Origin of the sequence: uncultured Parabacteroides sp. (assembly GCF_902493135.1) — a bacterium.
Lineage (GTDB): Bacteria > Bacteroidota > Bacteroidia > Bacteroidales > Tannerellaceae > Parabacteroides.
Genome location: NZ_CABUOD010000015.1, coordinates 57,672 through 105,980 on the forward strand (window position 1 = coordinate 57,672; position 48,309 = coordinate 105,980).

35 protein-coding genes and 1 tRNA gene (1 of these 36 cut by a window edge) are annotated in these 48,309 nt (G+C 48.3%); 8 read left to right on the top strand and 28 right to left on the bottom strand.

Annotated elements, in window-relative coordinates; translation table 11 throughout:
• Positions 1-66: the 3' portion of a DUF4301 family protein gene (locus RDN79_RS08905; RefSeq protein WP_298552940.1), read on the top strand. 1,455 nt of this gene lie to the left of the window's left edge; only the last 66 of its 1,521 coding nucleotides appear in the window; the start codon falls outside the window, past its left edge; the stop codon is at positions 64-66.
• A gap of 57 nt (positions 67-123) precedes the next feature.
• Here the strand turns inward: RDN79_RS08905 and RDN79_RS08910 are convergent, their stop codons facing one another.
• Together RDN79_RS08910 and RDN79_RS08915 are read right to left on the bottom strand one after the other, a co-directional pair.
• A complete protein-coding gene (locus RDN79_RS08910; protein ID WP_298552941.1) occupies positions 124-960 on the bottom strand; it encodes an aldo/keto reductase in 837 nt (278 codons plus the stop codon).
• Between the two features lie 317 nt (positions 961-1,277).
• Entirely contained in the window at positions 1,278-2,591 is a 1,314-nt protein-coding gene (locus RDN79_RS08915) for a Gfo/Idh/MocA family protein (RefSeq protein ID WP_298552942.1), read from the bottom strand.
• 175 nt (positions 2,592-2,766) lie between these two features.
• Between RDN79_RS08915 and RDN79_RS08920 the strand changes: the two genes are divergently transcribed.
• The 4 genes from RDN79_RS08920 (at position 2,767) to RDN79_RS08935 (ending at position 8,030) form a co-directional block, all read left to right on the top strand.
• A complete protein-coding gene (locus tag RDN79_RS08920) occupies positions 2,767-3,879 on the top strand; it encodes a PCMD domain-containing protein (RefSeq protein WP_298552944.1) in 1,113 nt (370 codons plus the stop codon).
• A 13-nt stretch (positions 3,880-3,892) separates the two neighbouring features.
• Positions 3,893-4,684 carry a porin family protein gene (locus RDN79_RS08925; protein ID WP_298552945.1) on the top strand — a complete coding sequence of 264 codons (792 nt, stop codon included), beginning with the start codon at positions 3,893-3,895 and terminating at the stop codon, positions 4,682-4,684.
• Positions 4,685-4,854: 170 nt separating this feature from the next.
• Positions 4,855-6,207 carry a Gfo/Idh/MocA family protein gene (locus tag RDN79_RS08930; protein ID WP_298552946.1) on the top strand — a complete coding sequence of 451 codons (1,353 nt, stop codon included), beginning with the start codon at positions 4,855-4,857 and terminating at the stop codon, positions 6,205-6,207.
• Between the two features lie 248 nt (positions 6,208-6,455).
• On the top strand, positions 6,456-8,030 hold the full coding sequence (locus tag RDN79_RS08935) for a sulfatase (RefSeq protein WP_298552947.1): 1,575 nt from the start codon (positions 6,456-6,458) through the stop codon (positions 8,028-8,030).
• A gap of 66 nt (positions 8,031-8,096) precedes the next feature.
• On the opposite strand, the gene RDN79_RS08940 is transcribed toward RDN79_RS08935, so the two are convergent.
• A tRNA-Ala gene (locus RDN79_RS08940) sits at positions 8,097-8,170 on the bottom strand.
• Positions 8,171-8,254: 84 nt separating this feature from the next.
• Here RDN79_RS08940 and RDN79_RS08945 point away from each other — a divergent pair.
• Both RDN79_RS08945 and ruvC read left to right on the top strand, forming a co-directional pair.
• Positions 8,255-8,569: a DUF4286 family protein gene (locus RDN79_RS08945; RefSeq protein ID WP_298552948.1), complete on the top strand. Its 315-nt coding sequence runs from the start codon at positions 8,255-8,257 to the stop codon at positions 8,567-8,569.
• Positions 8,566-9,123, top strand: coding sequence for a crossover junction endodeoxyribonuclease RuvC (ruvC, locus tag RDN79_RS08950; RefSeq protein WP_298552949.1), 558 nt, complete (start codon positions 8,566-8,568; stop codon positions 9,121-9,123). The genes RDN79_RS08945 and ruvC overlap by 4 nt, the downstream gene beginning before the upstream one ends.
• 81 nt (positions 9,124-9,204) lie before the next feature.
• On the opposite strand, the gene gdhA is transcribed toward ruvC, so the two are convergent.
• Positions 9,205-10,539, bottom strand: coding sequence for an NADP-specific glutamate dehydrogenase (gene gdhA / locus RDN79_RS08955; RefSeq protein WP_298552950.1), 1,335 nt, complete (start codon positions 10,537-10,539; stop codon positions 9,205-9,207).
• 372 nt (positions 10,540-10,911) lie between these two features.
• Between gdhA and RDN79_RS08960 the strand changes: the two genes are divergently transcribed.
• Positions 10,912-13,893: a PEP/pyruvate-binding domain-containing protein gene (locus tag RDN79_RS08960; protein ID WP_298552951.1), complete on the top strand. Its 2,982-nt coding sequence runs from the start codon at positions 10,912-10,914 to the stop codon at positions 13,891-13,893.
• Between the two features lie 193 nt (positions 13,894-14,086).
• Here RDN79_RS08960 and RDN79_RS08965 read toward each other — a convergent pair whose 3' ends face one another.
• The 24 genes from RDN79_RS08965 to RDN79_RS09080 all read right to left on the bottom strand — a co-directional run bounded on the left by RDN79_RS08965 (position 14,087) and on the right by RDN79_RS09080 (position 47,841).
• Positions 14,087-15,082, bottom strand: a complete 996-nt coding sequence (locus tag RDN79_RS08965; RefSeq protein ID WP_298552953.1) for a metallophosphoesterase family protein — start codon at positions 15,080-15,082, stop codon at positions 14,087-14,089.
• Positions 15,083-15,738: 656 nt separating this feature from the next.
• Positions 15,739-16,479, bottom strand: a complete 741-nt coding sequence (locus RDN79_RS08970; protein WP_298552954.1) for a nucleotidyltransferase family protein — start codon at positions 16,477-16,479, stop codon at positions 15,739-15,741.
• The gene (locus tag RDN79_RS08975) at positions 16,476-17,906 is read right to left on the bottom strand and encodes a phosphotransferase (protein ID WP_298552955.1); all 1,431 of its coding nucleotides are present in this window, start codon (positions 17,904-17,906) and stop codon (positions 16,476-16,478) included. Before RDN79_RS08975 ends, RDN79_RS08970 begins: the two co-directional genes overlap by 4 nt.
• 175 nt (positions 17,907-18,081) lie before the next feature.
• A complete protein-coding gene (locus RDN79_RS08980) occupies positions 18,082-19,416 on the bottom strand; it encodes an NADP-specific glutamate dehydrogenase (RefSeq protein WP_298552956.1) in 1,335 nt (444 codons plus the stop codon).
• A gap of 173 nt (positions 19,417-19,589) precedes the next feature.
• Positions 19,590-19,772, bottom strand: coding sequence for a hypothetical protein (locus RDN79_RS08985; protein WP_308573163.1), 183 nt, complete (start codon positions 19,770-19,772; stop codon positions 19,590-19,592).
• A gap of 13 nt (positions 19,773-19,785) precedes the next feature.
• Positions 19,786-20,175: a DUF2007 domain-containing protein gene (locus RDN79_RS08990; protein ID WP_298552957.1), complete on the bottom strand. Its 390-nt coding sequence runs from the start codon at positions 20,173-20,175 to the stop codon at positions 19,786-19,788.
• A 29-nt stretch (positions 20,176-20,204) separates the two neighbouring features.
• Positions 20,205-21,581 (bottom strand): protoporphyrinogen oxidase, encoded by a 1,377-nt coding sequence (gene hemG / locus RDN79_RS08995; protein ID WP_298552958.1) that lies wholly within the window; start codon positions 21,579-21,581, stop codon positions 20,205-20,207.
• A gap of 4 nt (positions 21,582-21,585) precedes the next feature.
• On the bottom strand, positions 21,586-22,953 hold the full coding sequence (gene hemN, locus RDN79_RS09000; protein WP_298552959.1) for an oxygen-independent coproporphyrinogen III oxidase: 1,368 nt from the start codon (positions 22,951-22,953) through the stop codon (positions 21,586-21,588).
• A complete protein-coding gene (locus RDN79_RS09005) occupies positions 22,950-24,155 on the bottom strand; it encodes an MFS transporter (protein WP_298552960.1) in 1,206 nt (401 codons plus the stop codon). The genes hemN and RDN79_RS09005 overlap by 4 nt, the downstream gene beginning before the upstream one ends.
• A 205-nt stretch (positions 24,156-24,360) precedes the next feature.
• A complete protein-coding gene (locus RDN79_RS09010; RefSeq protein WP_298552962.1) occupies positions 24,361-26,442 on the bottom strand; it encodes a TonB-dependent receptor in 2,082 nt (693 codons plus the stop codon).
• Positions 26,443-26,445: 3 nt separating this feature from the next.
• On the bottom strand, positions 26,446-28,770 hold the full coding sequence (locus RDN79_RS09015; RefSeq protein WP_298552963.1) for a TonB-dependent receptor: 2,325 nt from the start codon (positions 28,768-28,770) through the stop codon (positions 26,446-26,448).
• An 84-nt stretch (positions 28,771-28,854) separates the two neighbouring features.
• Entirely contained in the window at positions 28,855-29,433 is a 579-nt protein-coding gene (locus RDN79_RS09020; RefSeq protein WP_298552964.1) for a LuxR C-terminal-related transcriptional regulator, read from the bottom strand.
• A gap of 11 nt (positions 29,434-29,444) precedes the next feature.
• Positions 29,445-30,134, bottom strand: coding sequence for a helix-turn-helix transcriptional regulator (locus RDN79_RS09025; RefSeq protein WP_298552977.1), 690 nt, complete (start codon positions 30,132-30,134; stop codon positions 29,445-29,447).
• 24 nt (positions 30,135-30,158) lie between these two features.
• Positions 30,159-31,100 carry a sugar phosphate isomerase/epimerase gene (locus tag RDN79_RS09030; protein WP_298552965.1) on the bottom strand — a complete coding sequence of 314 codons (942 nt, stop codon included), beginning with the start codon at positions 31,098-31,100 and terminating at the stop codon, positions 30,159-30,161.
• 3 nt (positions 31,101-31,103) lie between these two features.
• Positions 31,104-32,495: a Gfo/Idh/MocA family oxidoreductase gene (locus RDN79_RS09035; RefSeq protein ID WP_298552966.1), complete on the bottom strand. Its 1,392-nt coding sequence runs from the start codon at positions 32,493-32,495 to the stop codon at positions 31,104-31,106.
• 34 nt (positions 32,496-32,529) lie between these two features.
• Positions 32,530-34,113, bottom strand: coding sequence for an SUMF1/EgtB/PvdO family nonheme iron enzyme (locus RDN79_RS09040; RefSeq protein ID WP_298552967.1), 1,584 nt, complete (start codon positions 34,111-34,113; stop codon positions 32,530-32,532).
• Between the two features lie 214 nt (positions 34,114-34,327).
• Complete coding sequence (locus tag RDN79_RS09045; RefSeq protein WP_298552968.1) at positions 34,328-37,426, bottom strand: glycoside hydrolase family 2 TIM barrel-domain containing protein; 3,099 nt, start codon at positions 37,424-37,426, stop codon at positions 34,328-34,330.
• A gap of 31 nt (positions 37,427-37,457) precedes the next feature.
• The gene (locus tag RDN79_RS09050) at positions 37,458-38,624 is read right to left on the bottom strand and encodes a Gfo/Idh/MocA family protein (protein WP_298552969.1); all 1,167 of its coding nucleotides are present in this window, start codon (positions 38,622-38,624) and stop codon (positions 37,458-37,460) included.
• Positions 38,625-38,709: 85 nt separating this feature from the next.
• Positions 38,710-40,395, bottom strand: a complete 1,686-nt coding sequence (locus RDN79_RS09055) for a hypothetical protein (RefSeq protein WP_298552971.1) — start codon at positions 40,393-40,395, stop codon at positions 38,710-38,712.
• 12 nt (positions 40,396-40,407) lie between these two features.
• A complete protein-coding gene (locus tag RDN79_RS09060) occupies positions 40,408-41,571 on the bottom strand; it encodes a DUF4249 domain-containing protein (protein ID WP_298552972.1) in 1,164 nt (387 codons plus the stop codon).
• 3 nt (positions 41,572-41,574) lie between these two features.
• Positions 41,575-44,325, bottom strand: coding sequence for a TonB-dependent receptor (locus tag RDN79_RS09065; protein WP_298552973.1), 2,751 nt, complete (start codon positions 44,323-44,325; stop codon positions 41,575-41,577).
• A complete protein-coding gene (locus RDN79_RS09070) occupies positions 44,322-45,038 on the bottom strand; it encodes a hypothetical protein (RefSeq protein ID WP_298552974.1) in 717 nt (238 codons plus the stop codon). The genes RDN79_RS09065 and RDN79_RS09070 overlap by 4 nt, the downstream gene beginning before the upstream one ends.
• Before the next feature lie 291 nt (positions 45,039-45,329).
• On the bottom strand, positions 45,330-47,417 hold the full coding sequence (locus RDN79_RS09075; RefSeq protein ID WP_298552975.1) for a BT4734/BF3469 family protein: 2,088 nt from the start codon (positions 47,415-47,417) through the stop codon (positions 45,330-45,332).
• Positions 47,418-47,457: 40 nt separating this feature from the next.
• Positions 47,458-47,841: an HU family DNA-binding protein gene (locus RDN79_RS09080; protein ID WP_298552976.1), complete on the bottom strand. Its 384-nt coding sequence runs from the start codon at positions 47,839-47,841 to the stop codon at positions 47,458-47,460.
• Positions 47,842-48,309: the final 468 nt, after the last annotated feature.

The window sequence follows — 48,309 nt, forward strand, 5'->3', positions numbered from 1 at the left end:
GTGCCTATCGAAACCTTCAACCCGGTTAAGACGGTGAACGATTTGCTGCGCCAGGAACATCAATAAAACAGTAAAAAAGAGGTGTCAAACTGCCCTGTTCCCGCGTTTGACACCTCTTTTTGTTTATAAATTGATCAGGAAATTGACAAATTCCGGATCGTAGTGTGAGAAGAACAGGCTTTCTGCTTTGTCGAGTTGGGCAATTTCTTCCATTTCTTTTGCAGACAAAGTGAAGTCGAACACATTGATATTCTCTATCATCCGCTCTTTATGGGTCGATTTAGGAATGACAATCACTCCTCGCTGGATGAGAAAGCGCAATGCTACCTGAGCCACGGATTTGTTGTGCTGTTCGCCGATCGCTTTCAATACTTCATTAGTGAAGAAATTATTTCTTCCTTCGGCAAACGGTCCCCACGACATGAGTCGTGTGCCTTCTTTCCTCATGATTTCCTGTAGTTTGACTTGCTGGTTGAAGACGTGTGTCTCCATCTGATTGACAGCCGGCTTGATCTCGCAGAACTTAGCCAGGTCTACAAAACGGTCGGCATAGAAGTTGCTGACACCGATGGCGCGGGCTTTTCCTGCTTTATAGGCTTCTTCCATAGCGCGGTAAGTCCCGTAGTAATCATTGAAAGGTTGATGAATGAGCAATAGGTCGACATAATCGCTTTGTAGTTTGCGCAACGACTCGTCGATCGATGCTTTTGCTCTTTTCTCCCCGGCGTTCGAGATCCAGACTTTTGTCGTGATGAACAACTCTTCACGTGGCACACCGCATTTCCGGATGGCATGGCCGACGCCTTCCTCATTGTAATAGGCTTGTGCCGTATCGATGGACCGATAACCTGCACGGATGGCATCCGACACGCAGCGTTCACACTCTTCAGGCGTCACCTGATAAACTCCGTAACCTAAAATCGGCATTTCAACGCCGTTGTTTAATTTTACTGTTTCCATACTCGTCTTTTTTATATGTTTTCTTTGATCCTGACTTATAAACAGGGAGCGTATGCCCTTTTGTTTTCAGTTTTGTCGGATATTGCAAAGATAGGGAGTCAGAAGTGTTATGCTTTCATACAAATTACGGATTATCCTACCCGAATTACTGTTTGGCTGGTCAAAATGGTTCAAAAAAGGAGGTATGTCAAAACAAAATCCTGCTCACGATTAGCCATAATTTAGGCACGGATTGTTTATCCGTGTAAATCCGTGCCTGAAAGATCATGTTAAAGGTGTTTTGGCACACCTTCCATATCGTTTGGTTGAACTTCCGTTTAGATTTTCGGAAGTTCCCAGGGAGCCCGGTATTCCTTGCATAAGTATTTGTCGGCTTCCGCGTCGTTGAAGCTCTTACCGTCCCAAGTCAGTTTTTTGCCTGTCCGGTAGGCGATGTTACCCAATTGGGAGAATTTGGCGATATGGGCGCCGATCTCGATGCTGGCATTACAGTTGCGGTTGCGCGACTTGATGCATTCCAGATGGTTCTTCACGTGCAGGTTCAATCCGCCTTCGCCGTAGGCTTTCTTCAAAGGAACGGCTTCCATGCGGGCTTTGCCGTTCACCTTTTCGGGGATTACTTCCCAGCCGCCGCGGTCGACAACCAATGTCCCGTTTTCTCCGACAAATCCGAGGCCGTGATTGCGTCCGTAAGCTCCGTCGTCGATACCGATCGCATGGTCCCACATGACCGTGAAGTCGTCGAATGTATAAATCGTCTGCAACAGGTCCGGCGTTTCGCAGGCGTCATCCGGATATCCGAATTTGCCGCCCGAAGCCATGATGGAGTTGGGGGCCGTTACGTTCATTCCATAGAGGGCATAGTCGAGCAGATGCACACCCCAGTCTGTCATCAGCCCGCCGGCATAATCCCAGAACCAGCGGAAGGTGAAATGGAAACGGTTACGGTTGAACGGACGTTGGGGAGCCGGGCCCAGCCACATGTCATAGTCGACTCCTGCAGGAACGGCTTCGTCCGGCTTGACCGGAATGGATGGACACCAACCTTGGTATGAGAAGACGCGGACGGTACGGATCTTGCCTAACTGCCCGCTGTGCACGAATGCCATGGCATCCTGCCAGTGCGGATCGCTGCGTTGCCATTGTCCTACCTGTACTACCCGGTTGTACTTTTCGGCGGCACGAACCATAATATTACATTCTTCAATGCTGTTGCCTAAGGGTTTTTCGCAGTAAACATCTTTACCAGCCTGGCAGGCGGCTACCATTTGCAGGCAGTGCCAGTGGTCGGGCGTGCCGACGATGACAACGTCGATATCTTTGTTGTCGATCAGTTTCCGCCAGTCTTTGTAAAGGTTTTTAACTTTTTTGCCCGTAATCTTTTCCGTTTCGGCAGCCCGTTTGTTCAGTACGCCTTCGTCGATATCCGACAGTGCGATACATTCTACTTCCGGATTTCGCAAGAATGCCTGCAAATCGGAAAATCCCATACCGTTGCAACCGATAAGGCCGACACGTATTTTGTCGTTCGCCCCTACATTTCCTGGTGTAGCGTTGATGAAGAAAGGACTCATGGAAAGTCCGGCGCCTAATAAGGTTGCTTGCCGGATAAAATCTCTGCGTGTTGTCATGGTCTTGTAAATTAGATATTAATAAGTTATTGAGCCAAATGTATGAATAAAAGGTGAGCGGTACAATAAAAACTGTGATAAAAATATAAATACGGCGGCTTTTTCCGAAAAGGAGCGTATTTTTGTATCCGGTTTGCTTTCAAGGGAAACTTATTATAAATAAAACAAACAAAAGATGAGAATAGCTTATTTGATCACATGGCTTTTGTTAAGTATCACGCTCACGTCGTGTATACAGGATGAAGCGCCTAATGCGGAAGCGGATATATTGACTTGTATAGTTCCCGCAGATATATTGAAAAGAGATCCGGTTATAGAGAATAATAAGGTGACGTTGATGGTAAAGGCGGATATTGACCTGACGCATCAGGCTCCGGAGTTTACGTTGACTCCCGGTGCGACTATTTCCCCTGCCAGCGGTACGGAACGGGACTTCACGACTCCACAGTACTACACGGTGACTTCACAGGATGGAAACTGGAAGAAAGAATACCAGGTGGCTTATCTTATCGCCGGAATCAGTACGGAATATCATTTTGAAGATGTGGATTCGGTAGTATCCAATATTTATACGTATGACGTGTTTTATGATGTGGCTACCAATGAACGCATCGATTGGGCGAGCGGCAACTCTGGTTTTGCTATAACAGGAGTTGGAACAAAAGATCCTGCCAGTTTTCCGACTTCTTCACTTAAAGACGGAAAGGTGGGAAAAGCTGTGAAACTTGAAACAAAATCCACGGGTGATTTTGGAGAGAAGGTGAAAATGCCCATTGCGGCAGGAAATCTGTTTATGGGGACATTTGATGTCTTGAGTGCTTTGACTAACGCGTTGAAAGCAACTCGTCTGGGAATGCCGTTCGAGCATGTTCCGACTTATATAAAAGGCTATTATAAATATAAAGCAGGAGATGTGTTTCAAGCAAATGGCAAACCGGTAGAGAACAAGAAGGATACATGGGATGTTTATGCGATCTTTTATGAAGTAACAGATAAGGTTCCTTATTTGGACGGGACTATCGTGGAAGGTAACTATACGCATCCGAATCTCGTCTCCGTTGCTTTGCTGGATGATAAAGACAGGAAAGAAACAGACGAGTGGACCGAATTCTATATTCCCTTTGTCATGAAACCCGGTAAGGTAATCGACCGTGAGAAATTAAAATCAGGAGGTTATAATGTCTCTATCGTCTTCTCTTCCAGTAAAGAAGGTAATTATTTCCGGGGTGCACCGGGAAGCACCTTGCTGATCGATGAGGTGGAACTGATTTATGCAGCCGACAATTAAAACGAAAAAAGAAATGGAGAAAAAGAGTATATCTGCTTATATATGTATGTTGGCCCTATCTTTGATAGCGCTTCCTGCCTTCGGACAGATGGACCGGAATCAGGGGATCATCAAGTCTGCTCTGCTCGGACTGGAGTATGAAGTGAAAGCCGGTTTTAATATCGGTGGAACGGCTCCTTTGCCTTTGCCGGTCGAAATTCGGGCAATTACCGGATATAATCCGACTTTGGCGCTGGCGATCGAAGGAAACGTGACGAAATGGTTCGATCAGGAACGCAAATGGGGAATGCGGATCGGGATCCGCCTTGATAATAAAAGTATGAAAACAGATGCCCGTGTTAAGAACTACGGCATGGAGATTATTGGTGATGGCGGGGAGATCGTAAAGGGAAACTGGACCGGATATGTAAAGACCGATGTCAATAATACATACCTGTCTTTTCCAGTTCTGGCCACTCATCAGTTTAATCGCCGTTTCAGTATGAACCTCGGTCCGTATTTTGCTTATATGTTGGAAGGTGATTTCTCAGGAAATGTCTATGACGGCTATTTACGTGAAGGAGATCCGACAGGAAGCAAAGTCATTTTTGAAGACGGGAAGAGTGCTTCGTATGATTTTTCTAAGAACCTTCGCCGTTTCCAATGGGGAGCGCAGTTAGGTGCCGAATGGCGTGCCTTTAAGCACTTGAATGTCTATGCAGACCTGACTTGGGGATTGAATGATATCTTCCGGAAAGATTTCAAAACGATTACTTTCGCCATGTATCCGATCTACCTGAACGTAGGTTTCGGTTACGTTTTCTAAGACAAACGTATTCTGATATATCGTTATGGCTTTCCTGATTCATAATTATGAAACGGGAAAGCCATAATTTTGTTATTAAACGACAACTTTTCCACAACAATTCGTTATTTCGATATTTATTAATATATTTGTCCGAATAATTTTTTAGTCCAATATATTTTTGAATTACCATGAAAGAAAACACTAAGAAGGGTGTAACCCGTCGAGAGTTTCTTGGCCTTTCCGCTCTTGGATTGGCAAGTTTGACTATCTTGCCCAGTTGGGCTGTAAATGGTGTGCGTATCGCACCGAGTGATCGTGTCGTTTTAGGCTTTGTCGGATTAGGACAGCAAGGCTTGTCCGACTTCAAGAGTTTCTCTACATGTCCCGGTGTGCAGGTTGCTGCCTGTTGTGACGTGGATTCCTTGAAACGGGAACGTTTCAAACGTCGCGCCGAAGCCTGGCAGAAGTCTCTGAATGTGGCTCCCCGCTGCGATATGTATGAATTCTATGAAGATTTGCTGGACCGTAAGGATATCGACGTGATTGAAGTGGCAACACCTGACCACTGGCACGCTTTGGTTGCTATCCATGCTTGCCAGAGTGGTAAGGATGTGTACTGCCAGAAGCCGTTGGCTTATACGATTACCGAAGGTTTGGCTGTCGCTCGTGCCGTACGCGATAATAATCGTGTTTTCCAGATCGGTAGCCAGCAGCGTTCGAGCAAGGAGTTCCAGGATGCAATCGCATTGGTCCGTGCCGGTAAGATCGGCCATATCGAAAAGATATATGCCCGTGTCGGCGAACCGCCCAAACCATTGGACTTGCCGGAAATGGATGTCCCCGGTAACCTGAATTTCAATCAGTGGATGGGACCGTTGAACGATCCGAAGATTCATTATCATCCCGATCTTTGTCCTCCTATCTCTCTTGAACCCGAACAGAACGAGAAGTTGTGGGGAGCATGGCGTTGGTACCAGGAAACCGGCAACGGATATACGGCCGATTGGGGGGCTCATATGTTTGATATTGCACAGGCTGCTATCGGTATGGATGGCTCCGGACCGGTAGAGTTTATCCCGAAAGGATATGAAGGCACAGAGTATGCGACGATGAAATATGCCAATGGCATCGTGATGACCGAACAACCTTACCGTGAGGACAATGCCAATGCGCAAGGCATCAAGTTTATCGGTGATAAGGGCTGGTTGAAAGTGGCTCGCGGCTATATCGAATGCTCCGATCCTTCCTTGTTGCCGAAAGAGGAAAAGAAGGTCGGGAAGGGAGAATATGAAGTAAGTTCTCCGCATATGCAGAACTTTATCGACTGTGTCCGTTCGCGTAAAAATCCGATTGCTCCGGTTGAAGTGGGTTGCAGTACGAATACGCTTTGCTGCTTGCAGAACATTGCCCGCGAACTGGGACGCCCTGTTCATTGGGACCCGGCCACCTTGAGTTTCAATGGTGATAAAGAAGCCGAATCGCATCGTTTGTATTGGTACGAATACAGGAACCCATACAAGCTGCCGTATTGTAACAAATAAGAAATATAAGAGGTAAAGGAAGGAGGTGTGTCAAAACTCCTTTATCACGATCTTTAAGGCACGGATTACACGGAAAGATAATAAATTTATCCGTGTAAATCCGTGAAATCCGTGCCTAAATTATGTCTATTGTAAGCAGGATTTTCTTTTGACACACCTTCTTTTTTGTATATTTTTTAGTTCGGATAGTGATTATTCCGTTCGCTCTGTTTAATTTTGCCTGATCCAGACAAAAAACATAATGTATCATGAAAACTAATCAACTATTTCTTCTGACGGGATTGGCTGCCGTAGCTCTTCCTGCCTGTGTTCGGAAAGACAAAAAAGAGGTGCCGGAGAAACCTATGAATATTCTCTACATCATGTGTGACGATCATTCTTACCAGACAATCAGTGCTTATGATCATCGTTTTATCGAAACCCCGAATATCGACCGGATTGCCAATGAAGGCCTACGGTTTACGAACAGTTTCGTCGCCAACTCCCTGAGCGGTCCCAGCCGTGCTTGTTTGCTGACGGGCAAGCATAGCCACAAGAATGGCTTTACCGACAATACGAAACGTTTTGACGGCAGCCAGCAGACATTCCCGAAGTTGTTGCAGCAAGCCGGCTATCAGACCGCCGTTGTCGGGAAGTGGCATCTGACTTCCGATCCTACCGGTTTCGATTATTGGAATATCCTGACCGGACAAGGAGATTATTATAATCCGTATTTTATCGATAACGGAGAAAAGAAGCAGATCGAAGGATATGCCACGAACATTACGACTGACTTGGCGCTGGATTGGTTGGACAACAAGCGTGATAAGAACAAACCTTTCTGCCTCTTGCTCCACCATAAAGCTCCTCATCGTACCTGGATGCCGGATACCTGCGATTTGGATTTGTATGAAGATATCGTTTACCCGGTTCCCGAAACGTTCTATGACAAATACGAAGGACGCATTGCCGCATCCGAACAGGAGATGAGTATCATCAAGGATATGGACCTTGTCTATGACTTGAAGATGGCGGATAAGGAAAATGAAATCCATACGGCGACCGGTCTTGAAGAAAACGGCCGTAGCTTGTATAACCGGATGACTCCGGCTCAGAAAGCAGCCTGGGACAGGCATTATGACCCGATCATCAAGAAGTTCAAGGAGCAGAAGTTGACGGGCAAGGCTTTGGCCGAATGGAAATACCAGCAGTACATGCACGATTATCTGCGTGTGATCCATTCCGTAGACCGTAATGTGGGGCGTGTATTGGATTATATGAAGAAGAGCGGTTTATTGGAGAACACTCTGATCGTCTATACTTCCGACCAGGGTTTCTATATGGGTGAACATGGCTGGTTCGATAAACGTTTCATGTATGAAGAATCTTTCCGTACGCCGATGCTGGTCCGTTTTCCTGGCGGTGTTAAAGGCGACATCCCCGAAATGGTCCAGAATATCGACCATGCGGCAACTTTCCTGCAATTGGCAGGCGTTCCTGTTCCCGAAGATATCCAGGGAGATTCTTATTTGCCTTTGTTGAAAGGTGAAAAGCCGGAAGACTGGCGGACTTCCTTGTATTACCATTATTATGAATACCCGGCGGAACACGCTGTGAAACGCCATTATGGTGTCCGTACCGACCGCTATAAATTAATCCATTTCTATAATGATATCGATGTGTGGGAACTTTATGATCTGCAAAACGATCCGATGGAAATGCATGACATCTATAACGAACCGGGCAATGAAGCCTTGATCGACAGTCTGAAAACGGAACTGCATAGATTGCAGAAACAGTACGACGATCCGATCGAGACGGAATTGGCAACGGCGAAGAAATAAGATAGATGGTAATAAAAAAAGGCATTCAGAAATGAATGCCTTTTTTTATTACTTGCCGTAAGATAGTGGAGCATATCGGACTCGAACCGATCACCTTCAGACTGCCAGTCTGACGCTCTAGCCAGATGAGCTAATGCCCCGCGTGACTTATTTTTCAGGTGCAAATATAGGGCTTTTCTTGATATAACCACTATCTTTGCCATAGAATTTTTATAAAAAATAAGATGATTGTTTATAATACGACGTTCCATATAGAAAAAGATATTCTGGATGAAAGCTTGGATTATCTAAAGAAACAGTATATCCCGAAAGCCGTGGACAGCGGGTTTCTGCAGCGGCCATGCCTGCGACGCGTGATGCAGGCAGAGGAGGGAGAAGGCGGCAGTTTCTCCGTCCAGTTTCATGTTAAGAATGTCGATACGTTGAATTTCTGGTTGCAGAACGAAGGAAACAGCCTTCACCGGGCACTGGTGGCCCGTTTCGGTCACAAGATTACCGGCTTTAGCACTTTACTGGAAGAGATAGACTGGGAGAAATGACGAAAGACCGTGTCATATTGGGCATTGACCCCGGAACGATCGTGATGGGTTACGGAGTGCTGAAGATTGAAGGTAATAAACCTAAACTGGAAGCTATGGGCATACTCCAATTGAATAAATACGAGGATCATTATTTGCGGCTCCGCAAGATTTTTGAGCGGGTTTTGGGACTCATCGACCAGTATCATCCGGACGAACTGGCCATCGAAGCTCCGTTTTTCGGGAAGAACGTACAGAGTATGTTGAAACTGGGCCGTGCACAGGGAGTCGCTATGGCTGCCGCGCTCGAACGGGATATCCCGATATTTGAATATGCCCCGCTAAAGATCAAGATGTCCATTACCGGAAACGGGAATGCGGCAAAAGAACAAGTGGCCGGGATGCTACAGCGCTACCTGCATATTCCGGATGCATCCATGTTACCGCAATTGGATGCGACAGACGGATTGGCGGCTGCCGTCTGTCATTATTTCCAGACGAATAATCCGATACAGGAAAAGAAATATACCGGATGGAAGGACTTTATCGCGAAGAACCCGGGCAAAGTCCGTTGAAATAAAAAAAGGATGCCTGTAATTACAGACATCCCCCTTCTCATAGACACACTTCTCTGTGTATTTGACATACACGGAGATCTATACGATACCCTGTGCCATCATCGCTTTGGCAACTTTCATGAAGCCCGCAATGTTTGCGCCTTTCACATAGTTGATATATTGATCTTCTTTTCCGTGTTCGACGCATTGCTGGTGGATGGCGCTCATGATCTGATGCAGTTTGGCATCGACTTCGGCAGCCGTCCAGGAAATATGCATGGCGTTCTGAGTCATTTCCAGGCCGGAAGTGGCGACACCGCCGGCATTGACAGCCTTGCCCGGAGCAAAGAGTTGTTTGTGTTCGATGAACAGGTCGACAGCTTCGGCCGTACATCCCATGTTGGACACTTCGGCTACGCATAATGTCTTGTTCTCGATCAGCTTGCGTGCATCGTCTGCGTCCAGTTCGTTCTGGGTGGCACAAGGCAGTGCGATGTCCACTTTCTGTTCCCAAGGTTTCTTACCGGGATAGAAGGTCGCGCCGGGGAATTCTTCGGCGTAAGGAGCTACGATGTCATTACCGGAGTTACGCAGTTCCAGCATATAATCGATCTTTTTGCCGGAAATGCCGTCCGGATCATAGATATAGCCGTCCGGGCCGGAGATCGTGACGACCTTTGCCCCCAGTTCGGTCGCTTTTGTGGCAGCTCCCCAGGCGACGTTTCCGAAACCGGAGATAGCGACCGTCTTGCCTTTGATATCTATACCGTGAGTTTCCAACATCTGGTGGACGAAGTAAAGGGCACCGAAACCGGTTGCTTCGGGACGGAGGATAGAACCGCCGAATTCCATACCTTTACCTGTGAACGTGCCGGTGTTTTCGCGGGCCAGTTTCTTATACATACCGTACATGTAACCGACTTCACGTCCGCCTACTCCGATATCGCCTGCCGGAACATCGCGGTCCGGGCCGAGGTTACGCCATAATTCGAGGATGAACGCCTGGCAGAAACGCATGATCTCTGCATCGCTTTTTCCGCGAGGAGCAAAGTCGGAACCCCCTTTGCCACCGCCCATCGGCAACGTCGTCAAAGCGTTTTTGAAAGTCTGTTCGAATCCCAGGAACTTCAGGATGGACAGGTTGACAGAAGGATGGAAGCGGATGCCGCCCTTGTACGGGCCGATCGCGTTGTTGAATTGTACACGATATCCCAAGTTGACTTGTATTTCCCCTTTGTCGTCTACCCAAGGCACACGGAAGGTGAAAATACGTTCCGGTTCAACCAATCGTTCGATGATTTTAGCTTTCTCGAATTCGGGATGCTGGTTGTACACTTCTTCAATTGAAAGAAGAACTTCTTTTACTGCTTGCAAATACTCCTTTTCGCCCGGATGCTTTGCTTCCAGTGCTGATAAGATTGCTTCTGTCTTCATAGTATATAATTTCTTTTTAAGATAACATTATGTTTGCAAATGTAGGGAATAACCTGGGTTGACCAAATGTTTTGCTTACTTTTTGATAATCGTTCCTTATGTTATTGAACAATGTTCTTTAAGTGAAATTCCGGCTTTCCCTCGATGGGATCCCGGCTTCCCTTTGTGCCGGGGAATGTGCGATACCGTTGGCAGAGCCGTTTCCCTGCCATGAAACATTAGTTCCCTGCCTGTGAAACATTAGTTTCATGCCTATGGAACTTTTGTTTCATGCTTGTGGAACTGATTCGGCACTTGCTCAAATCTTGTCACAGGCTTTCGGTTGATTGTTTTTTTCCTTACATTTGGGGCTGTTAATTCTATCAAATCATTATGAGCGGAATACCGGACTTTAAGAACCTTGTGTTTAAGGACACATCATTCGCCAATCTGATGAATAAGCGTATATATAATGTATTGCTTATCGCTACTAAATATGACGCCTTCATGCTGGAGGACGATGGGCGGGTGGACGAGCAGATATTCAATGAATATACGTCGCTCAGCCTTCGTTACCCGCCGCGTTTTACACAAGTGACGACAGAGGAGGAGGCGCTTGCCGAGTTGAAAAACCGTAATTTCGAACTGATCATCTGCATGCCGAATATGGATAACCGTGATATTTTCGCGGCGGCGACGGAGATCAAGATTCATTACCCCAATATACCGATCGTAGTCCTCACCCCTTTCTCGAAAGAGGTGTCCAAACGGATTGCCAATGAAGATTTGAGCGCGATCGACTATGTGTTCAGCTGGTTGGGAAATGCGGAGCTGCTGCTTGCCATCATCAAGCTGATCGAGGACAAGATGAATGCGCCGGATGATACGGCGAGCGTCGGTGTCCAGATTATCCTGTTGGTGGAAGATTCCGTCCGTTTCTACTCTTCGGCTTTGCCGCACCTGTATAAGTTCGTGCTGGAACAGAGCCAGATGTTTGCGAAGGAGGCGCTGAACGACCACCAGCGTACGCTCCGTATGCGCGGGCGTCCCAAGATCAAGCTGGCGCGTACTTATGAGGAGGCTGTCCGCATTTTTAACCAGTACCGCGATAATATGTTGGGGATCATCTCGGACATGAGCTTCATGCACGATGGCGTGAAAGATCCCTACGCCGGGTACAAGTTCGGACAGTATGTGCGGAAGACGGGCCTGATCATTCCTTTCGTGCTCGAATCGTCGGAGGCGGGCAATAAAGTATATGCAAAGGAGTTGGGAGCTTCTTTTATCGACAAGAATTCCAAGAGTTACCCGCAGGATCTGAGGAAGAAGATCATGCAGCGTTTCGGTTTCGGCGACTTCGTCATCCTGAATCCGCAGACGAAGGAAGAGATCATGCGCATTAAGGATTTGAAGGATTTGCAAAAGAAGGTCTTTCAGATACCGGACGATTCGCTGGTTTACCACCTGAGCCGTAACCATTTCTCCCGCTTTTTCTATTCCCGTGCCATGTTTCCGCCGGCAGAGGTGCTGAAACGTGTGGATGTGAGCGACTATAAGGATATGGATGAGGCGCGTAAGTTGATTTTCGACCTGATTGTACAGTACCGCCGGATGAAGAACTCCGGTGTCGTTGCGGTCTACCAGAAGGAGCGTTTCGACGAATACAGCAACTTTGCCCGTATAGGCGACGGTTCGTTAGGAGGAAAGGGCAGAGGCCTGGCGTTCATCGGGGCGATGGTGAAGCGTTATCCCAAGTTGGAACACGATCATTTTGCGGTGACCATTCCGAAGACGGTCGTGATCTGTACGGATATCTTCGACGAGTTTATGGAGACAAACGAACTGTATCCGGTCGCTTTGAGTGATGTGGATGATGAGACGATCTTGAAATATTTCCTGCGTGCCAGCCTTCCCGCCCGTCTGATTGAAGACCTGATGGCGTTTTTCGATGTTGTCAAAAGCCCGATTGCCGTCCGTTCGTCCAGCCTTTTGGAAGATTCCCATTATCAACCGTTCGCAGGGATTTATTCTACCTATATGGTACCCAAACTGGAAGATAAATATGATATGCTCCGTACGTTAAGCGATGCTATAAAAGCGGTCTACGCTTCTGTCTTTTATCGTGACAGTAAAGCATATATGACGGCAACATCGAACCTTATCGACCAGGAAAAGATGGCGATCGTTTTACAGGAAGTGGTGGGGAACCGATACGACGATCGTTTCTATCCGACTATTTCCGGCGTCGCGCGTTCATTGAATTTCTACCCGATTGGAAACGAAAAGGCGGAAGACGGGATTGCTAATATTGCTTTAGGGCTTGGCAAGTATATCGTGGACGGGGGGCAGACGTTGCGTTTTTCTCCCCGCCATCCTCATAATATTTTGCAGATGAGCACGATGGACTTTGCGCTGCGTGAGACGCAGACGCGTTATTACGCACTCGACCTGAAGAACCTGACAGAGCAATTCTCCGTTGACGATTCGTTTAACCTGCTTTGCCTGAACCTGAAAGATGCCGATGCTGACGGTTCGTTGAAGTTCATTGTCTCGACCTACGATCCTTATGACCAGATCATTCGTGACGGTTACTATCCCGGCGGCCGCAAGATATTGTCTTTCGTCAATATCCTTCAGCATGACGTGTTCCCGCTTGCCGATACGCTTGACCAGATTCTGCATGTCGGGCAGGATGAGATGGGGCGTCCCGTCGAGATTGAATTTGCGGTTAATATCGATCCGCAGAACCTTGCCACTGGTAAGGGCGGCGCCCCTACCGCCACTTTCTATCTGCTTCAGATCCGCCCGATCGTGGACAACAAGGAGGTGATGGAAGAAGACTTGACACTCGTCGGTCAGGAGGATACGATACTCTCGTCGACCAGTGTCCTGGGGCATGGCATCGTGACGGATGTGCAAGACATTATATATGTGAAGACCGGAGCTTTCAGCTCTTCCAACAACCAGTTGATCGCTTACGACATCGAGAAGATGAACCGCGGGTTCACTGCAGAGGAAAAGAATTATGTGTTGGTCGGTCCCGGCCGTTGGGGCAGCAGCGATTCCTGGCTGGGCATTCCGGTGAAATGGCCGCATATCAGCAATGCCCGCGTCATCGTGGAATGCGGATTGGAAAACTATCGCGTCGATCCGAGCCAGGGGACGCATTTCTTCCAGAATCTGACTTCGTTCGGGGTCGGCTATTTTACGATCAATCCGTTTAAGGGAGATGGCTGGTTCGATGAAGGATATCTGAACTCCTTGCCTGCCGTGGAGGAAACCGAATATCTCCGCCATGTCCGTTTCGACAAGCCGATCGTGATCAAGATGGACGGAAAGAAGAGTTTGGGAGTGGTGTTGAAACCTGAAAAGTAATATGATAAATAAAGGAAGGTGTGTCAAAATATAAAATAGAGCGCAGATGACACAGATTCAACAGATAACCGCAGATTTTTATTTTATTGATTTGCAATAATCAATCTGTGTGAATCAGTCTCATCTGTGTTATCTGTGCTCTAATATACAGATTAATGACACACCCCCGAAAACGGTCGGGCTATGTCCTGATTTAGTCTTTCTTTTTGATGAAATCCGAAGGATAGTTTACCGTGTTGATCACTTCCCCGCCTTTCAGGCGAATCCAAGTTTTGAAGTTGGTGGAGCCTTCGGTCATTTCGATCACGCGGGCGCCGTTGCTCAGGTTGTTGTACACCGTGTCGCCGCCGGTATAACGGCCGTATGCAAGCAGGATGCCTTTCCAGAAAACGGCATAGTCGTCGTCATGGTCGTGCCCGACAAATACACCTAAGATATCTCCCATTTCTTTCATCGAAGCGAACATGCCGGAGTTGAGTTGCGGAGCGCACGCCTTTTCCTTTCGTGTGCCGACCAAAATAGCCGTTTCGTCCGATGCGGCCTGGTTGTATTCCGGCAGGGCGATGTGGAAAAATGCCAGCGAGGGCAGGGGAGTGCCACCGTTTTGTTTCGTGTATTTCGCGCTGTTTTCGCGATACCATTGGATCTGGTCGAACTTGATGTAATCGTAGCCGCCTATCCCTTTGATCTGTGAGTATGAATGCGAGTCCAGACAATACAGGATGGCTGCGTCTTTCTTCCCATCGGACGATTTCAGGGGAAGAATAAAGTTGGTCGCCCCTACGACTCCTGCCACGGAATCGGTCAGATTATAAGGTATCGTCTGTATGATATCGAATAGCTGGGTACGGGTAAGTCCCTGTTCGTTGTCGTGGTTGCCGAATGTCACTCCGAACGGTATCTTGCGGTTGGCAGCTAAGTTCAGGATCGTGCGCATTCCTTCCTCTGCCGGCTGACCGTAGATGACGTCGCCTGTGAATAGCACTAAGTCCGGCTTTTCCGCATCCAGCACTTCGTTGATGCGTTCGAGGGAAACGGCAGACTTGGGATTCCCGTGAATGTAGTGTACGTCCGTGAACTGTACGATTTTGAATTTGCCGTCTTTATTGAACTTCAAGGCGGGCTTCTGTGCGTGGCCTGGTTGCAGGCATCCGATCACAAGTGAAAGGATAATAAGAAGTTGTTTCATCTTTAAATGGTTTTTATTTATGAATTGTTTATTCGATTGTGATGTCAAACTGATCTGTTTTCTCATATCCGTATTTCATTCTGTTCCACCAAAGCTCCGGTACATAAAACCCCTTTGACGTTCTTCGTAGCAAAGATATCGAATTATCATGATTGATTCTAATTCGATGCCTTTTAATTTAACGAACAATAACCCCTGTTTCCTGCTTTTTCTATTTCGATCAAACTCTCGGATCATTTTAGTTTGATATTTTGATGCTGTTTTTTCTTTTTTGCTGATAAACGGAAATATGGTATCGGCAGGAAATGAAGAAATGTTGTTTGAGAGAGATGGAAAAGGGGGAATACGATTGCATTTTGGAAAAGCTTAACCTCTTGAGAATGGGCTGTAGTAAAAAAAATGGGCGGCGGCTTTGAATATTTAAAAAGAAATCAGGGGCTTTATGGGCATGAAGACGGTCGTCATTGGCATGAAGACGGTCGTTGTTGACGTGAGGTGCCGAAATCATCGTATATGAAGACGGTCGTCAAGGGGATGAAGACCGTCTTCGTTGCAAAAAACTGCGCACTTCACGGCAGAATAGTCTTTTTGAAGGGTAAAAATCCGGAATTTATGGCTATTCATAAAGGATGTGTCTCCTTGTTAAGGAAACAAAATTATACAATAAGTGTCTGCACCCACTTTTCTGCCATCGCCAATGTCTCCGGTTTTCCGACATCTATCAGATGAAGATTTTCATCTGCATAAGCGTGGATATTGGTTTTTGCACAGATGGACAGATAGAAGTTGATAATGGAGAATTTGCCGGTCCACTCTTCCATATAGTCGAATATTTGGGGAGACAATACATGGATGCCGCTGAATGCATACTCGTTGTATTGTTTCGGATCAAAATCCGGATAAAATGATTTGACTTCTCCTGTCTCATGATTATGCCAACCACATAATTTATTTTCTTTATTGAATAGCAAATAGCGGGAGGTGTTGCGTTTGCTGACCAATAATGTAGCCAAAGGATTCGTTTCCAGATGATGATCGTAAAGTGCACGCAAATCGATGTTGGACAGGATATCGACATTATGCACCAGAAATGGCTCGTTGCCTTGCAGGAATGCAGCGGCGTGCTTGATACCTCCTCCGGTATCGAGCAGGTAGTCGCGTTCGTCGGATATATGTATTTCGATGCCGAAGTTGTTGTTGGCCGTCAGGAAATCGATGATCTGGTCTCCCAAATGATGGATGTTGATGGCGATCTGGTGAAAACCGGCATCTTTCAATTTAAGGATTACATGTTCGAGCATCGGTTTTCCACTGATAGGAAGTAATGCTTTTGGAGTACTGTCGGTCAGCGGTTTGAGTCGTGTTCCCAAACCGGCTGCGAAAATCATAGCTTTCATAATATTGCGTTAAAGAGTTGTTCAATGTTTTGTTCCCTGTGCACGAGGTCTACCCGGACACCGAACTTGGAATGAATATGTTCCGCCATATGCTGGGCGGAGTAGACCGAACGGTGTTGGCCTCCCGTGCAACCGAAGCAAACCATCAGATTGGTGAATCCCCGGTCCATGTAACGTTTGACAGAAGCATCCACAATCTCGTAAGCATGATCCAGGAAGCGGGTGATCTCTCCATCTTCTTCGAGGAAACGGATCACCGGTTCGTCCAATCCGGTAAAATGGTTGTAACGTTCGTATTTACCGGGGTTATTGATGGCGCGGCAGTCAAAGACAAACCCGCCGCCATTGCCGCTCGGGTCGTTGGGGATTCCTTTTTTATAGGCAAAGCTGACAATCTTGACTTTGAGCGTATGCTTTTGAATGTCGTCATAGAATTGGGACAGATTCGTCAGATCCCGTAGTACGGTGCATAAATAGGGATACTCCGGATAATCTTCTTTCAAGAGCTGCCGGAGGTTATCGATGGCGAAGGGGACACTTTGGATGAAATGCGGTTTCTTCTCGAAATATCCCCGGAAACCGTAGGCTCCCAAGACCTGTAAAGTCCTGAAAAGAACGAAATGGCGTAATTGCCGGAAGAAATGTTTTTCGTCTATTTCCGTATATCCGCGTAGCGCTTGCAGATAATCGCCGATCAATTCCTGTCTCAATTCAGCCGGATATTTGGCTTTCGCCTGCCAGAGGAAAGAAGCGACATCGTAGTAGATCGGGCCTTTGCGTCCTCCCTGGAAGTCGATGAACCAGGGTTCACCGTCTTTTACCATCACGTTACGCGACTGGAAATCCCGGTACATGAATGTCGGAGTGCAATCCTGCAACAGGACATCGCTCATTTTCTGGAAATCGTCTTCCAAAAGGTTTTCCTGGAATTCCATTCCGGTAGCTTTCAGGAAACAGTATTTGAAATAGTTCAGATCCCAGAGGATCGAACGTTGGTTGAATTCGGGTTGGGGGTAACATTGGTTGAAGTCGAACCCCTCCGCACCTTTAAACTGAAGGGTCGGCAGAAGCGTGATCGTCTTGTGCAGCAAAGACTTTTCCGTCTCGTCGAAGAAACAACTTTTCCGTCCTTTCTCGATTGCTTGGAAGAGCAAGGCGTCGCCCAGGTCTTCCTGGAGATAGAACGATTTGTCATCCGACCAGCAATAAACCCGGGGAACGGGCAATCCTTTTTCCCGGAAATGTGCGGCCATATAAATAAAGGCATTGTTTTCCTCTATGGAAGTTCCGCTTACCCCGATCAGGGAAACGGGACCTGACAATCTGAAATACCGGCGGTTAGAGCCGGAAGAGGATAGTTCGGTTATATCAGTTGCAGGCGAACCGGTATGTGTCTGGTAAAGTTGTTTTAATTCTTCAGTTATCATGTCTTTTTATTTTCGGCACTAAAGTAACAAACAATTGACAATTGGCAATTGACAATGGATAATTTTCGTCTGAAAATAAAAAAGCGGGCGTAACCGTTGCACCGGAACGCCCGCTTTCTTCATAACCATTAATCTCGAATAGTCTCTCTCTCTTTAGTTATCAATTGCCAATTGATTAAAGGATGCCTTGTGCCATCATTGCTTTGGCTACCTTCATGAAGCCCGCAACGTTTGCTCCTTTCACGTAGTTTGTGTAACCGTCGGCTTGCTTGCCGTATTTTACACATTGTTCGTGGATATTCTGCATGATGCTTTTCAGTTTGGCATCTACCTCTTCGCTGCTCCAGCTCAGTTTCTGGGCGTTCTGGGTCATTTCCAGACCGGAAACAGATACACCGCCGGCATTGGCTGCCTTACCCGGAGCATACAGGATCTTGGCTTCGAGGAAGGCGTCGATAGCTTCAGGAGTAGAGGGCATGTTCGCGCCTTCCGATACGGCGATACACCCGTTGGCAAGCAATGTCTTGGCATCTTCGCCGTTCAGTTCGTTCTGGGTTGCACTCGGCATTGCGATATCGCATTTTTCTCCCCAGGGACGGGCGCCTGCCACATACTTGCAACCGTATTGTTCTGCATATTCACGGATACGGCCGCGATAGAGGTTTTTCAGTTCCATGATGTAATCCAGTTTTGCACGGTCGATACCGTCCGGATCGTAGATGTAACCGTCCGAGTCGGACATTGTCACGACTTTGGCGCCGAGGCTGATCAGCTTTTCTACGGTATATTGGGCTACGTTACCTGAACCTGAAACGCAAACGGTCTTTCCTTTGATGTCGATTCCCTTTGTTTTCAGCATTTCCAGCAGGAAGTAAACATTTCCGTAACCGGTAGCTTCGGGACGGATCAGTGAACCGCCGAATTCGCGTCCTTTGCCGGTGAATGTTCCCGTGTTCTCCTGAGCCAGTTTTTTGTACATTCCGTACATATAGCCGACTTCACGTCCGCCAACGCCTATGTCGCCTGCGGGGACATCCGTGTCCGGGCCGATATGACGCCACAATTCCAATACGAAAGCCTGGCAGAAACGCATGATTTCAGCGTTTGACTTACCACGCGGGCTGAAGTCCGAACCCCCTTTGCCACCGCCCATCGGCAGGGTTGTCAGTGAGTTCTTGAAAGTCTGTTCGAAAGCCAGGAATTTAAGGATCGACTGGTTTACGGAAGCGTGGAAACGGATACCGCCTTTGTACGGGCCGATTGCATTGTTATGCTGGATACGGTATCCCATGTTGGTTTGGATCTGTCCCTTATCATCCGTCCAAGTTACACGGAAAGAGAAAATACGATCGGGGATACAAAGACGTTCGATCAGATTGCTCTTTTCGAATTCGGGATGTTCATTGTAAGCCTCTTCGATTGTTCCTAATACTTCTGAAACTGCCTGATGATATTCCGGTTCATTCGGAAATCTTCTTTTTAAGTTGTCTAAAACTTCACTTGCCTTCATAAGACTGATTTTATTTAGAATGTTATATTTATAATATCAATTTGTTAATCGGCCGTCGTTTTTTCAACGACCTCGCAAAGGTAAGCTAAAATTTTATGCAAACAAATATTTGAAAGAAAAAATGCGATAAAAATATCATTTCGGTATTTTAATCGGGTAAAAGCAATCAAATGTTACTCTTCTCTTCGTCTTCTGCTCTTATAAATGGGAACGAACACAATGATAGCTGACGCTATCAAGGTGAAAACGATGTCGAAGGTTATCTTTTCGTTGTATGCAAGCATCATGTAGCACAAGATTCCCCACAAAAGAGTGATACATACGGCTTGACTATTTGTAATCTTTCTGCGTGCCATAGTTTACATTTGTTTAGTTGGATGAAACAAGCGAGCCGAAGTAAATGACCAAAGCGAGGAATACGGCTACAAGGATGAAAAGGACGATGATTTGCTTTTCGAGGGAAAGATGGCGGAGGAACGGAATGTGACGCGTCCAACCTGAAACGGCTTGGATCTGTTCGTCTTCTTCATCTTCTTTCGGAAATTCGTAACCGTTTGCTTCCAAGATCTCCATTGCACGGGGGACTTCGCTTTCAAGCAGCTCGATGCGGATGCCGCCCATGTCGGCCGGGTACATGATCTGGCTCGTATATTCGTTTCTCAGATAACATTTGATTCCTTCCGATTTCAGGAGGGACTCGAGTATCTGTGCCTCTTCCGGTTCATAGAAACGGGCTATTTCGACTATTTTATCTTCCATATTAATATGTTGTTAATGTAAATACTGATTTACCCGTTTATTAATTTGTTCGCGATTTCTGTTGCCTGGCGGATACGGTCGGCCATGCCGATACCGCCTTTGATGTTTCCGGCCAGCGTGAGGCCGGGGTAGGCCGCTTGCAGTTCGTCGATCGTTTCGAAGCGGGCGCCGCTACTCTGTTCGTATTGCGGAATGGCATGTTCGTGGCGGAAGATACGGATCATATCCGGCTCTGTCTCCTCCGGGAATTTGAGCATGGCATGGAGCTCGTGCCTGATGAGCGCTTTCAGTTCCTCTTCCGGCCAGGTCGTCAGGTCGGCATGCTTCACGCCTCCGATAAAGAACGAGAAGAGAGCACCCTCTTCCGGAGCCCGTCCTGCAAAACACGCGGAGGGGAAAAGAATGCCGAGCACGTCTTTTTTCTCGCAGGAAGGGACCAGGCCTCCGAAGGCATCGAAACGTAATCCGCCAGTGTCGTGGAATCCGACGCTGGCTTGTACGACCGGTGCATAATGCAGGTTACTGATCCGCTCCATCTTTTCTTTCGGGACGAAAGGCAGCAGGTCCGGCAATGTATAAGCGCCGGTGGTCGTGACGATCCGCTCCGCAAGAATAGCCTGTTCGCCGTCGGCTGTCGAATAGGTGACCATCCATTTGTTTGTACAAGGCCGGATCGTGACGTCGGCGGCTGAAAGGGTGATACGGGCCGGACCGATCGCCCCGGCCATCGCATCGGTCAGCTTGTCCAATCCTCCGTCGGCGGAAAATACTTTCTTGCTGGCGAGGCGGTCGCGATCTGTTTTCGGTTGCTTGGCTTTCGCGATGGTTCCGCGGATGAAGCTCCCGTATTGCTGTTCCAGGTTGTAGAGCTTCGGGAGCGCATAACGAGTGACGAGTTTCATCGGATCGCCGGCATAGACACCGGATAGGAACGGGTCTACCGCATAGTGCAGGAACGATTTACCCAGGCGGCGGGCAGCTAATTCCCCGACAGACTCATCCGGGTTATTCCCTTTTGCCCGAAACGGCTCTCCGAGGATACGGAACTTGTCGCCAAGCGTAAACAAAGGAGTCGTGACCGCGCTGAACAGTCCGGACGGGAGAGCTCGGAACCGCTCCCCTTTCCAGATCAGCCGGCGTTTGGATTCTTCGCGGGCAGTCTCCAGTGCACAGGCAGGGGAGAGGGCTTCGAATAGTTCGGCGACTTCGGGATAGGAGACTACACCTGTGTTGGGGCCGCTTTCGTAGACAAAATCCTTTTCGCGGAACGTATGGATTTGTCCTCCGACACGATCAGCCTTTTCGAGGATATGAATGTCTTTTCCGGCGCGGGCCAACCAGAAGCCGGTTGTCAATCCGGTCAATCCGGCACCGATAATCAAAATATCTGTCTGTTGGGGTTCCATTGCGTTATACCGGTTTAGAAAATGATTTATTTGTTCCGAGCATCAGCTTGTCCAGCGAAGCGGCTATGTTTCGGACGAAAAGCCTGCCTTCGGGCGTCATCCTGATTTGGTTTTCGTCGAATTCGATCAATCCGTCTTCTGCAAATTCGCGGAGACGCGCTTCGTCGTAGGCGGTCGCTTGCTTGATGGAGCGGGCGGGGACGGAAAGCAGTTCCGACAATTCGTTCCAGTCGATCCGGTAGTTGCACATCAGCATTTCGATCACTTCCCGTGTAATCTGTTCCTCCCGGCTCAGGAGATATCCTTTGGCGACAGGCAAGATGCCGGCTTCGACTTTCTCGATATACTCCATGATGTCTTTTGTGTTCTGGGCGTAAGCCGTTCCGAGCTGGCTGATCCCGGTCACGCCGAAAGCATAGACCTGGCCGGTAGTGCGGCGTGTGCAATATCCCTGGAAATTACGATGCAGCTGTCCGTTCTGCAAAGCCGTGTACAACTCGTCGTCTTGGCGGACGAAATGATCCAGCCCGATCGGCTGGTAGTCCGCTTCGCAGAGGATTTTGCGGGCCGCTTCGAACATCCGGCTCTTCTCGTCACCGGATGGCAGTCCGGTTTGTTCCAACACCTTCTGCCGGGGGAAAGCCCAGGGCACATGGGCATAAGAAAAGGTGACGAGCCGGTCCGGTTTCAGGGAAACGGCCTTTTCGATCGTTTCGGCAAAACTCGCTTCCGTCTGGTGGGGCAAGCCGTAGAGGAAATCCATATTGATGCGTACTTCGCATGAGCGCAGGGCTGCCACGATCTCTTCCGGTCGCAGCAGAGAGGCTTTCCGGTGCACGGTTTTCAGGACTTGTTCGTTGAAATCCTGCATACCGATACTGAACCGGTTGAATCCGATTTTTGTCAGTTTGACCCAATCACGTTCCGTCATCCAGCCAGGGTGGCATTCGATTGCTATCTCCGGGTCGCAGATATGGCGGAACTCGTTTAAAACATGTGCGTTCAACTCTTCCAGTTCGAGCGCAGGGAGAGAGGTCGGAGTACCTCCGCCGTAATGAACCTGCGAGATCTTGCGTTTCTTGTCGAGCAAAGGAAGCACCAGGTCGATCTCCTTGTGCAATGCCGCTATATACCGGTCTATGGTTTCCAGCTTCGGAAAAGCATAGGAATTGCACCCGCAATAATGGCAGAGGCGCCGGCAGAAGGGAATATGAAAATAGAAAGAAATCAACTCCGGCTGCTGGCGGTTGGATTTACGGATGGCATCCGCATAATTCCGGCTTGTGAATCCGTCATGGAAATAGTTGGCAGGCGGATAACTGGTGTATCGGGGAACCGGCACATTGTATTTTTCTAAGAGTTCCTGTTTCATATCGTACTTGTCTTTTTTCTGAAAACCGTTATTATATAAATGAGGGATATCAGGGCGATGCTTGCCTCGAAGAAGAAGAGCCCGTGATAGCCCGTATGATCTGCAATTCTCCCGCTCAGGATGGCCATCAACATGCCGCTGAGATGCGTGATGACCGTCTGGATCGTGAAATCCGTCCCTTCGCGTCCGGGGCGTACACAGTCCATGGCGGTCGTATAGACCACGATCGTCGCCATCCCGTAGCTACCCCACAGAAGGAAAATCCCGCCATAGAGCAAGGGGGTCGTGGGATGCACGTACGAAAGTCCGAGGAAATAGAGTGTCGCCATCAAGACGAATACCGCAAACAGGATGCGTGCCCTGAAACGGCCGATCCGGCGTACGATCATCCCTCCGGCAAACGAGGAGAGGAATCCGACGAATGTCCCCGCCACTCCGCTCATCACCCCGATCTCTTTCATGTCGTAGCCCAGGTCGACCAACCAAGGCTTCAACATGGCGAGCGTACCGATCAGTCCGGAATAGTAGAGGAAGAGGAAACCGATCTGTTTCCAGATGCTCCGGCGGGCGAAGAAATAGATCACATCGGCCTTTTTGGCCCGTTCATGCGTGTCCTTCGGCTGGATGCGGATGCCTTTGTTGAAGAAGAGCGGCAGAAGGGCGGCGATGACGAACAGCGCGACGCAAGGCAGCAGGCCGTTCCATCCGATCTGCTTGAAGAGCAGGAGCAAGACTCCGCCCCCGATCATCGAGCCGCCGAAACTTCCCATCGACTGCATGCTGTTGGCCATGCTTTTATCTTTCCGGCTAAAGGCGAGTACCGCCAGCGCATCGGTCGCGATATCTTGTGTGGCGGAGGCGATGAAGGAAACGATAATCAGGGCGACGATCGTATAGAAGTCCGTATGGAAATCGAGGAAAGCGACGGCGAAGATCAAGCCGGCGTAGATCAGTTCGGAAGAAAAAATCCACCGTTTATAGTCGCCCGTCGTCACGGCATGGCGGTCTACCATCGGCGACCAGAGGAATTTCAGGATCCAGGGCAGCTTGATCAGCTGGAGAAGCCCGATGGCCGAGAGTGAAAAGTCCTCCTGCCGCATCATGACGGGGATGACGGTGGAAAAGAAACTCATCGGGATCGTCTGCGCAATGTAGAGGCAGAAGAAGGTCGCGAGGTTGTATGTTTTGTCTTTCTGTATCATCAAATATCTTGTTTATCTGTTTCCGGAAGTTCCCGAAACGCTCAAAAATGTTTTTTGGGGCTTTCGGGAAGTCCGGACACCTTCAAAAATGATTTTTTTGGCTTTCCGGAGGTCCCGCTGCCTTCAAAAATGATTTTTGGGGCTTTCGGAAAGTTCCGACACCTTCAAAAATGGTTTTCCGGCTTTCCGGAACTTTCCGACGCCGTTAAAAATTCAGCTGGATATTCCCGCCGATCGTGAACGGCCGTCCTTTTTGTGCCAGGCCCTTTCCGCCTGTCTCGAAATAGAAAGCCGAATAGTCCGCACCGGTCATATTTTTCGCCCAGATCGCAAAGGTAATAAATTCTTTTGTTGCAGATACTTTTGCATTCAACAGTCCGTAGTAAGGTTGCGAAACTTTGTTGTCTTCTTTCCACTGGATGCGTCCCGTCCCGGTGTAGTTCGTGCTGATCGTGAAGCGGTCGATGTGGCGGCAAGGGTTCGGGATCGTATAATCGGCTCCGACGGCAAAGGTGTGGCGCGGGACCATCGGCAGGAAATTGCCGCTATAATCGATGCCTCGCCGTTCATCCTTGTAATCTTTGAAGGTGGCATGCGTAAAGCCGTAGTTCACCTGCACCATCAGCCCGTTGACCGGATTCCCTTGCAGGCTGACCTCGACGCCTTTGCTCTCGCTGCGCCCGGCGTTGCGCAGGAACTGCCCGTTCTGGGTGGCGAGCATCTGGTAAATCTGCTGGTTCTTCCAGTCGATCCAGAAAAAGCAGAACTCGGCGTTCAGGCGGTTGTCGAGGAACGGGTGTTTGGCTCCCAACTCGTAGTTCCAACTGGTTTCGGGGCGGAACGTGCGGTCTTCCTCGCGGTCGAAAGAGGTGTTGAAGCCGCCTGTCTTATATCCTTTCGTCACGGTGGCGTAGAGCATGCCGGTAGAGGGAAACATATATTGCAGGGCGATCTTCGGTGTGACCTGGCTGAACTTGAGCCGGCTGTCGAAGGCGTCCATCTGTTCGCTGCCGCCGTCCGTCTCTTTATAGAAAAGGAAATCGTTGGAGGTATGCTCATAATCGTAGCGGATGCCGAAAGTCAGTGACAGGCCGCGTGTCAGCAGGTTGTCAACGGTGGACTGGTGGTAAAAAGCGACGCCGTAGGCCGGCGTGTCGTACAGCTTGCGTGTCGCATAGTCTTTGGTGAAATAATCGAGTGTCACGGTGTTGTCGATCCCCTGCCAGAAACCGAAGGCGCCGAACAGCCATTTGTAACGTCCGGGAGTCGTCGATTTGATGTTCAGTTCTTCGGAAAACATTTTCTGCTTCATATCCTGACGCGCGAAATAGATGCTTCGGGGAGAGAAATCCTGGTCGATGCCCTGATGGTCCGAGATATATTGGAAGGCGGTCCGGCTGTTGATGCTGTAGCCCGTCCCCTGGTAATCCGCCGAGAAGCCGGTCGTCGAAAGCGTCCGTTTGTAGAAACTGTAGTCGTTGTAGTCGACTTCGCCCGGTTTATGCGTGACCGAATCGCAGACGGCGTAGGGATAGCCGCCCTGGACCGAACGGTCGAACGAACTCATCAGCCCGAGTGCCAGGTTCTCCCGGGGCTTCCAATCCAGGCGGATACGGGCCGATCCGGATTTCATATCGTCTGCTTTCTTGCCGGTAAAAAGATTGGTGAAATAGCCGTCGCTGTTCCGGTAATCGCCGGAGAGGGCATATCCGAACTTTTCACCGATCTTTTTATAATGGGAGAGGGCATAGTCGCGGTGGCCGTAGCTGCCGTTGGAAAGCCAGATATTCGTCCCTTCATATTTCAGAGGCGATTTTGTATAGACGTTGATGATGCCGCCCATCGTGTTACGGCCGTAGAGCGTCCCTTGCGGACCGCGCAGCACTTCGATCCTGTCCACCTCGTTGAAATCGAAATCGAAAGCCGATTTTTCGAAATAGGGGATGCCGTCCACATACAGCCCGACCGAGGGGGCATTGATTTTCGATCCGATCCCGCGGATATAGACCGGCGAGGTCAGTTTCGATCCGTAGTCCGGCATAAAGAGGTTCGGGATAAAGGAACTGAACTCTTTGATTCCCGTGATATTCCGGTTCTGGATGGCCGTTCCCGTCACGGCTGATGCCGACAGGGGTTCCAGCCGGAGGTCGCGCTGTTGCTTGAACGACTGCACGACCACTTCGTTCAGTTCGACATTGCGGATTTTCGCCGTGTCTTTTTCAATTTCTTCCCCTCTTGCCGTATAGGCGAGGCAGAGCAGTATCGGGAGGTAGTAGAATGGTTTCATGTCTTAAAATGTAACGGTGATCTCGCCGCCGATCTGGAAGGGTTTGCCTTTCTGGATGAACGACTGGTTGAACGATTCGAAATAGAACGCCTGGTAGTCCGTGTTCGTGATGTTGCGGCTCCACAGGTTCAGGTTGACGATGCCCTTGCGGACGCCCACTTTGGCATTGACGAGGCCGTAGAACGGCTGGCTGATGTCGTTCTTCTCCGTCCAGAAGATCTTGCCGGCTCCGGTGAACTGGGCGGATGCGATGAACTGGTCGATCATCTTCCGGTGGAGCAACTTCGTGTATTGCAGTCCCAAACTGACGGTGTGGCGCGGCGTGTAAGGAATGAAATTATCCTTGCAGTCCGTTTTCACGATCTGGCTGTTCTCGTCCTTGTCCGTGAAGATGTAATCGCGGAAAGTGGCGCGGGTAAAACCGTAGTTGAGGTCGGCGGTCAGTCCGTCCATGATACGGCCCCGCAGACTCAACTCCACGCCGTAGCTGTTCGCCTTTCCTCCGTTGGTGATCATGCGTCCGCTGCCGTTCTCGGCAAAGCTGGTCAGTTGGAGGTCGCGGATGTCCATGTAGAAGAGGGTCAGTTCCGCACTCAGCCTGTCCCGGAGCAGCTCGCTGCGGATGCCGGCTTCGTAGTTCCAGCTGTGTTCCGGTTTGTAGGAAGCGACATTCTTCACTTCACCCGGTTGTTCGGCTTTGTCGGGAGCGAACTTGGACATCAGGTCGTATTTGGCCTGCGCCTGGACCAGGTCGCCGAACATCTGCACGTTATATCCTCCTGTCTTGTACCCTTTGGCGACCGAGAGATACGTGAATGTTCCGGGCGTGCATTGGTAACGGAGCGAAACCTTCGGCAATACTTGCAGGAAATCCTGCGAGATGTTGCCGTCCATAGTCGTCGTGACCGGGAGCGTCATCTTCATCGGTCCCATTTGCACGCCGATCTTCATGCTGTCCACTGCCGAATGATAGTCCAGACTCGCCTTTTCGTAGTCCAGGCGGATACCGGCGGTGATAGAAAGCCCTTCGACGAAGAGGTGATCGTAGGTCGATTGGTGGAAAGCGGCGAAGCCGTGAGTCGGTGTGCCGAACTTTCCGGGGAAATAGATCCGGTCCAGTTCGTCTCCCTGGACGTTCAGTTTCGGCGCTTTCGGGTTATTCGCCAGTATGTCGTCGAATGCTTTTTGCAGAATGCCTGTCAACCCGTCTTTCTTGAAGACGACCGGACCGTCGGTGTTCAGGCTGTTATAAAATCCATAGGCGCCGAAGCTCCATTGGTAATTGCTTTTTGTATTGGATTTGATCGCCAGTTCTTCGCTCCATGCGTATTGTTTCTGGCTTTGGTGGAGGGTGAAGACAGACTGTTCCGTATAGTCCTGGTCCATCTTCATGTCGTCTTTCAGATATTGGTAGGCCGTGGTGGAGGCGAGGATGAAACGGTCCGTTTTCCATTCCAGGTACAAGCTGTTGTTCAGCGTGCGGCGCCAATAGGAACTCGGATCGTTGATGCGGATCGGCTGCACGGTTCCGGTCTGCGGGTCGTACTGCCCGTAAGGGAAGGCTTTTTGTGTTACATAGTCATAGTTGAGTGCATATTGCGCTTTCAAATGATCCGTAATATGCACTTCCAACTTGAAACGGCCGCCTGCCGATTCCTCTTTGTCTGCCTTTGTGCCGTCGTATTCGTTGATGAAAAAGCCGTCGTTGCGGTCGTAATACCCGTTTAGCGAGATCCCGACGTTTTCACCGATCTTGCTGTATTGGGCGACTTTGGCTTTGGCCGCCCCGTAATTGCCCATCGACATCGTGACTTTTGTCCCCTGGTAATCGAAGGGGGAGAGGGTGTAGATGTTGACGATGCCTCCCATTGCGTTACGCCCGTAGAGGGTTCCCTGCGGTCCCCGTAAAACTTCGATGCGTTGGATATCGTTCAGTTCGAAATCGAAAGCGCTTTTATCCAGGTAGGGGACGTTGTCGACATATAGTCCGATGGATTGCCCGCTGCTCCTCGCTCCGATTCCGCGTATATAAATGGCTGAAGTCATTTTCGAACCGTAATCCGGCATATACAGGTTGGGAACGAAAGCGCTGATATCCTTGAGGGCGTCTATCTGCCTGGCTGCTATCGCTTGGGGCGAGAGGATGGAAACGGCTCCCGGAAGCATGCGGAGGTCGTTCGTCTCCTTTGTGGAAGAAGTGACGATCACCTCACCTATATTATAGGTCTTGATCGTGTCGTTCACATGTTCGTTCACCCGTTCGGCTTTCATCGGTTGCAAACATGTAAGCACGCCTGCAACAAGGACATACAGATAGCGTTGATTCATCGTATTAATTGTAAACTATTAGTATTTTACGATTGCAAAGGAACGGTAAAGATGAAAGGCAATCAATCACTACATGTAGTGATTTTAAAGTTCGATGTCGTCGCCTGAAATAATGCCGTTCATGATGGCATAGAAGGTGAGTCCCGATACGGTTTTGATGCCGAGCTTGGTGGTGATGTTCTTGCGGTGGCTGAGGACTGTGTTCAGGCTGATGTTCAGCTTGTCTGCAATTTCTTTGTTGGTGCTGCCTTTGACGATTAATTGGAGGACATCCGTTTCGCGGGTGGACAGTTCCTTGTTGTTTTCATTGGAAATGCCGTTGTTGTCTCCGGTAAAGAGTTGTTCCAACTGCTCGATGATGATTTCCTGCGAGGCCTTGATCGTGATATGGCTGGTTGCCGATAGTCCCCCTTCGCCTTCGGTCCCGTCGATCAGGACCATCGTCTTGCTTCGGCGGGGAAGGAAAAAGTCTGCATAGAGGACAAATAAAGCGGCATTTGTAAAATAGTAATCGAATGTATCGTTGCCGGAAGTCGAAAATGTCTCGAACGTAGGGTAGTGGCTGATCTCTACCGGGGGAAAATAGTCGGTCAACATGCTTTGCAGGCCGATGCTTTGTAGCGTGTCGGATAATATGATTGCTATTTGCTTGTTGCGATGCATCCGGCTGTTTGTTAAATACACAACTTTTCCATTGCCGAAACCATCGGTGTCAATATCCGGTAGCGGATGCGGTTGTGTTGTTTGATATCTTTTTCCAGGCTGCTGATGGCAAATATGACGGCGTAACATAAGTTCTCGTTATAGTCGCCGGAAAGATGCTTGACCATAATGCTTTTCAGGTCCGCCAACAGGGCTTCTATCGGATCTTCCAATCGCTGTTCCGTTCCGAGGTGCAATGCTTCGACCTGCCCGGAAGATGGATAATCTTTCAGTTTTTCGCTTAATGACAGGCAATAGGGGAACCAGATCCGGTCGTCTTTTTCGATCCGTGAGGTCAGCTCTTCTTTGAAGGAGGAGAAAAACTTGCCGATCAGGTTGAGCGTGTTGTTTCCCGGCGTACTCATCGATATGAATGAACCGAGATGCCTTTCTATATTCGGGATTTGATAGCGTTGGTAATACAGGTTGGTTTTAGTCAGATAATCGATGATTTGTGAAGTATGGAACGTTTGTAATTTCTTTTCCGGGAAGTATTCCTCATTGAGGAACGTGTTGATTACCGTCAAGAGGAAGTCGGCATCCAGCCGGTATTCTTCACAAATCGCCTTTACCGATTTATCGCCTAAGCCCAGGCGGATTCCAAAACGGTTAATAACAGGAATGAGTGAGGGGTGTTCTTCCACCACCTCACTCATTTGCATATTAGGATATACTAATGGCATATTTTATGCTTCTTCCCATTGTTTGCGTAAGAGTTCCACTGCGGCAGGAACCAAAACGTTCCGGTCTCCCTGGCATCCGCATTCGAAACTTACATATTTGTCGTAATCCAACATCTTCAGACCCTTGAAGCCGTTGACATAGTTATCTGCTTCTCCGTCTTCACCCGGCATACTGCGGCGTTTGCGGCTGGCAACGTGCACATGTTGCAGATATTCGCCTGCAGAAAGGAAAGCTCCCATGTCGGAAGTCTCTTCCCAAGTCATGTGCCAGAAGTCACCCATACAGCGTACGCCCGGGTTGTTGATGTCGCGGCAGATAGAAGCTGCATCCGCTACCTGGCGGAGATAGAAAGCCTCTTTCCTGTTGAGCGGTTCAAAGATGACGGTGGTTCCGTGTTCTTTTGCGAAGTTACCCATTTCATTGAATTGTTCGCACAAGAAATCCCGTGTTTCCTGTGTATGGGCCATAGCCGGTTTTTGACCGTTGAAAGCCGGAACGATGATCACACCCGTAGAACCCAGTTCGCCTGCGGCAGCCATGATCTCTTTCATCGTATCCATGCACTGCTTGCGGATTGCCGGATCTGTCGAGAGGATGAAACCCTGGAAACCTGCACAGATGGCGCTCACTTTGATGTTGCGTCCGTTCAGTGCTTCCTTGATCTCTTTCACACGATCTTTCAGGCCGCGTCCACCCGGTTCGAAACCAACGACGCCCAACTTTTCCATCAAGTCGAATTTCTCGTTGAGATTGGCTCCCGGTGCGATTCCTTCCTGGAAAGATATCTTCAACTCGGCTTTGCTGTTGGGACATGATCCCTTTTCTGCCGGGCAACCTTCTGCAGAAGCAGCCTTGCCGCCACAGGCAGCAAAGGCTGAACTACCGGCTGCAACAGCCGCACCTGCCAGAGTTGTTCTTAAAAAGTTTCTTCTGTTCAGTGCCATATATTATTTTTTCTTTTCGTCACGAGGTTTTCCCGGAACCGGAACTGTAAATCCACTCATATCCATCTTGCCTAAGTTCAGGTCTTTCGGAGTGTAGTCCAGAGGAGAAGCGGTCATGGCATCCCATGTCGTTTCCGCACCGGTGTATGCGGATTCACGTCCCATGATGGCAGCCATGTTGGCGACAGCTGTTTCGGAAGCCTGTTCGATCTGTTTGCCGCCACGGATGCAGTTGATCCAGTTTACATGTTCCAATACGTACGGATTGGTCTGTTTGTATTGGGCTTTTTCTGCTTCTGAATCATATTTCCAAACCACATTACCGGCATTGTCCTTGATTACGGTTTCACCGTTGGCGGTAGACCATGAACCTTTTGTCCCTTGAATGAATTCGCTTACATTGCTGACGCAACCGTCAATCTGGCGGCACATACTATGCATGTGGATACCGTTGTCCATTGTGAAATCGATGCTGAAGTTGTCATACTGGTCACCTGTGATACGGCGCTGGCGAGAGCCGAAACCTACAGCCTTAGCCGGTTTCAAGCCGCTGAACCATGTAAATACGTCGATGTTGTGTACATGCTGTTCTACGATATGGTCTCCGGATAACCATTTCCAGTTTACCCAGTCCTTGATCATGTATTCGCAATCGTTCCAGTCTTTCTGACGTTCGCGGAACCACAACATGCTCTGATTCCAGTAAACAGTACCGCCTGTAATTTCACCGATGGCGCCTTCCATGATCTTCTTGTAAGATTCGACATAGTTACGCTGGTGGTGACGCTGTGTACCTGTAACAACACACAGATTCTTAGCCTGAGCCTGTTTGGCAGTAGCCATAATCGTACGATAGCCTACCGGGTCGACACAGATCGGTTTTTCCAGGAAACAATGTTTGCCTTTTTCAACTGCATATTGGAAATGTATCGGACGGAATACGGGAGGAGTTGCAACAATGACAACATCGACACCACTATCGATCAATTGTTTGTATGCATCCAGACCTACGAAACGTTTGTCTTCGGGAATATTACATCCTTTTTCTTTCAGTTTGTCGGCCAATGCGTCAACTTTTTCCTTGAATGTATCGGCAACAGCAACAATCGTTACGCCGTTTGCTGCGTCCAGGAAGTTTTCTGCTGCACCGGAACCGCGTCCGCCGCAACCGATCACACCGGCTTTCAGTTCTTTTCCGTCAGTGGCCTTGTCGGGCAATTCCGGGATATAATAAGTTCCGGGTTCTTTCAGGGGCTTGTTAGCTGCTGCTGTTTCGCCGCCGCCTGCACATGAGGTTAATACACTTGCACTGCCAGTACCGATTGCACCCAGTGCTCCGGCCATAGCTGTACTTTTTAAAAACGATCTTCTGCTAATACTGTTTTCTTTCTTCATGATATAGTAATTTTAGGTATCAATTAGACATCTGTTATTTCGCTCCAATTGCCGGGTCCGGTTCGCAAACCACACGGAAACCGATGCCTCGGATATCCGAGTACCACCAGATACTCTTCGGTTGCTGCGGGTCTGTCTTCAGCCAGGCATCATGCTTGGTATAATCGCGGGCGGCAGAGCGGACATCTGCTGCATCGGAAGTGTAGTTACCACCGCGTACAACCCATTCTTCTCCTTCTGTGACTAACGGGTTCGTCACGTTTTCGCCACCTTTGCTGTAAGCCTGCGGATCATATTTGTCGGCACAATATTCCATTACGTTACCCAGCATGTTCTTCAAACCGAACGGGTTCGCTTTCACTTCGCTCGGCTCCTGAGTCCTGTTCTTGCTGTTCTTCGCGTAAATCACGAATGAACTGATGCTGTCTGTTTTTGCATCGAAGAACTTGCGCCAGAATCCCTGGTCAGAGAAATCTTTCGGGTTTCCTGTGAAGAAGTAAGGAGTTTCCGTTCCTCCACGGGCTGCATATTCCCATTCTGCTTCGGTCGGCAGACGGTATTTTTTTCCTGTTTGTTTAGACAACCACTGGCAGAAGGTTTCTGCTGCATAATGTGTCATCGTGATAGCCGGACGGTCACCCGCACCCCATCCCTGGTCGGGGAATCCGAACGGAGGAGTCGGACCGGAAATGGCATCGACATCCGGGTTGCTGTTATTTGCATATACGGTTTCGGGCGGAGTACGTCCTTCACTCATGGTTTGTGCGTAGAATGCCCAATATTGATCCCACGTAACTTCTACTTCAGCCATAAAGAACGGACTGACCGTAACGTTCCGGACCGGAGCTTCATCTTCCTTATGGAACGGCTCTTTACCGGTACTACCCATTTTGAATGTGCCGCCCGGAATGGCGACCATATTGAATGCAACGGCCGTACCCGGAATTTGTTCCGTATAGTCGGTAAAAGATGTGACAGGCGTCGCCGTCTTAAAATAAAGGCTGGTGTCGACCGTAGCTGTGGCACCGCCGGGAATACCGGTTAATTTACCGTGTTTATAATCCGGATTATAGTGTCCGGCGTCGAGGTGACAACTGATACACTGCAAATCCAGTTTCTTTTCGTTTTCGTCATAATAAAGGTGAGCTGTGATGCCATCCTGGTTAATCCCTTCCGGGAACAGGTTCTGATGACATTCTTTGCAGGATTCGTTCGGAATATATTTAACGGCATGTTCCAACTCCGATTTGGTGTTCCAGTCGAAATCCGCACTGTCTTTTGTCATGAAAGACCATACGTCTTTCAATCCTAATTTGGCTTTAGCCGTGTAATGGTTCCATGTGTCGCTTTGAGGCGGAAGGTGGCAAGCCACGCAATGTGTTTTAACGCCGCTTCCGTTGTTTACGTGTTTGGAGAGCTTCCAACTGTCTTCCGCATGAGGATGAACATGGCACATCATACAGGATTCATCGGAAGAAAAATAAACGGATGTTTTGTATACGGCAACCATGATGCCTGCCCCAAGAAGTAACCCGACCAAAAGAATGAAAGTTTTTCCTTTGAAAAATCTCCCTTTTTTTTCGGAAGGATAGCGATTAGAATTGTTGTTAGTAGCCATTTGTTTCTATGGTAAACGATTTTACAATTAGTCCTGAATTAGATTTAAAAATCGGCAATAAAAGTAGTCTTTTTCTACATAAAATAAAAGTTTACACCCGCTATTTAACGAAATATGCATAGTGATTATGCTTTTTTACCAATTTTTGTAAAAAGAGAGGCTTGTCCCCGCTTCCCGGATCGAAATGCGGGGACAGGTTCCTCTTTGTTGCTGTTTATAAATTGGATTGAACCGGTTTCATGATGAAAGAGAATTCATGGTCTCCGTAATGGATACGATATTGTTCCAACGGAAGTGCTCCCCAACTGTTGACGCAACCCAATCCCATTTGTACTTTATCGATACACATGTTTGTGTAGCCTGCCTGAGGTACAAGTTCGGAGTGTCTCTGGTCTTTGTGAGTGCCATCGTCCAAAGATTCGATCGAATAATTCAGGGCTGAAGCCGAGAACGGAGCTTCCGAGATGAACATAAGTCCGTTGCCGCCCTTGTTAGTCTGTTTCCACCACCGGATATCCGTTTTAGTCCCTGTTTCCTGCGGACGGATATAAGAGTAGAACTGTTCGTCTACAGTCTGTTTGTAATTGCCCAGGTCGGTAACGTTGTTACGGTCGGAGTAGTTCTCGACCGGACCTCTACCGTAGTAGTTGACCTGATCCAGGCATTTCGGCATCTGCATCTGCATACCGAAGCGGAACATGTCGGAGACTTCAGCCGATTTGTCGGCTGCCATTTTCTGCGTAACTTTTACAGCTCCTTCATTATTAATCGTATAGGTCAGATACAATTTGGCCTTTACTGCATCCATCGTATATTCGGCATTGACGGTTGCCATGTCGTTTTCGATTTTGTTTGTCAAAGAGACCAGTTTCAATCCCGGTTCTTTCCAGGCTGCATATTTATTCTGCAAGTTGGCACCCATATCGTTATCGGTCGGAGCACGCCAGAAGTTCGGAGTCAGTTTGCCGTCTTCTTTCAGCATCGTCGTGCCGTTGACGTCATATCTGCACAGGAATCCGTCATGTTTGTCGAAGTCCATGCGGAAGTTTTCGCCTTCCACGATCAGATAATTGATATCATTATCTTTGATGGTCGGGATAACGGTCGCAATGTTCACTTGCTGTACATTCTGCAAATCCAGTTTCGGAGCATTGTACGGGCGGATCGTCAACTGGTTTTTGGCTACCGTATAACCGGCGGGCAGTAATGTTTCCGCTTTTTTCAGTTTAAAGGCCACATTCAGCAACAGCTCTTTGCATTTGCAAATGCCGTCTGTGCTATAATTCAGTTTCATGGACTTGGTCTGTTGCGGAGCTACTTCCAGGTCTTTGATCATACCTGTCTGAACCACTTCGCCGTTTGCCAGCAATTCCCATTCTGCATAGTAACTGTCCAGGTTGCGGAAGAAGTTTTCGTTGTACACGTTTACGACACCGTTCGCCAAGTCGGATGGAGTCACCCAGATAGACTGGTAGATATGTCCGACTTCGTGCATATGCGGATTCGGTTTGCGGTCCGGGCTTATCAAGCCGTTGTCCATAAAGTTGTTGTCGGAAGCGTCATATTTGTTCCAGTCGCCGCCATAGGCATAGAAAGGAACGCCGTCTTTTGTTTTCCAATGCAAGGACTGATCCACGAAGTCCCAGATGAAACCGCCCTGGTATTTCGGGTATTTGCGGATTTGATCCCAATACTCCTTGAATCCCCCTTGCGAGTTCCCCATCGCATGTGCATATTCACACTGGATCAGCGGTTTGTCGATGTTCCCCTTGCAATATTCATCCCCTCTGTCATAGCCTAAGTACATCGGGCAATAGATATCGGTAAATTCGCTTGTACGCGCTTGCTCGTATTGCACGGCGCGTGATTTGTCTTCGTTTTTGATCCAGGTATAACAAGCCTCGAAGTTAGGCCCCATGCCGGCTTCGTTTCCTAATGACCAGAAAATGATGGCCGGGTGGTTGTAGCCGCGTTGTACGTTGCGTTGGTTGCGTTCCAGATGCGCTTTGGCGAACAGCGGGTTTTTGGCAAGCGTCTTGTCTCCGTAGCCCATCCCGTGCGATTCGATATTCGCTTCGGCGACCATATAGATGCCATATTCGTCACACAAGTCATACCATAAGTTGTTGTCCGGATAGTGGCAAGTGCGCACGGCATTGATGTTGAATTCTTTCATGACCTTGATATCTTGGATCATGCGTTCCCGCGATACGACATAACCGCCGTCCGGGTCCAGTTCATGACGGTCGGCTCCCTTGAACAAGACAGGCTGTCCGTTCACCAATATCTGGGAATTTTTCAATTCGATCTTGCGGAAACCGACTTTTACCGGAATGACTTCGGCAGTGCTGTTTCCGTCTTTCAATGTCGCGATCAACGTATAGAGAACCGGTGTTTCGGCCGACCATTTTTCCGGGTTGCTTACAGCCATGTCGGTAGTGATTTTTCCGGAACCTTTGACTGACGAAGCGGCGACTTCCTTGCCTGCTTTGTCCAACAGCTTCAGATCCACTGTTCCGTTGCCTTTCAGGTTCAGGGAAACATTCAAAGTACCGTCTTTATATTGTGCATCCAAATCCGGAGTTACACGGATATCCTGGATGTATTTGGGAGTGCGGGCATAGAGGTAGCAATCGCGACCGACACCGGAGAGGCGGAGGAAATCCTGGTCTTCCAGATAAGTGCCGTCGCACCAGCGGAATACCTGGAATGCGATCAGGTTCTTTCCGGGTTTCAGATACTTGGTCAGATTGAATTCGGCTTCGAGTTTGCTGTCTTCACTGTAGCCGACGAATTGCCCGTTCACCCAAAGATACATGTTCGATGTGACAGAGCCGAAATGAGCGAAGATCTCTTTCCCTTTCCAGTCTGCCGGGACTGTGATTTCTTTGCGATAGGAACCTACGTGGTTGTTTTCCGTAGGAACTTCAGGCGGGTTGTTCTTGAACTGGCTTCTCCAGGGATATCCTACGTTTACGTAGATCGGGTCGCCATAACCGTTTAGTTCCCATAGGCCGGGCACTTTCAAATTATCCCATCCTTTATCATTGAAATTCACCTGGTAAAAATCGGTCGGACGCATATCTGCGTCTTTTACCCAGAAGAATTTCCAATTACCGTTCAAGGTCATGAAGTTCTCGGATGATTCCTTGCATCCTTTCAGCGCACTATTTTCGTTTTTATACGCAAAATAGTGCGTGTGCATGGGAGCCCTGTTGATTTCATTTACGTTAGGGTCTCTCCATTCGTTTTTTTGAGCGAAAGCTGCCGTCCCGAGCAGGGACAGGCAGCAAGCAAGTACGTTTAGTTTCATAAGATGTTATTTATTACGGTTTTTCAGGATTCTAATCGATCCATTTTTGCCACTTTACGTTATCATTGTATCCGGCTTCCACCATTGTTTCAATGAATTGCATGCCTCTTACACCATCGTGTACGGTCGGGAAATCCAGGCAATCTCCGCTGGGTGTCTCGCCGTTTTTGATCGCTCTGACGGTGAGCGAGAAATTGCGGTAGATATTGGCAAAGGCTTCGATAAAACCTTCCGGGTGTCCTGCCGGAGTTCGGGTATTCCACAGGGCTTCAGGAGTCAGGTAGCCGTTGTTGCCAATATTCAATACTTCAGTCGGTCGGTCCCTCCATTTCAAGGTCAGCGTGTTCGGCTCCATCTGGCGCCATTCCAGTCCTCCTTTTTCGCCATAAATACGGATGCGGATATTATTGGCTTCGCCTGTTCCGATCTGTGTCGCGGTCAAGACGCCTGTCACATCGTTTTCGTAGCGGAGGAATGCCGCCCCGTCGTCATCGATCGGACGTCCGGGAACGAAAGCCTTCAGATCTGCACAAAGTTCTTTCACCTTCAGTCCGGTGATATATTCGCTCAGATGCCAGGCATGCGTTCCGATATCACCTATGCAGCCGGCTTTGCCGGAACGTTTCGGGTCCGTGCGCCATCCGGCGTTGTTGCCGCCTAACAGTTCGATTCGCTCGGAGAGCCATCCTTGTGTATATTCCACATAAACGCGGCGCAGTTTTCCGAGTTCGCCTTTTGCGATGCGGGCTTTAGCCTCTTTCACAGCCGGATAGGCCGAATATACATGTGTCAGTGCCAGTACGAGTCCGGTCTCTTCCACTTTTTTCTGTAAAAGCTTAGCTTCTTCCAATGAGAATGTCATCGGTTTATCCACTACCACATGGAACCCTCTTTCGAGCGCCATCATGGCCGGTTCGAAATGCCAGCGGTTGGGAGTCACGATCGTGACAAAATCCATCCGTTCTCCTTCCGGCAAGGTCATTTCGTGTTCGAACATTTCCTGGTAAGTGCTGTAAATCCGGTCTTCCGGCAAAAAGTAAGATAAACCGGAACTTTTGGATATCTCAGGGTCTACGCTGAAACATCCGCAAACTAATTCAATCTGGTTGTCCATAAAAGCTGCGCGACGATGGATCGCCCCGATAAAGGCGTCACTGCCTCCGCCAACCATACCCATTCTTAATTTTCTGTTCTTCATGATATTATTAAATTAGCAATTCAATGAATTGAGATATTGCCCAAAGTTACAAAATGTTGTAATATGTACAATATGTTTTGTAAGATTAATTTGTAACATTTATCGTATAAGCCGCATTTACAAGTGTTCCGCTTCTTCCGATTCCTTCGACTGTAATCGTATATTCACCCGGTAGATCGGAAGTGTAAAATGGAATTGTCATTTCCTTCTGTCCGTCACTTTGCAAAGTGGGAATCCAGAGCAGGGTATGCCGGAAATCCGGTTTGCCCGATGTTTTGTCCTTCTCTTCTTCATATACGGGTGCATAAAAATAGCGAGTGGCCTGCGTGCCTCCTTTATCGAACAATTGAGTGGCGGGGTCTAACTTTATCCCCTGGTAGTCTCCTTTGTATGTCGAAAAAGATAGGATACCGTCAAATCGTTGCCCGCCGAAAATATAGTGTCCCAAATAGACATCTATTTTTTTCAGCAATAACGGGTTATAGCTGTATATCTGTTCTTGGTCCTTGACGGGTATGTTGTCGAACAAAACAAGCGTTTGTGTGGAGAACTTATCCATTTTTTCCGTTAGGACGGAGAAGGTCCGCTTGCCATTCTTTTTACTGACTCTGGCAATGGGAATGAATTCCGTCAGTATCTCTTCAATAAAAGGGAAACGGGTATATTCATCCAGGATGTAAGATTTGTAGGGCTTGGAAAACGTGTGGGGACTGGCACTTTCTATCCGGTTGATGGAATCGCCGGTATAGACCTGCATGACTTGTACTCCCATACTTCTTTGCAAAAGATATTGATGCCAGGTGGAATCGAGATAGACAGGCGGGAATGTTTTGGGCCGGTGCCGGGCGAATGGCGATTGCAAATCGATCCGGTATGACTTCCCGGATGTATTCAACGCAACCGTAGCCATCTCCTTTTTCCCATGTGTCAAGCCCGTATAAAAAGTGATATGTCCGTTTTTATCGGTTTTCCCGTTGAATACTTGGATATTTTCTCCCGGAAAAGAAAGCAGTCCGACGATACCGTATTCCGTAGCCGGCTGATTATTACTCCGGTCTATGAGCTGTCCTTCGTAGATGGGACCTTCATGTTCCGGAATAATTTTTGCGGTGAAACTTGCCGTGCCTTTAGAAAAAAGGCTTTCTTTCCATTCCCGGATCGATGGAGCCGTTATCTGTATCGGGTCTGTGCCGGCAACAGAAACAGAAAGGGAGATGGAGTCGGCGGGTAATCCTTGGATACGGATAACCCCTTTATCCCTTGCCTGATATGAAGCCTTGTCTGTCGATACCGTTATGATAGGGTTCGATTTTATCCGGTTAGGCTGCTTGAAAGAATACTTTTCAGCTCCGGCCCGTGTTTCTTGAGGCTGATAAGGATTTACGACAGAAATCTTTTTTTCAAAGAATATATCTTCTCCTTCGTTTTGCATGTACCGGGTGTAAGCGACCAGCCGGTAGTAGCCGGTGGGTAGGGTGACGGGCAGTTCCATCCAGCCACTTCCCGTCCCGTCTGTCAGATCCAAACGGACCTGTACTTCGGGTATGGAGTCATTCAACAGTTCGACATACCCGACTTTGCTGAAAGAACTTAATTCCCCCTCGATATTAGTCGTATATAATTTTAGCCAAAGTAATTCACCGGCAATGTAAAATTGTTTGTCGGTTTGAAGATAGGCCCGTTCTTGATACGAAGCATATCCGTCGCCTGTCCCGATCAGCAAGAGCAGGACCAGCAGCAGTATTTGTTTGGTGGATATCATTGTTTTCATAAGATACTGTGTTTATTGATGGTTTTTCGGCCAGAAATCCGGTTTGTTCTTGCTCCCTCCGCGGGCGGTACAGTCTACGCATCGCCGATTTATACAAACGTAGGTTCCGGGATCTTCTCCTAATTTAAGAATCGCGAGTCCTTGGTGATATGCCATACTTAACATTTCTTCCCAAAAAACAGGCTGATCCCTGCAATCGTATATGTCGCTCATGCCGGGAATCTCTTCTGCCTTTATGTAGCAGCGGTAAGAGGTTTCCGTCGTTGCGTATATATGCCCGATGATGATTTCTTCCGGATCGTCCAAGCAAGAGATGTTCCCTCTGATTTCAGTGGGTTGGGGCGCAAATAGTCCTCCGGTCTGTTCCACATTTTTCCGGAGGTTGTCAAAATATTCGTATGCTTTTTTGTCGAGTGTTTGTTGGGTGACCAAGATGCTGTATAAGTAGGAAAAACGGTTATCTCCCGGTCCCAACTTCAGAATGGAATGATTTCTTAACCTGTTTTCGGTCATGTTGTCCGACTTTCCCAGTATGATCCGGTTGGAGGAGTTGCTGCCCCAGCAATAATGTGTATTGTTGGACGTGAATTGGTTTAATTTCACAACTCCGGTTTCTTCGCTCCAAGTATATTGGGCGAAATAGTCGGAAACGATTTCCCAGTCTTCTTTATACGTCCAGCGGTAATAGCGTGAAGCATTCGGATTGTCGTTGTGGGTCGAAACCCTGATGTTGACTTCTTCCTGTTCTTTATATTGGAAATTGACTTCATCGATTTCCGGTGTGATCTGCGGTTCCACAAAATCGGACTGATATTCTTTGCCGTCCAACAGGAAGTGAATGGCATATTTCTCTCCTGGTTTGAACGAAATAGAGTCTGTTATCGTGTAGGTCCCTCCGGTTGTATTTTTTGCGGTTGCAATAGTCGTGCCTTTATCGGAAATAAGGGTGACAATTGCTTTTTTATCGGTTAGGCTCGGGTCATAGAAACTACTGCTCCCTTCGTCTGTCCGGTTGATGTGGATCGTGGTTCCGTAAGGAGCGATAATGGCGCCTTCCACAACCAAAAGGTCGTTGATCCATTTCACGTCGGGTTCGTAGGGGGTGATGCAACCCGTCGCCAGGCCGATCATCGTGCAGTAGAAAACAAGATGCAGTTTTATAGATAACTTTTTCATGATTCAGAATTTTATGTTGTAAGACAAATAAGGAATGGGAGCACCGAATATCGCCATCTTGTAACCTTGTAGTTTCCCGTCTTCGGATATATAGTAAACGGAGTAAGCATTTTTTCTTCCGGTTACGTTGTAAACTCCGATGGAGAACGTACTGTGTGTAAGCAGGGTCAACTTATGGCTCGGTTCGATATTGAACGCGACATCCATCCTGAAGAAATCCGGTATCCTGTATTGGTTGCGCCCGGAGTAGTAAACAAATTCTCCTCCCGCATAATTGAATTTGGAAACCGGCAATGTCACCGGACGTCCCGTGCTGTAGTCGCAGTTTAAAGAGAAACTGTACCGTTGCGTGAATTTGTAATTACCGGCAAGTTTCACTTCGTGCGGCTTGTCGTAATCTGCCGGATACCAGTTCCCGTCGTTGATCGGATCGGATATGCGGGCATCATGTTGCCTCAACTGGGTTCGCGAATATGAATAACTGACCCAGCCGTTCAGTTTGCCCTGTGTCTTTTTCACCATCAACTCCACGCCGTAGGCTTTGCCTTGTGTACTGATCACATCGGTTTCGATATGATGGTTCATGGTCAGTTGCGCACCACTCCGGTAGTCCAGATAGTCCTTCATGGTTTTGTAATACGCCTCGATCGAAGTCTCGATGCTGTTTCCCATAAAGTTCTTATATAATCCGGCTGCCACCTGCATCCCTTTTTGCGGTTTGATGTTCGCGTCGCTCAGTTTCCAAGTGTCGGTAGGCGACATGATGGTGGTGTTCGACAGCTTGTGTATATTCTGTTGCAATGTGTTGAATCCGGCTTTGACGGAAAAGTCGCTACCGAAAGCATAGCGGGCGGACAATCTGATTTCTGGTGCGTGATAGGTCTTGAAGGCACGAAAACCGTTGACGGTCTTAATCTCCGTCTCTGTCCCTTCGCCGGGCAGGAGAGTGGGATCGTAGAGGGAATAGGTGCGCGGTCCCATCGAATTGAACATCATGTAGCGCAAGCCGGCGCTAACCGACAACCGGTCGTTTATCTCCCATCTGTCTGCCAGATAAAGATAGGTCTCCATTGCCTGCTCTTTCTGCAATTTATCCGGTGCGACCAGTGATTCCGGATGGTTGGGTACGTTCTCTCCCGGATTCAACCGATAGTAAGTCGTTCCGCCTCCGAAATCAATCGTGTGCTTTTCATTCAGGTAATGGGTGAAATCCAACTTCCCGAAAATCTGGTTGATACCGAAACGCAGCCTGTAGGCCTCTGCCGGGTTCTCTTCCGTTTTTGTCAGATAATCATAATGGTCGTACCCACCCGTGAAAGTCCCGGTCATCCGATTCGGGAAGACATGCCGCCACTTTAAGGAGCCGTTGGCATTGGTATAGCCATATCGTTCGTTTGAATCGAAGTGGAAATGATCGTGACTGTAATATCCGCTGGCATACAAGTTGTCTTTGTCGGAAAACTTATGATCCACTATCAGGTTTAAATCGTAAAACCCGGCCTTCCCGTCTTTGTAACCGCTTTTCTCCGGCAACAGGTTGAGCAGCCAGTCCGAATAGGTCGTCCTGCCTCCGGCGATGAAAGAGGTTTTCTTTCCGATCGGCCCTTCCAGCGTGACACTGCTGGTCAGAAGTCCGAGACTTGCCGATCCCGTGAATTTCTTTTTATTGCCTTCCCTTCCGTTGATATCGAGGACGGATGAGATACGGCCTCCGTATTTAGCCGGAATGCTGCTTTTATATAGTTCGATGTCTTTGACCAAGTCGGCATTGAAGGCGGAGAACAGTCCGAACAAATGTGTCGGATTGTAGATCGTGCCGTCGTTGAACAGGATCAGGTTCTGGTCGGTCGATCCTCCCCGTACATTGAATCCGCTGGAGGCTTCGCCTACCGCTTTGACGCCCGGCAGCATCATGACGATCCGTATCACGTCTTTTTCACCGAATACAGTGGGCACGTTCTTTATATCCTTGAGATTGACCCGCTCTACTCCTAAAGTGTTGCTGCGGACATTCGCTATCCTGTCGGAAGTGATGGTCACCTCTTTCAGCGAATAGACCTGCTCTTCCAATTCAATGTCGAGCAGCCCGTCTGAATTGAGTATCACTTGCCGTTGGGTGTCTTTCAGCCCTATCCCTTTGATTTGCAAATTGTGGCGTCCGGCCGGTAAAAGCAGCGTGTAGAAACCGAATGCGTCAGTTGTCGCCGCGATGGTCGGGTTCTCGATATAGACGACAGCGCCGACGACCGGTTCACCGGTACGGAAGTCGGTCATGTGGCCGCTTAGCTTGATTTTACCGGAACCGGGAGCAGAAGCGTCGCCGATGGTATAGACTTTGTTTTCCGAAGTCGCTTTCTGTTCTTTTTGTTTATTCAGGACAGCGGCAAAATTAGATTGTTCTTCTCCTTTCCTGTCACTTCCAAAAAAATTATCGGGAAGGGAGGTTATCAGCTTTTTGTCTTTCAGGACAAATAAATATTTGTCGGCAAACGCGAATACTTGCAAATGGCTGCCTTCCAATGCTTGCTGCATGGCTTCGGCCGGTAGCAGATCCGTACAGGCGAGCGTGACGATCAACGAATCGACATCCGCCGGATTGTAGTAGACTGTCAATCCGCTTTGGGCGGCTATCTGGCGGAACACTTCTGCCGCCAGTTGTTTTTCGGCATGGATACTGACATTCTGTTGGGAAAACAACGGAGAATGGCAGATGATCAACATGATTATAATATATCCTATTTGTCTTGTCCTCATCTGTTTAATGCTTCATATTGTTTGACAATCGTAACGAAAGCCTGTTCCGGCTGCTTCTTGAAGTTCAGCTTCTGTTCCCGTGCGTATCGGCTTAGCTCCTTCTTCTTGTCAGGGAAAAGGTTGAGTAGCGCCCGTTTGTTTTTAACCGGGTAAAATCTGTTTTCCTTGACGACATAGAACCGTTCTTTTATCCGGAAAGAGGCTTCGATGGAAAGCCCGTTTACTTTTTCCTCGTAGGTGACAACATATTTTTTGATAACCGGATAGATATTATCGGACAGTAACACTATATATTCGTTGCCGATCAAGTCTTGCCATCCTCTTGTCGACGGGTTGATGACGCGGTAACCGTTCAGTAGGATGTAATCGATCCGCTCTTTTTCGGCAACGATGGGATAGAGCTTGTTCGGCGATTGCAAAACGAGTTCGTCCCGGAATAAGTCCAACTTCATGAGAAGCCGTGGATAGACGGTGCCCCCAAAGCTTATTGTCCCTTCCTCGAATCCGGCGTTTACCAGGTACGGATGATTAGTTGTCTGTTTTTCATAGCGTGAATATTCCTTCCCGTTATAAACGAGGGCATATTCCTGTACTACGGAAAAGTAATCCTGCACTAACTTGCCAGGCAATCCCTTGTTGGTATCGGTTTGTTGTCCGTGCAGCATTCCGATGGATAGGTATAATAGTAGAATGATTGAAGTTCCTGTTTTCATAAATAGATTATATTTGATAAAGGATAACAGCACCAAAGATACGAATAATATTACATAATGTAATAAATGAATTAAAGAATTAAAGGATTAAAGAATTAAAGAAAGGAGATGTGCCGAAGCCGGATGTCGGCACATTTCCTGAAAATTAGTATCACTCCATCACTTTGCTTGCTGTTAACTGATTGTTTATTAGGCTTATAATGCGTGATAGATACTCGAAATATCTATCACGTTTGTATCACTTATGTATCACTCATGTGTCACTGTTTCTGAAAGAGAGAAGTCTTTTTTTTAGGACTTGTTCAGCTCAACTACCTGATATATAGTACCTCTGTTGCTTCTTTTCGACGGGATGCCGTTCCGTTTTAAAAGACGTCCGAAATTGGAGATAACGTTTTTTGTGTAGTTGAAATCGCGTTGCTTCTGCTTGATCCGCCCTAAAATCTCTATCGATAGTAGAAATTCGCCTGCCTCATTCTTTTTCGGGAGCCGGAAATATTGCAGGAACAGTTGTTCTTCGGGCGGTATTTGCTGGAATTGCCGGTTGTTGGCGACGATTTCGGTTTCTTCCTCGTGTGTGAACCAGTAGCGTTCGCTGTTTGCCAATGCTTCCATCGCCTGTGCATACAGCTGTTCGTAGTCGATCGGCTGTACATAATCGATGGTGTCTGTGACTTCGATGCAAATGAAACGCCGGCTACCGGTCGGGTCGGTCAGGATATTGAAGTTGTTGCTTGTCGCGATGAATGTGGCGTAACGTCTCAAATTCCTGTTGGCCGTCTGGTAGGGCAACCGTGTGCTGACATTCGCTTTTTGCAGGATGTGCTTCAGGTAGCTTCGCTGCGTCTCCTTGACGGAATCGAACTCGTCTATGTTTACCAAGGCATAGCGGTGCAAAGCCAGTTCCGTATCCCGGCGCTTGCTGAAGTCGATGCTGTCTGTGTAGAACTGCCGCAGTTCGGAAGGCAGGATGTTCAGGCAATACGTCGATTTGCCGCACCCCTGGTCGCCGACGAGTAGGGGAGTAGTGCTGTTGCCATGCTCCAGGTCCAACCCTAACCAGTGCGCCACCATGCTGAGGAACCACCGGTAGAAGTGGTCGGCCCATCGGAGATTGTTGCAAGGTACACGTTCGGCAAGTTCCCGGATGTGATCTTTGCCATCCCATTTGGGCAGATGTCCGAGGTATTCTTCTATCGGGAAAAAAGCGGGTATGCTGTCCGAGTAGACATACCGTTCGATGTCTTTGTCCCAGACATTCAGTCCTTCTTTGTGCGCTTCCGTGCAGATGGAGTTGCGGACTTCGCGAGTGAAAGGGCTGAATGTGAAACGTAGGAGCGATTTGTCCCGATATTCCACTTCGCCGCTCATCTTGTTGCTTCTGATTTCGTAACGGCGCAGCATGAATTCTTCTAATTGCAAAGTCAGCGACATGATTTCCGGCATGAATGTCTTCCCGGCGAGTGCTTCTTTCAGAGTGTAGACGGATCGGAAAGTCATGCGTATTTCCATCTCTTTGGGTTTCATGTTGTTGTAAAGTAGCGTGCATTGTACGGCATCCTCTTCGGGGATACCGGCTTTCAGGCAATTCTCGGCTAATAGGGTAAAGACCGGTTTGAGATTCTCGTCTTTTATCTGTCCGGATTTTCGGATGGCGTCTACCATCGCTATGCTGAACAGTGTGGCGATCCGGTAGTTGCGTGACATACCGGGCATTAGCCTTTGAAGCGGGGCGGATGGCTCTTCCGGGATGATGCGGATCTCTTCCGAATCCGGCATCTGTGCCGGTTGCTCGATCCGGATGGCAACGGCGTCGGGGTTATATACCGGTTGCGGGTCGTAGCTCATGCGGCATCCGTGCTGTGGGACCGGCTCTTTCAGCGTGATGTTACGTCCTAATTGCGGCTGGTAATATTTGACTGCCGTCAGATAGGCTTGCGAGTGGAATCGTTTGACCTGTTCGGGTGAACGTGGAAGCGCTCCGTCCGGCAGTGTGAACGGGATCACGATTTTCACGCTTTTTCCGCTAAAGCCGATGAATGCCAGTAGCGTTTGTGGCATCATGGCGGCTTGTTGCCTGATTTGTACCGCTTCTTGCAAGTCGGAAAGATGGTTTACTTCGAGCAGCACCAATCCCGAATAGTCGCGCATGGGAGGGGCGGGTTCGCCTGTCTTGCGGAAAGTCCCGCCGAAAACGATCACCGGAAGTTTCTTTATGAAACTGTTTTGCGTGCCGGGCAGTGCAAACATGACTTTGTCGCGCGTGGTGCTGACCGGTTTGTTGAGGTTCTCTGTCCGCAGGGCGGTCAGCAGTTTTTCCATTTCCACGGAACGCATGACGAGCGTTCCCTTTTCATATCGATATAACGTTACCTTCATCTTTGATTGTCTTTTAAAATCATGGATTTCAACTTGTAAATCATTTCCACCTTTCGAACTTGAGCTTTTTCATGAACTTCTTCATTTCCGGATCAGCCTTGATGCATAGGCGTTTGGCTTTCACGCGATGGGGCGTGCAGTCTTTCGGATCTTCATATCCTTCGCTTCCTGCCGAGAGGAACAATGTCCCTATGCCGTGAAGATTTACGGTGTACCCCCTATCCAGCTGGAACTGGATTTCGCGTCCGATCTCGATTATGGCAGCCAGTACGTCGCCTCTTGACAGCGTGCACCGGGTAGAGATGCACGTTGCCAGTTGTTCGGTCGATACTTGCCCGGATGTTACCGGAACGCCATAATAGCGGATTTTTTCTGTTTCTCCGCTTTTGTCCACTTTGGGACGTACTACATAAGCATGTGACATAAGCTGTATTTTTGATAAAACCAATGAATAAAACTGAGAAAAGTGCCCGATTAACTTTCTTTACATCCGGATTTACATTTCTGAACACCCGGGTGATGGCGGTCTGTACATGGGGGTGTAGGGGTTGGGAACATCCGGATGTATATGACTTTAAGTTCTTACAAAGATAATAAAAATATGGGGCAAATGCAAGAAAATCAACAGGTTTTTTCAAATAAAGTTGGTTCGTTTTTGTATGTCGGAAAGGCAAGGGGAAAGTCAAGATGATGTGATAGATGGGTGATAGAGCAGTGATAGAGTTGTGATAGATATAATGGAAATATATTATGTTTCTATTCATTGATTATTAGTCTGTTATGAATATTTTGTGATAGAGTGATAGATAAATTTGAAAATAAAGGGTTCTTCGTCACTTTCGGGGCAGTTCATGTGTTAAAGCTAGTAAGTTTATTGCAAAGCAAGGTAATG

Coding starts and splice junctions, on each gene's coding strand:
- RDN79_RS09020 (WP_298552964.1), bottom strand. CDS start 29,433: ATGCATCGCAACAAGCAAATAGCAATCATATTATCCGACACGCTACAA.
- hemN (WP_298552959.1), bottom strand. CDS start 22,953: ATGAAACAGGAACTCTTAGAAAAATACAATGTGCCGGTTCCCCGATAC.
- RDN79_RS09035 (WP_298552966.1), bottom strand. CDS start 32,495: ATGAAGAAAGAAAACAGTATTAGCAGAAGATCGTTTTTAAAAAGTACA.
- RDN79_RS09050 (WP_298552969.1), bottom strand. CDS start 38,624: ATGAAGAACAGAAAATTAAGAATGGGTATGGTTGGCGGAGGCAGTGAC.
- RDN79_RS08975 (WP_298552955.1), bottom strand. CDS start 17,906: ATGATAACTGAAGAATTAAAACAACTTTACCAGACACATACCGGTTCG.
- RDN79_RS08930 (WP_298552946.1), top strand. CDS start 4,855: ATGAAAGAAAACACTAAGAAGGGTGTAACCCGTCGAGAGTTTCTTGGC.
- RDN79_RS08910 (WP_298552941.1), bottom strand. CDS start 960: ATGGAAACAGTAAAATTAAACAACGGCGTTGAAATGCCGATTTTAGGT.
- ruvC (WP_298552949.1), top strand. CDS start 8,566: ATGACGAAAGACCGTGTCATATTGGGCATTGACCCCGGAACGATCGTG.
- RDN79_RS08945 (WP_298552948.1), top strand. CDS start 8,255: ATGATTGTTTATAATACGACGTTCCATATAGAAAAAGATATTCTGGAT.
- RDN79_RS09040 (WP_298552967.1), bottom strand. CDS start 34,113: ATGGCTACTAACAACAATTCTAATCGCTATCCTTCCGAAAAAAAAGGG.
- RDN79_RS09070 (WP_298552974.1), bottom strand. CDS start 45,038: ATGAAAACAGGAACTTCAATCATTCTACTATTATACCTATCCATCGGA.
- RDN79_RS08935 (WP_298552947.1), top strand. CDS start 6,456: ATGAAAACTAATCAACTATTTCTTCTGACGGGATTGGCTGCCGTAGCT.
- RDN79_RS09045 (WP_298552968.1), bottom strand. CDS start 37,426: ATGAAACTAAACGTACTTGCTTGCTGCCTGTCCCTGCTCGGGACGGCA.
- RDN79_RS08915 (WP_298552942.1), bottom strand. CDS start 2,591: ATGACAACACGCAGAGATTTTATCCGGCAAGCAACCTTATTAGGCGCC.
- RDN79_RS09030 (WP_298552965.1), bottom strand. CDS start 31,100: ATGGCACTGAACAGAAGAAACTTTTTAAGAACAACTCTGGCAGGTGCG.
- gdhA (WP_298552950.1), bottom strand. CDS start 10,539: ATGAAGACAGAAGCAATCTTATCAGCACTGGAAGCAAAGCATCCGGGC.
- RDN79_RS08960 (WP_298552951.1), top strand. CDS start 10,912: ATGAGCGGAATACCGGACTTTAAGAACCTTGTGTTTAAGGACACATCA.
- RDN79_RS08925 (WP_298552945.1), top strand. CDS start 3,893: ATGGAGAAAAAGAGTATATCTGCTTATATATGTATGTTGGCCCTATCT.
- RDN79_RS09060 (WP_298552972.1), bottom strand. CDS start 41,571: ATGAAAAAGTTATCTATAAAACTGCATCTTGTTTTCTACTGCACGATG.
- RDN79_RS09075 (WP_298552975.1), bottom strand. CDS start 47,417: ATGAAGGTAACGTTATATCGATATGAAAAGGGAACGCTCGTCATGCGT.
- RDN79_RS09055 (WP_298552971.1), bottom strand. CDS start 40,395: ATGAAAACAATGATATCCACCAAACAAATACTGCTGCTGGTCCTGCTC.
- RDN79_RS08970 (WP_298552954.1), bottom strand. CDS start 16,479: ATGAAAGCTATGATTTTCGCAGCCGGTTTGGGAACACGACTCAAACCG.
- RDN79_RS08920 (WP_298552944.1), top strand. CDS start 2,767: ATGAGAATAGCTTATTTGATCACATGGCTTTTGTTAAGTATCACGCTC.
- RDN79_RS09015 (WP_298552963.1), bottom strand. CDS start 28,770: ATGAATCAACGCTATCTGTATGTCCTTGTTGCAGGCGTGCTTACATGT.
- RDN79_RS08990 (WP_298552957.1), bottom strand. CDS start 20,175: ATGGAAGATAAAATAGTCGAAATAGCCCGTTTCTATGAACCGGAAGAG.
- RDN79_RS09025 (WP_298552977.1), bottom strand. CDS start 30,134: ATGCAAATGAGTGAGGTGGTGGAAGAACACCCCTCACTCATTCCTGTT.
- RDN79_RS09010 (WP_298552962.1), bottom strand. CDS start 26,442: ATGAAACCATTCTACTACCTCCCGATACTGCTCTGCCTCGCCTATACG.
- RDN79_RS08985 (WP_308573163.1), bottom strand. CDS start 19,772: ATGGCACGCAGAAAGATTACAAATAGTCAAGCCGTATGTATCACTCTT.
- RDN79_RS09080 (WP_298552976.1), bottom strand. CDS start 47,841: ATGTCACATGCTTATGTAGTACGTCCCAAAGTGGACAAAAGCGGAGAA.
- RDN79_RS08980 (WP_298552956.1), bottom strand. CDS start 19,416: ATGAAGGCAAGTGAAGTTTTAGACAACTTAAAAAGAAGATTTCCGAAT.
- RDN79_RS08965 (WP_298552953.1), bottom strand. CDS start 15,082: ATGAAACAACTTCTTATTATCCTTTCACTTGTGATCGGATGCCTGCAA.
- hemG (WP_298552958.1), bottom strand. CDS start 21,581: ATGGAACCCCAACAGACAGATATTTTGATTATCGGTGCCGGATTGACC.
- RDN79_RS09005 (WP_298552960.1), bottom strand. CDS start 24,155: ATGATACAGAAAGACAAAACATACAACCTCGCGACCTTCTTCTGCCTC.
- RDN79_RS09065 (WP_298552973.1), bottom strand. CDS start 44,325: ATGAGGACAAGACAAATAGGATATATTATAATCATGTTGATCATCTGC.